The sequence below is a fragment of the Pseudomonas sp. FW305-70 genome (assembly GCF_058783925.1).
The window spans coordinates 163,300-218,878 of sequence record NZ_JBYSYZ010000004.1 but is presented as its reverse complement, the minus strand read 5'-3'; the positions used below and the strand labels follow the sequence as shown (position 1 = coordinate 218,878).

The 55,579-nt window shown below is 59.6% G+C and carries 55 protein-coding genes, 3 pseudogenes and 1 riboswitch (1 of these 59 cut by a window edge); of the genes and pseudogenes, 34 read left to right on the top strand and 24 right to left on the bottom strand.

Going from position 1 to position 55,579, the window contains the following annotated elements:
* The 4 genes from prmC to AC3WN7_RS05170 form a co-directional block, all read left to right on the top strand.
* Positions 1-544, top strand: partial view of a peptide chain release factor N(5)-glutamine methyltransferase gene (gene prmC, locus AC3WN7_RS05185; RefSeq protein ID WP_102673420.1) — the 3' portion only. The gene continues 287 nt to the left of window position 1, outside the view; only the last 544 of its 831 coding nucleotides appear in the window; the start codon falls outside the window, past its left edge; the stop codon is at positions 542-544.
* Positions 538-1,293, top strand: a complete 756-nt coding sequence (locus AC3WN7_RS05180) for a molybdopterin-synthase adenylyltransferase MoeB (protein WP_102673419.1) — start codon at positions 538-540, stop codon at positions 1,291-1,293. The genes prmC and AC3WN7_RS05180 overlap by 7 nt, the downstream gene beginning before the upstream one ends.
* Positions 1,286-2,077 (top strand): glutamate racemase, encoded by a 792-nt coding sequence (gene murI, locus AC3WN7_RS05175; protein ID WP_102673418.1) that lies wholly within the window; start codon positions 1,286-1,288, stop codon positions 2,075-2,077. The genes AC3WN7_RS05180 and murI overlap by 8 nt, the downstream gene beginning before the upstream one ends.
* A 124-nt stretch (positions 2,078-2,201) precedes the next feature.
* On the top strand, positions 2,202-2,720 hold the full coding sequence (locus AC3WN7_RS05170) for an acyloxyacyl hydrolase (RefSeq protein WP_095965576.1): 519 nt from the start codon (positions 2,202-2,204) through the stop codon (positions 2,718-2,720).
* Positions 2,721-2,852: 132 nt separating this feature from the next.
* On the opposite strand, the gene AC3WN7_RS05165 is transcribed toward AC3WN7_RS05170, so the two are convergent.
* The 7 genes and pseudogenes from AC3WN7_RS05165 to AC3WN7_RS05135 form a co-directional block, all read right to left on the bottom strand.
* Complete coding sequence (locus AC3WN7_RS05165) at positions 2,853-3,158, bottom strand: YkgJ family cysteine cluster protein (RefSeq protein WP_015096814.1); 306 nt, start codon at positions 3,156-3,158, stop codon at positions 2,853-2,855.
* 99 nt (positions 3,159-3,257) lie between these two features.
* Positions 3,258-4,040 (bottom strand): SDR family NAD(P)-dependent oxidoreductase, encoded by a 783-nt coding sequence (locus AC3WN7_RS05160; protein ID WP_102673417.1) that lies wholly within the window; start codon positions 4,038-4,040, stop codon positions 3,258-3,260.
* Positions 4,037-4,132 (bottom strand): annotated as a pseudogene (locus AC3WN7_RS05155) (transcriptional regulator); the annotation flags it as partial. The pseudogene AC3WN7_RS05155 and the gene AC3WN7_RS05160, both read right to left, overlap by 4 nt.
* A gap of 5 nt (positions 4,133-4,137) precedes the next feature.
* Positions 4,138-5,580 carry a deoxyribodipyrimidine photo-lyase gene (gene phrB / locus AC3WN7_RS05150; protein ID WP_102673416.1) on the bottom strand — a complete coding sequence of 481 codons (1,443 nt, stop codon included), beginning with the start codon at positions 5,578-5,580 and terminating at the stop codon, positions 4,138-4,140.
* A 21-nt stretch (positions 5,581-5,601) separates the two neighbouring features.
* Positions 5,602-6,543, bottom strand: a complete 942-nt coding sequence (locus AC3WN7_RS05145; RefSeq protein WP_102673415.1) for a MerR family transcriptional regulator — start codon at positions 6,541-6,543, stop codon at positions 5,602-5,604.
* Entirely contained in the window at positions 6,543-7,502 is a 960-nt protein-coding gene (locus tag AC3WN7_RS05140) for a YbgA family protein (protein ID WP_102673414.1), read from the bottom strand. Before AC3WN7_RS05140 ends, AC3WN7_RS05145 begins: the two co-directional genes overlap by 1 nt.
* Positions 7,503-7,705: 203 nt before the next feature.
* Positions 7,706-8,692 (bottom strand): NAD(P)/FAD-dependent oxidoreductase, encoded by a 987-nt coding sequence (locus AC3WN7_RS05135; protein WP_102673413.1) that lies wholly within the window; start codon positions 8,690-8,692, stop codon positions 7,706-7,708.
* Positions 8,693-8,888: 196 nt separating this feature from the next.
* Between AC3WN7_RS05135 and AC3WN7_RS05130 the strand changes: the two genes are divergently transcribed.
* Both AC3WN7_RS05130 and hemH read left to right on the top strand, forming a co-directional pair.
* Positions 8,889-9,791, top strand: a complete 903-nt coding sequence (locus AC3WN7_RS05130; protein WP_095965570.1) for a TIGR01777 family oxidoreductase — start codon at positions 8,889-8,891, stop codon at positions 9,789-9,791.
* Positions 9,792-9,804: 13 nt separating this feature from the next.
* Positions 9,805-10,827 carry a ferrochelatase gene (gene hemH / locus AC3WN7_RS05125; protein WP_102673412.1) on the top strand — a complete coding sequence of 341 codons (1,023 nt, stop codon included), beginning with the start codon at positions 9,805-9,807 and terminating at the stop codon, positions 10,825-10,827.
* A gap of 145 nt (positions 10,828-10,972) precedes the next feature.
* Here the strand turns inward: hemH and AC3WN7_RS05120 are convergent, their stop codons facing one another.
* Complete coding sequence (locus tag AC3WN7_RS05120; RefSeq protein WP_095965568.1) at positions 10,973-12,247, bottom strand: uracil-xanthine permease family protein; 1,275 nt, start codon at positions 12,245-12,247, stop codon at positions 10,973-10,975.
* Between the two features lie 2 nt (positions 12,248-12,249).
* Positions 12,250-12,888 (bottom strand): uracil phosphoribosyltransferase, encoded by a 639-nt coding sequence (gene upp / locus AC3WN7_RS05115; protein ID WP_007973856.1) that lies wholly within the window; start codon positions 12,886-12,888, stop codon positions 12,250-12,252.
* Positions 12,889-13,053: 165 nt separating this feature from the next.
* Between upp and AC3WN7_RS05110 the strand changes: the two genes are divergently transcribed.
* From AC3WN7_RS05110 to AC3WN7_RS05095, 4 genes are all read left to right on the top strand, one after another.
* The gene (locus AC3WN7_RS05110) at positions 13,054-13,611 is read left to right on the top strand and encodes a hypoxanthine-guanine phosphoribosyltransferase (RefSeq protein WP_007973854.1); all 558 of its coding nucleotides are present in this window, start codon (positions 13,054-13,056) and stop codon (positions 13,609-13,611) included.
* 3 nt (positions 13,612-13,614) lie between these two features.
* Positions 13,615-14,088, top strand: a complete 474-nt coding sequence (locus AC3WN7_RS05105; RefSeq protein ID WP_015096807.1) for a WbuC family cupin fold metalloprotein — start codon at positions 13,615-13,617, stop codon at positions 14,086-14,088.
* A gap of 169 nt (positions 14,089-14,257) precedes the next feature.
* Positions 14,258-14,743, top strand: a complete 486-nt coding sequence (locus AC3WN7_RS05100) for a hypothetical protein (protein WP_102673411.1) — start codon at positions 14,258-14,260, stop codon at positions 14,741-14,743.
* Positions 14,744-14,806: 63 nt separating this feature from the next.
* Positions 14,807-15,094, top strand: a complete 288-nt coding sequence (locus tag AC3WN7_RS05095) for a PA4642 family protein (protein ID WP_007973850.1) — start codon at positions 14,807-14,809, stop codon at positions 15,092-15,094.
* A 106-nt stretch (positions 15,095-15,200) separates the two neighbouring features.
* Here AC3WN7_RS05095 and mqo read toward each other — a convergent pair whose 3' ends face one another.
* Together mqo and AC3WN7_RS05085 are read right to left on the bottom strand one after the other, a co-directional pair.
* Positions 15,201-16,709, bottom strand: a complete 1,509-nt coding sequence (mqo, locus tag AC3WN7_RS05090) for a malate dehydrogenase (quinone) (protein ID WP_102673410.1) — start codon at positions 16,707-16,709, stop codon at positions 15,201-15,203.
* Positions 16,710-17,450: 741 nt separating this feature from the next.
* Complete coding sequence (locus tag AC3WN7_RS05085) at positions 17,451-17,690, bottom strand: hypothetical protein (protein WP_015096803.1); 240 nt, start codon at positions 17,688-17,690, stop codon at positions 17,451-17,453.
* A 204-nt stretch (positions 17,691-17,894) separates the two neighbouring features.
* Here AC3WN7_RS05085 and AC3WN7_RS05080 point away from each other — a divergent pair, with 204 nt between their 5' ends.
* Positions 17,895-18,479: a YajG family lipoprotein gene (locus AC3WN7_RS05080; protein WP_007973847.1), complete on the top strand. Its 585-nt coding sequence runs from the start codon at positions 17,895-17,897 to the stop codon at positions 18,477-18,479.
* Positions 18,480-18,602: 123 nt separating this feature from the next.
* On the opposite strand, the gene AC3WN7_RS05075 is transcribed toward AC3WN7_RS05080, so the two are convergent.
* The gene (locus AC3WN7_RS05075) at positions 18,603-18,809 is read right to left on the bottom strand and encodes a hypothetical protein (RefSeq protein ID WP_015096802.1); all 207 of its coding nucleotides are present in this window, start codon (positions 18,807-18,809) and stop codon (positions 18,603-18,605) included.
* A gap of 190 nt (positions 18,810-18,999) precedes the next feature.
* Between AC3WN7_RS05075 and AC3WN7_RS05070 the strand changes: the two genes are divergently transcribed.
* Positions 19,000-19,278 carry a hypothetical protein gene (locus AC3WN7_RS05070; protein ID WP_007979321.1) on the top strand — a complete coding sequence of 93 codons (279 nt, stop codon included), beginning with the start codon at positions 19,000-19,002 and terminating at the stop codon, positions 19,276-19,278.
* Between the two features lie 101 nt (positions 19,279-19,379).
* Here AC3WN7_RS05070 and AC3WN7_RS05065 read toward each other — a convergent pair whose 3' ends face one another.
* A complete protein-coding gene (locus AC3WN7_RS05065) occupies positions 19,380-20,543 on the bottom strand; it encodes a 1-acyl-sn-glycerol-3-phosphate acyltransferase (RefSeq protein WP_172435707.1) in 1,164 nt (387 codons plus the stop codon).
* 141 nt (positions 20,544-20,684) lie between these two features.
* On the opposite strand from AC3WN7_RS05065, the gene AC3WN7_RS05060 reads away from it, so the two are divergent.
* The 3 genes from AC3WN7_RS05060 to AC3WN7_RS05050 are packed head-to-tail and all read left to right on the top strand — an operon-like array spanning position 20,685 to position 21,796.
* Positions 20,685-20,867, top strand: a complete 183-nt coding sequence (locus tag AC3WN7_RS05060) for a CPXCG motif-containing cysteine-rich protein (protein WP_008045984.1) — start codon at positions 20,685-20,687, stop codon at positions 20,865-20,867.
* Between the two features lie 9 nt (positions 20,868-20,876).
* Positions 20,877-21,137: a putative signal transducing protein gene (locus AC3WN7_RS05055; RefSeq protein WP_007979315.1), complete on the top strand. Its 261-nt coding sequence runs from the start codon at positions 20,877-20,879 to the stop codon at positions 21,135-21,137.
* A 35-nt stretch (positions 21,138-21,172) separates the two neighbouring features.
* Positions 21,173-21,796: an SOS response-associated peptidase gene (locus AC3WN7_RS05050; RefSeq protein ID WP_095965562.1), complete on the top strand. Its 624-nt coding sequence runs from the start codon at positions 21,173-21,175 to the stop codon at positions 21,794-21,796.
* 202 nt (positions 21,797-21,998) lie between these two features.
* Here the strand turns inward: AC3WN7_RS05050 and AC3WN7_RS05045 are convergent.
* A pseudogene (locus AC3WN7_RS05045) lies at positions 21,999-22,493 on the bottom strand (cache domain-containing protein); the annotation flags it as partial.
* Between the two features lie 286 nt (positions 22,494-22,779).
* Here AC3WN7_RS05045 and AC3WN7_RS05040 point away from each other — a divergent pair.
* The gene (locus AC3WN7_RS05040) at positions 22,780-23,598 is read left to right on the top strand and encodes a M48 family metallopeptidase (protein WP_095965561.1); all 819 of its coding nucleotides are present in this window, start codon (positions 22,780-22,782) and stop codon (positions 23,596-23,598) included.
* A 136-nt stretch (positions 23,599-23,734) separates the two neighbouring features.
* On the opposite strand, the gene AC3WN7_RS05035 is transcribed toward AC3WN7_RS05040, so the two are convergent.
* From AC3WN7_RS05035 to AC3WN7_RS05025, 3 genes are all read right to left on the bottom strand, one after another.
* On the bottom strand, positions 23,735-24,319 hold the full coding sequence (locus AC3WN7_RS05035; protein WP_007972537.1) for a TMEM165/GDT1 family protein: 585 nt from the start codon (positions 24,317-24,319) through the stop codon (positions 23,735-23,737).
* Between the two features lie 89 nt (positions 24,320-24,408).
* A riboswitch (yybP-ykoY riboswitch) is annotated at positions 24,409-24,533 on the bottom strand.
* A gap of 51 nt (positions 24,534-24,584) precedes the next feature.
* A complete protein-coding gene (locus AC3WN7_RS05030; RefSeq protein WP_102673409.1) occupies positions 24,585-25,583 on the bottom strand; it encodes a methyltransferase in 999 nt (332 codons plus the stop codon).
* A 33-nt stretch (positions 25,584-25,616) separates the two neighbouring features.
* Complete coding sequence (locus AC3WN7_RS05025) at positions 25,617-26,582, bottom strand: 2-hydroxyacid dehydrogenase (RefSeq protein ID WP_095965559.1); 966 nt, start codon at positions 26,580-26,582, stop codon at positions 25,617-25,619.
* A gap of 92 nt (positions 26,583-26,674) precedes the next feature.
* On the opposite strand from AC3WN7_RS05025, the gene AC3WN7_RS05020 reads away from it, so the two are divergent.
* From AC3WN7_RS05020 to AC3WN7_RS04990, 7 genes are all read left to right on the top strand, one after another.
* Positions 26,675-27,304 carry a LysE family translocator gene (locus AC3WN7_RS05020; RefSeq protein WP_095965558.1) on the top strand — a complete coding sequence of 210 codons (630 nt, stop codon included), beginning with the start codon at positions 26,675-26,677 and terminating at the stop codon, positions 27,302-27,304.
* A gap of 175 nt (positions 27,305-27,479) precedes the next feature.
* A complete protein-coding gene (locus tag AC3WN7_RS05015) occupies positions 27,480-29,162 on the top strand; it encodes a fatty acid--CoA ligase (protein ID WP_102673408.1) in 1,683 nt (560 codons plus the stop codon).
* A gap of 339 nt (positions 29,163-29,501) precedes the next feature.
* Positions 29,502-31,406, top strand: coding sequence for a DUF1302 domain-containing protein (locus tag AC3WN7_RS05010; protein ID WP_095965556.1), 1,905 nt, complete (start codon positions 29,502-29,504; stop codon positions 31,404-31,406).
* A gap of 28 nt (positions 31,407-31,434) precedes the next feature.
* Complete coding sequence (locus AC3WN7_RS05005) at positions 31,435-32,799, top strand: DUF1329 domain-containing protein (protein WP_102673407.1); 1,365 nt, start codon at positions 31,435-31,437, stop codon at positions 32,797-32,799.
* 174 nt (positions 32,800-32,973) lie between these two features.
* Entirely contained in the window at positions 32,974-35,712 is a 2,739-nt protein-coding gene (locus AC3WN7_RS05000; RefSeq protein WP_102673406.1) for a winged helix-turn-helix domain-containing protein, read from the top strand.
* Between the two features lie 87 nt (positions 35,713-35,799).
* Complete coding sequence (locus tag AC3WN7_RS04995; RefSeq protein ID WP_095965553.1) at positions 35,800-36,441, top strand: MBL fold metallo-hydrolase; 642 nt, start codon at positions 35,800-35,802, stop codon at positions 36,439-36,441.
* 102 nt (positions 36,442-36,543) lie between these two features.
* Positions 36,544-37,284, top strand: a complete 741-nt coding sequence (locus tag AC3WN7_RS04990) for a YiaD family glycine zipper/OmpA-like lipoprotein (protein WP_095965552.1) — start codon at positions 36,544-36,546, stop codon at positions 37,282-37,284.
* 272 nt (positions 37,285-37,556) lie between these two features.
* On the opposite strand, the gene AC3WN7_RS04985 is transcribed toward AC3WN7_RS04990, so the two are convergent.
* Positions 37,557-37,991 (bottom strand): Z-ring associated ZapG family protein, encoded by a 435-nt coding sequence (locus tag AC3WN7_RS04985; RefSeq protein WP_007972560.1) that lies wholly within the window; start codon positions 37,989-37,991, stop codon positions 37,557-37,559.
* Positions 37,992-38,135: 144 nt separating this feature from the next.
* On the opposite strand from AC3WN7_RS04985, the gene AC3WN7_RS04980 reads away from it, so the two are divergent.
* From AC3WN7_RS04980 to zapE, 3 genes are all read left to right on the top strand, one after another.
* The gene (locus AC3WN7_RS04980) at positions 38,136-38,765 is read left to right on the top strand and encodes an alpha/beta hydrolase (protein WP_102673405.1); all 630 of its coding nucleotides are present in this window, start codon (positions 38,136-38,138) and stop codon (positions 38,763-38,765) included.
* Between the two features lie 24 nt (positions 38,766-38,789).
* Positions 38,790-40,145 (top strand): tryptophan--tRNA ligase, encoded by a 1,356-nt coding sequence (locus AC3WN7_RS04975; RefSeq protein ID WP_095965550.1) that lies wholly within the window; start codon positions 38,790-38,792, stop codon positions 40,143-40,145.
* A 90-nt stretch (positions 40,146-40,235) separates the two neighbouring features.
* Positions 40,236-41,330: a cell division protein ZapE gene (gene zapE / locus AC3WN7_RS04970; protein WP_033047639.1), complete on the top strand. Its 1,095-nt coding sequence runs from the start codon at positions 40,236-40,238 to the stop codon at positions 41,328-41,330.
* Between the two features lie 105 nt (positions 41,331-41,435).
* On the opposite strand, the gene AC3WN7_RS04965 is transcribed toward zapE, so the two are convergent.
* The 5 genes and pseudogenes from AC3WN7_RS04965 to AC3WN7_RS04945 form a co-directional block, all read right to left on the bottom strand.
* Positions 41,436-42,419, bottom strand: a complete 984-nt coding sequence (locus AC3WN7_RS04965) for an asparaginase (protein ID WP_102673404.1) — start codon at positions 42,417-42,419, stop codon at positions 41,436-41,438.
* A 77-nt stretch (positions 42,420-42,496) separates the two neighbouring features.
* Positions 42,497-43,690: a threonine/serine exporter family protein gene (locus tag AC3WN7_RS04960; RefSeq protein ID WP_102673403.1), complete on the bottom strand. Its 1,194-nt coding sequence runs from the start codon at positions 43,688-43,690 to the stop codon at positions 42,497-42,499.
* 16 nt (positions 43,691-43,706) lie between these two features.
* Positions 43,707-44,594, bottom strand: coding sequence for a nitrilase family protein (locus AC3WN7_RS04955; protein ID WP_102673402.1), 888 nt, complete (start codon positions 44,592-44,594; stop codon positions 43,707-43,709).
* Positions 44,595-44,801: 207 nt separating this feature from the next.
* Positions 44,802-46,747 (bottom strand): annotated as a pseudogene (locus tag AC3WN7_RS04950) (flavin monoamine oxidase family protein).
* A gap of 267 nt (positions 46,748-47,014) precedes the next feature.
* Positions 47,015-47,935 carry a GlxA family transcriptional regulator gene (locus tag AC3WN7_RS04945; RefSeq protein WP_172435712.1) on the bottom strand — a complete coding sequence of 307 codons (921 nt, stop codon included), beginning with the start codon at positions 47,933-47,935 and terminating at the stop codon, positions 47,015-47,017.
* A gap of 221 nt (positions 47,936-48,156) precedes the next feature.
* Here AC3WN7_RS04945 and AC3WN7_RS04940 point away from each other — a divergent pair, with 221 nt between their 5' ends.
* Positions 48,157-49,293: an acyl-CoA dehydrogenase family protein gene (locus AC3WN7_RS04940; protein ID WP_102673401.1), complete on the top strand. Its 1,137-nt coding sequence runs from the start codon at positions 48,157-48,159 to the stop codon at positions 49,291-49,293.
* A gap of 104 nt (positions 49,294-49,397) precedes the next feature.
* Here the strand turns inward: AC3WN7_RS04940 and AC3WN7_RS04935 are convergent, their stop codons facing one another.
* Entirely contained in the window at positions 49,398-50,438 is a 1,041-nt protein-coding gene (locus tag AC3WN7_RS04935; protein ID WP_102673400.1) for an NADP(H)-dependent aldo-keto reductase, read from the bottom strand.
* 246 nt (positions 50,439-50,684) lie between these two features.
* On the opposite strand from AC3WN7_RS04935, the gene rplM reads away from it, so the two are divergent.
* The 7 genes from rplM (at position 50,685) to AC3WN7_RS04900 (ending at position 55,573) form a co-directional block, all read left to right on the top strand.
* Positions 50,685-51,113, top strand: a complete 429-nt coding sequence (gene rplM, locus AC3WN7_RS04930) for a 50S ribosomal protein L13 (protein WP_007917032.1) — start codon at positions 50,685-50,687, stop codon at positions 51,111-51,113.
* A gap of 14 nt (positions 51,114-51,127) precedes the next feature.
* Positions 51,128-51,520, top strand: coding sequence for a 30S ribosomal protein S9 (gene rpsI / locus AC3WN7_RS04925; RefSeq protein ID WP_003228056.1), 393 nt, complete (start codon positions 51,128-51,130; stop codon positions 51,518-51,520).
* Between the two features lie 268 nt (positions 51,521-51,788).
* Positions 51,789-52,382, top strand: coding sequence for a ubiquinol-cytochrome c reductase iron-sulfur subunit (gene petA / locus AC3WN7_RS04920; protein ID WP_095965542.1), 594 nt, complete (start codon positions 51,789-51,791; stop codon positions 52,380-52,382).
* Positions 52,382-53,593 (top strand): cytochrome b, encoded by a 1,212-nt coding sequence (locus AC3WN7_RS04915; protein ID WP_095965541.1) that lies wholly within the window; start codon positions 52,382-52,384, stop codon positions 53,591-53,593. The genes petA and AC3WN7_RS04915 overlap by 1 nt, the downstream gene beginning before the upstream one ends.
* The gene (locus tag AC3WN7_RS04910) at positions 53,593-54,375 is read left to right on the top strand and encodes a cytochrome c1 (protein ID WP_102673399.1); all 783 of its coding nucleotides are present in this window, start codon (positions 53,593-53,595) and stop codon (positions 54,373-54,375) included. The genes AC3WN7_RS04915 and AC3WN7_RS04910 overlap by 1 nt, the downstream gene beginning before the upstream one ends.
* A 150-nt stretch (positions 54,376-54,525) precedes the next feature.
* Positions 54,526-55,143, top strand: a complete 618-nt coding sequence (locus AC3WN7_RS04905; RefSeq protein ID WP_007972581.1) for a glutathione S-transferase N-terminal domain-containing protein — start codon at positions 54,526-54,528, stop codon at positions 55,141-55,143.
* Positions 55,144-55,159: 16 nt separating this feature from the next.
* Positions 55,160-55,573 (top strand): ClpXP protease specificity-enhancing factor, encoded by a 414-nt coding sequence (locus AC3WN7_RS04900; RefSeq protein ID WP_007972582.1) that lies wholly within the window; start codon positions 55,160-55,162, stop codon positions 55,571-55,573.
* Positions 55,574-55,579 lie beyond the last annotated feature (6 nt).

The window sequence follows — 55,579 nt, the reverse complement described above, 5'->3', positions numbered from 1 at the left end:
GCTGGTGGAAGCTGCGCTGGAACTGTTGCCGGCCACACCGGCCAAGGTGCTCGACCTCGGTACCGGCAGCGGCGCGATTGCCCTGGCGTTGGCCAGCGAGCGTCCGGCCTGGAGCGTCACTGCTGTGGATCGCGTGCTGGAAGCGGTGGCCCTGGCCGAGCGCAATCGCCAGCGTCTGCACCTGAACAACACCAAGGTGCTGAGCAGCCATTGGTTCAGTGCCCTGGAAGGTCAGCGTTTTGAGCTGATCATCAGCAATCCGCCCTACATTGCAGCGACCGATCCGCATCTGGTCGAGGGCGATGTGCGCTTCGAGCCGGCGAGCGCCCTGGTGGCTGGTGTCGACGGGCTCGACGATCTGCGTCTGATCGTCGACCAGGCACCGGATCATCTCGACGCTGGCGGCTGGCTGATGCTCGAACACGGTTACGATCAGGCCGAGGCGGTCCGCGACCTGCTCCTGACCCGCGGTTTTGAAGAAGTCCACAGCCGCACCGATCTGGGCGGTCACCAACGCATCAGTCTGGGGCGCCTGCCGTGCTGAATGATCAGGAGTTGCTGCGTTACAGTCGGCAGATTCTGCTGCAACACATCGATATCGACGGCCAGTTGCGGCTCAAGGACAGCCGCGTATTGATCGTCGGGCTCGGCGGCCTTGGCGCACCAGTGGCGCTGTATCTGGCGGCCGCCGGCATTGGCGAGATGCACCTGGCGGACTTCGACACGGTCGACCTGACCAACCTGCAACGCCAGATCATTCACGACACCGACAGCATCGGCATGGGCAAGGTCGATTCAGCGATCAAGCGCCTGACGGCGATCAATCCCGAGATTCAACTGGTCGCCCATCGTTCGGCGCTGGATGAGGATTCCCTGGCCGCCGTGGTGGCCGGGGTAGATCTGGTCCTCGATTGTTCTGACAATTTTTCCACCCGTGAAGCGGTCAATGCCGCTTGCGTGGCGGCCGGCAAACCGCTGGTCAGCGGCGCGGCGATTCGCCTCGAAGGTCAACTGTCGGTGTTCGATCCGCGTCGGCCGGAGAGTCCGTGCTACCACTGTTTGTATGGGCACGGCAGCGAAGCCGAGCTGACATGCAGCGAGGCCGGCGTGGTCGGGCCGTTGGTGGGGCTGGTTGGCAGTCTGCAAGCCCTCGAAGCGCTGAAGTTGCTGGCCGGATTCGGTGAGCCGCTGGTGGGGCGCCTGCTGTTGATCGATGCCTTGGGTACACGCTTCCGTGAGTTGCGGGTCAAGCGCGATCCGGGTTGCAGCGTCTGTGGGTCGAAACATGCGTGAAGCGCCGATTGGCGTGTTCGACTCCGGTGTCGGCGGGCTCTCGGTACTGGCCGAGATCCAGCGTTTGCTGCCCAACGAGACACTGATGTACGTCGCCGATTGCGGCAATGTTCCCTATGGCGAGAAAACCCCGGCATTTATCCAGCAGCGTTGCAGCGTGATGGCCGACTTCTTTCAGCAGCAGGGCGCCAAGGCCCTGGTGCTGGCCTGCAATACGGCAACGGTGGCCGGCGTCGCCGACTTGCGTCGCGACTATCGCGATTGGCCCATCGTCGGCATGGAGCCGGCCGTCAAGCCGGCCGCCGCCGCAACCCGCTCCGGCGTGGTCGGGGTGCTGGCCACCACCGGCACCTTGCAGAGCGCCAAGTTCGCCGCGTTGCTCGACCGCTTCGCCACGGACGTGAAAGTGATCACCCAGCCCTGTCCCGGGCTGGTGGAGCTGATTGAAAACGGCGATCTGCAGAGCGCCGAGCTGCGTCAGCTGTTGGCCGGGTATGTCGAGCCACTGCTGGCGGTTGGCGCAGACACTCTGATTCTCGGCTGCACCCATTACCCCTTTCTCAAGCCGATGCTCCGGCAGATGATCCCCGCCGACATCAGCCTGATCGATACCGGAGCCGCCGTCGCGCGGCAACTCCAGCGGCTTTTGGCTGAACGCGAACTGCTTGCCGCCGGGCCTGCCCGTGAAGCGCAGTTCTGGACCAGCGCTGATCCGCTTCATTTCAGAAATATCTTGCCGATACTGTGGAATACCTCTGGCGTTGTGCGAAGCTTCAACCGGTAGAAGGCTGTCTGGGGGGGAGTACGAAAAATCGGGGTGAACTTCTGATAAATCGCTGACTTCTATAGTTTTGCTGGGCCAGGCAACAAAAAAATCATACGAAATCGTTCGGAAAAGGAAGTTTCTAGTGAAGCGACTATTCTGCTTGGCCGCGATTGCGGCCACATTAATGGGGCACACCTTGACTGCGCAGGCGGCAGGTGTGGAGTTCGCGGTTGGTCAGACCAGCGATTCGACCATGACGTATCGACTGGGCATGCAATTCGACTGGGACCAGAGTTGGTGGCAGAGCGACGTGGGTCGTCTGACCGGTTACTGGGATGGCGCCTACACCTATTGGGAGGGTGACGAGAAATCCAGTAACCACAGCCTGTCGTTCTCGCCTGTGCTCGTTTATGAATTTTCCGGCCAGAACGTCAAACCCTACGTCGAGTTCGGGATTGGCGTGGCGGCGTTTGCCAGCACCGAAGTCGAAAGCAGCGATCTGGGCAGCGCCTTCCAGTTTGAAGACCGCTTTGGATTCGGTTTGCGCTTTGCCGGCGGACATGAAGTCGGGGTTCGTGCGACGCACTATTCCAATGCCGGGATCACCACTCCGAACGATGGTGTAGAGAGTTACGCATTGCATTACACGATGCCGTTGTAAGACGCAACGCGGTACTAAATGTGGGAGCGGGCTTGCTCGCGAAAGCAGTGGATCAGTCGACATTTTAATTGACTGACCTGACGCTTTCGCGAGCAAGCCCGCTCCCACATTTGTTTCAGGGTGAAATTGAATTCAGCGATACGCCGTCGAAATCCCCAGGCGTTCGTCGATGCATTCCGGTGCGCCCATCTCGAACTCCCGGCAGATCAGCGGACGTTTTTCGTAGATGGTGCACATCATCGTGTTGCGATCCAGTGCGGCACACCAGCCGTCGTCCAGACGCAGCATGACTTCCCCGCCCCAGTCATCGGTATCGATGAACCGTTCAGGCACACCCGTGTCGGTGATCAGCATGACTTCGAGCTGGCAGCAGCAGGCTGCGCAGGTCGAGCACGTGACCGCGGGTTCCGCGATTTGCGTATGGGGGATGGTTTTCATGCCGCGCAGTGTAAGGCAGTCACCCGGTGCTGTGTGAAAGGTCTGACGGACGCCCAGGTATCGGCGCGTCCGGGATACCGCTGCCGATGATGGCGATTTTCAGGGTTGGTCCTTGATCGGTGGCTGACTGCGCACCATGCGTTTGCCGATCTCCAGTTTCACTTGGTCCGGCCGTTTGGAGAGCGGCCAGAGGGCAGCCATGAACGCAGCCGGGAACGCGATTTCCAGCGGGCGGTCCTTGAGCTTTTCGAAGATGTGCCGTGCGGCTTTCTCCACCGGCCAGCTCAAGGGCATGGGAAAACCGTTTTTCGCCGTCAGTGGCGTTTCGACAGCCCCGGGGCTGATCACTGTGAGTTCTATGCCTTCAGGGGCCAGGTCGATGCGCAGGGATTCGAACAGGTAACGCAGCCCGGCCTTTGAGGTGCCATACGCCTCTGCCTCGGGCAGTGGCAGGTAAGTTACCGTGCTGGCCATGGCCACCATATGGGGTGCGGTGCCGGCACGCAGCAAAGGCAGGGCGGCGTCGATGCAATAGCTACTGGCCAACAGGTTGGTACGCAACACGTGCTCGATAATCGACGCATCGAACTGCCTGGCATCCACGTACTCGCTGGTGCCGGCATTGAGTATCACGGTGTCCAGCGAGCCCCAGTCCTCGGCAATCTGTTCGCCGATCTCGCGCACGGTCTGGCTGTTGGTCAGGTCACCGGCCACCACCAGCACTTGCCCCGGATAGCGTTGCGACAATACTTTCAACTGCGCCACCGAGCGCGAACTGACGGCCAGGTGCGCACCGGTTTTCAGGATTTCTTCGGCCAGGGCGACACCGATGCCGCTGCTGGCGCCGGCCAGCCAGTATCGTCGTGAGAGCGTACGACTCATCCCAATCTCCTTTTCAGCCAGGCCATTGCCCGGCCCAATACGGGTAAATGTTGATCAAGCAGAACCCCAGCATCGAGCTAATCCCGGTGGCGGTCATTCATGACCCAGCGGCGGCGTATTGCCGTGACGGCAGGTTTTTGAACGCCGTCAACGCTCGCGTGCGGGATGTACTCAAGTCGACGATCGGTGAAGGGTAATCCACCCCACCAAAAAGGCCGCCGAGATTGGCGGGGTTGTGCACATCTTTTTTATTCAGCCCTGCCAACTCCGGCAGCCATCGCTTGATGAATACACCTTCGGGATCGAATTTTTCCGATTGACTCAGCGGGTTGAAAATCCGGAAGTAAGGCGCCGAGTCGGTGCCGGTGGAAGAGCTCCATTGCCAACCACCATTGTTCGCCGCCAGGTCGCCATCGATCAGGTGACGCATGAAAAAGCGTTCGCCTTCGCGCCAGTCGATCAGCAGGTTCTTGGTCAGGAACATCGCCACCACCATGCGCAGGCGGTTGTGCATCCAGCCGGTGGTCAACAGTTGGCGCATGGCGGCGTCGATGATTGGCAAGCCGGTGCGCGCCTGTTGCCAGGCGGCCAGTTCATCGGGAGCGTTGCGCCAGGCCAGCGCTTCGGTTTCCGGGCGAAACGCGCGGTGTCGGGACACTCGCGGGTAGCCCACCAAGATGTGTTTGTAGAATTCGCGCCACAGCAGTTCGTTGATCCAGGTGACGGCGCCGGTGTTGCCGCTTTCGAACTCACCCTGATTGCTGTTCAACGCGGCGTGCAGGCATTGGCGAGGAGAAATCACCCCGGCGGCAAGATAGGCCGAGAGCTGACTGGTACCGGGTTTTGCCGGGAAGTCGCGTTCGTTCTGGTAGTGCTCGATCTGCGCTTCGCTAAAGTTGTCGAGGCGACGCCGGGCTTCGGTTTCGCCGGCCGGCCACAGGCTTCGCAGGTGATCACCGGGTGTTGCGAAACCCTCGACGCTCAAGGGGATCGCATCGCTGGCAATGTTCAGCGGCGCTTGTTTGTGCGGTGCGCGGACCAGGCTGGGCAGCGCGTGGTGCAGTCGTTCGTAGCAGACTTTGCGGAACTGGCTGAAGACCTGAAAGTAAGTGCCGGTCCGGGTCAGCACGCTTCCGGGCTTGAACAGCAATTGATCGAGGTAGCGGTGAACTTCGATGCCTTCGGTCTGTAGCGTCCGGGCGACCGCAGCATCGCGACGGGACTCGTGAATGCCGTACTCATCATTGAGGTGCAACGCGTCGACCTGCCACTGCCGGCACAGGTTCAGCAGTACGCTGGGCGCGTCATCCCAGCGGGGTGCCTGGCGGATCAGCAGGGGAATGTTCAGTTGAGCCAGTTCACGGCTCAGTTCGCGCAGGTTACGCAGCCAGAAGTCCACTTTGCAGGGCGCATCGTCGTGTTCCAGCCATTGCTCCGGACTCAGCAGGTACACCGCCACGCAGGGGCCACGAGCCGCGGCGGCCGAGAGGGCAGTGTTGTCATGTAGACGCAAGTCGCTGCGCAGCCAGATCAATTGCATAGAGGAATCCACGCGATTCATTTAAATCAGCCCGCGCTGAACGAGTGCCTGATGTGCCGACAATGGATCTTCGGCCAGGTACAAGTCAGCGATCTCGGTGGTACTTGCGGACAACTCGGCGTGGTGGATGCACACCGTTGGTCCGGCAATCATTTTTGGGCAACTGACACCTTTGAAAAGTTTCGGCAGTTGCGCCAGGTTCATGGCCTTGCTGGAGTACAGCAGAACCCCACGGGGTTGCAGCAGTTCGACCGCCAATGCCAGTTCGCCGACAGGCAGCGGCCCGTCGAAGACCTCCACCGGGCAATCCGCGCTGCTGATCAGCCAGGCCGTGAGCCACAGCTGAGGTTCCATGGGCAGGTCCGAGTGGTTGATCAACAGCATTGGCGCGGTGCGCAACTGACGATTGTCATGGTAGATGCGTGCGCCGAATTTGCTGCGTAGCCAGGCACAAAAAAAGCCCCGTTCCATCTGCGCACCGAATTGGCCTTGCCAGCGTTGCTCCAGAGCGGCCAGCAATGGCATCAGCAATTGCTCGCACAGGGTTCGCGGCGGATACAGCGCCATCGCCTGATTGACGTTGTCATCCAGGGCGCGTTCCTGCAATTCGCTGACTGCCTGCAGCAACGTTAGCAGCAAGGTGTGCCAGTCGTTGTCGACGGACTCGCTGAATACTTGCGGCGTATCGAGCAATTCCTTGACCTGGCTGACGGCGACGCCACGGTTGAGCCAAGTGAGGATGGCCTGGATGCGTTGTACATGGTCGGCCGAGAACAGCCGATGCCCCTTGGGTGTGCGTTGCGGCACGATCAGACCGTAGCGCCGCTCCCAGGCGCGCAGGGTCACGGCGTTGACGCCGGTCAGGCGCGCCACTTCGCGGATCGGCAGCCAGCCTTCGTCCAACGCCTTTTCAAAGTCATCGCCGAGGTCTTCGCGGGCGCTGGTGTCGAGTGTCTTTTTCATCAGATGGCGTTTCGCAGGCTGAGGTTTTCCGGGTGCGGTTGCAGATAGACCTGCTGTGCGATGTACGGATCGGGGTGTTGGCGAAAGTGATGTTTGAGCAGCGTCAACGGCACCACCAGCGGCACGATGCCTTGGTGGTACTGGCTGATCAGCTGTTGCACTTCCTGCTTGTCTTCGCGGCTGATGGCCTGTTTCAGGTAACCGCTGATGTGTTGCAGGACGTTGGTATGGGTGCGGCGGGTGGCGCACTTTTTCAGCGCCGCCATCAATTCGCTGAAATATCGGGGACCCAGTTCCTGCGGATCGTTTTTGCCCATGCTGCCCAGCAGGTGGCCCAGGGCTTTGTATTGCACCGGGTTGTGGGCCATCAGCAGGTATTTGTAGCGTGAGTGAAAGTCCGTGAGGCCGCGCCGGGTCAGGCCTTCCTGGCGTAGCTGCTGCCAGGCGCTGTAGGCGAATACGCGGGTGAGAAAATTTTCCCGAAGCACCGGATCGTTGAGCCGGCCGTCTTCCTCCACCGGCAAATCCGGGTGTCGCAGACAGAAGGCCCGGGCGTAGATCCCGCGACCGCCACTGTCCGCTCGTGTGCCGTTGGCGTGGTAGACCTTGACCCGCTCCAGGCCGCAGGACGGGGAATTTTGCATGAAGATATAACCGCAAATATCCCCCAGCTGCGCTGCCATGTCCCGGCCGTAGGTGGCCAGCGGTTGTGTCACGTTCAGGTTGTGATCCAGTGTTCCCACGGCTTCGGGTTGATCGGCGCCACTCACCAGTCGAATCGGTTGGCGGGGTACGCCGAGGCCGATGGCCACTTCCGGGCAGACCGGGATGAAATCGAAGTAATCAGTGAGGGTACGGCTGCATAGCCGCGACTCCTTGTGCCCGCCGTTGAAGCGCACATCGAGTCCCATCAGGCAGGCGCTGATGGCTATTTTCGGTTTGACGGGGACGTGGGACATCGGAACACCTCGAATCTGAACCTGTACAAACATTTGCGTCTGTACAAGATAACTTCATCATAGATTCGAAGTTGTACAAGTCAAATTTTTTGTATAGGTTTTCTCGGCGCAATGCCCCTCCCTGTAGGAGCTGCCGAAGGCTGCGATCTGTTGATCTTGAAAAACAAAATCAAAAGATCGCAGCCTTCGGCAGCTCCTGCGGTTCATTGCAGGTGTTCATGCAAGCGGCGGGCAGCTTCCTGACCGCTTAGCCAGGCACCTTCGACACGTCCGGACAGGCACCAGTCGCCACAGGCGTACAGCCCCAGGTCGGCATCGGCCAGGGTGCCCCATTCGTGACTGCTGGCGGGGCGGGCGTAGAGCCAGCGGTGGGCGAGGCTGAAGCTCGGCGCAGGCATGGAGTCGTGCAGCAGTTCGGCAAACGCGCCGTGCAACTGCTCGATCACCGCTTCCTTGGGCAGGTCGATGTGTTGCCGGCTCCAGGCGCTCGTGGCATGCAGCACCCAGGTGTCGAGAGTGTTGTCGCGCCCGGGTTTGCTGCGGTTGCGGGCCAGCCAGTCGAGTGGGCTGTCCTGTACGAAGCAGCCTTCCATGGGCGTTTCCAGCGGCGTTTCGAAGGCCAGGGCAATGGCCCAGGTCGGGTCCATTTTCACCCCGGCGGCGGCCCCTGCGAGTTTCGGCGCCGATGCCAGCAAAGCCGTGGCCTGCGGCGCCGGCGTGGCGACGACGACGTGGCTGAAGGGGCCGTGGGTGAAGCCCTCGGCGTCCTGCAGATGCCAGTGTTCTTCCCCGCGATAGACCTCAGTGATCCGGCAGGCGAAATGCACTTCAAGATCACCGATCAGGGCGCGGGTGATGGCACTCATGCGCGGCGTGCCGACCCAGCGGGTCTGCTCGTCCGGCGACAGGTTGAGCTGACCGCCATGGTAGGTGTACAGCTGCGGCGTCCACTCGGCGACCCAGCCTCTGGCCTGCCAGCGCTGGACTTCCGTGACAAAGCGGCGGTCGCGGGCGGTGAAGTACTGCGCGCCCATGTCCAGAGCACCCGCATCGCTGCGCTTGCTCGACATACGCCCGCCGCTACCGCGGCTTTTATCGAAAAGTTGAACCACGTGCCCGAGGTCCGTCAGGGCCTGGGCGGCGGAGAGTCCGGCAATGCCGGTGCCGATGATTGCGATAGGTACAGTCATAGGGGCCTCGTTTACCTTTCTGTACAGACTACGCCGGGGTTCAAACCTGTACAATATTGTTTTTTGGTATAACTTTTAGCGTTCTCGTTCTGACAGCTTGGCCTATTGTTAACCATAGAGCCTGCTCGATACCAAAGATCCCTGCTTATAAAAATAGACTAGTGGACAGGGTAAAACGCCACGCGAGGAAGAAGTCATGCACATATTGCTGACCGGCGGTACTGGTTTGATAGGACGTCAGCTCTGCCGGCACTGGTCCGGGCAGGGCCATCGCCTGACAGTCTGGAGTCGCAAGCCTGAAAAAGTCGCGAAAACCTGTGGTGCCCAAGTGCGTGGAATTGCCCGGTTGGAGGATCTGGGGCAGGAACCGGTGGATGCGATCGTCAATCTTGCCGGCGCGCCGATTGCCGACCGACCCTGGACGCACAAGCGTAAAGCCTTGTTGTGGAGCAGTCGGATCACGCTGACTGAAACCCTGCTGGCGTGGCTTGAGCGTCGCGAGCAGAAACCCCGGGTGTTGATTTCCGGTTCGGCCGTCGGCTGGTATGGCGACGGTGGCGAACGCGAACTGACCGAGGACTCGGGGCCGGTCAGCGAAGACTTTGCCAGCCAGCTATGCATCGCCTGGGAAGAAACCGCGCAACGGGCTGAAGCACTGGGCATTCGCGTCATCCTCATTCGAACCGGGTTGGTGCTGTCGGCCGAGGGCGGCTTTTTGTCGCGGCTGTTACTGCCCTTCAAGCTGGGACTGGGGGGGCCGATTGGCAACGGCCGGCAATGGATGCCATGGATTCATATCGACGATCAAATCGCTCTGATTGATTTTCTTCTGCATCGCAACGAGGCCAGCGGTCCCTATAATGCGTGCGCACCCAAACCGGTGCGCAACCGCGAGTTTGCCAAGACGTTGGGCACCGTACTGCATCGCCCGGCATTCATGCCGATGCCGGCCTTCGCATTGAAGATCGCGCTGGGCGAGTTGTCCTTGCTGTTGCTGGGTGGCCAACGGGCCACGCCGGTTCGCTTGTTACAGGCGGGTTTCACTTTTCAGTTCACGGATTTGCGCGCGGCTCTGGATGATTTGTCCGCTCGCCTTTGAAATAGGATGTTGCATGACCGATCACGCGTTGCTTCTGGTCAACCTGGGTTCACCTGCCTCCACCTCGGTGGCGGATGTGCGCAGCTACCTCAATCAATTTCTGATGGACCCGTACGTGATCGACCTGCCATGGCCGGTGCGGCGCTTGCTGGTATCGCTGATCCTGATCAAGCGTCCCGAGCAATCGGCCCATGCCTATGCCTCGATCTGGTGGGGCGAGGGCTCGCCCCTGGTGGTGCTCAGCCGTCGCCTGCAACAAGCCATGACTGCCCAGTGGCAGCACGGCCCGGTCGAGCTGGCGATGCGCTATGGCGAGCCTTCGATTGAGTCAACCCTGGTGCGCATGGCCGCCGCGGGGCACAAGCGGATAACCCTGGCGCCGCTTTATCCACAGTTCGCCGACAGCACCACGACTACGGTCATCGAAGAGGCCAAGCGCGTGGTGCGTGAGAAAAACCTCGACGTACAGTTGTCGGTGCTCCAGCCGTTCTACGATCAACCCGAGTACCTCGATGCGCTGGCTGCCACGACCAAGCCCTATCTGGAGCAGGATTTCGATCACTTGCTGATGAGCTTTCACGGCTTGCCGGAACGGCATCTGAAGAAACTCAACCCCGGTCACAGCTTCGACGGTGGCGGTGATTGCTGCGCCGGAGCGCCACCGGAGGTGGTCGCCACCTGTTATCGCGGCCAATGCCTGCGTACGGCGGCAGAGGTCGCCAAGCGCATGGGGCTACCGGAGGGCAAGTGGTCGGTGTCGTTCCAGTCGCGCCTGGGGCGTGCCAAATGGATCGAACCCTACACTGAGGCGCGCCTCGATGAGTTGGCTAAAAGCGGCGTGAAAAAGATTCTGGTGATGTGCCCGGCGTTCGTTGCCGATTGCATCGAGACCCTGGAAGAGATCGGTGATCGCGGCAAGGAGCAATTCCGCGAGGCGGGGGGAGAGGAGTTGGTGCTGGTGCCGTGCCTCAACGACGACCCGCAATGGGCGCGGGCGTTGAGTGCGTTGTGCGAGCGCGCGCCGTTGGTCCTTTAAAAGCTTCGTCGGAACGCCGCCCGGAGCAAGCCCGCTCCCACATTTGATCGGTGCTGGACACAATATATGTGTACACCGAAATCCAATGTGGGAGCGGGCTTGCTCGCGAAGAGGCTCTTACAGTCAGCGAAAAATCCGAACCTGCTTAGATCAGCGGCTCATTCGCCTTTTTGTGCTTCCAGCTGTCATTGCCCGGCAGGATCAGGTTCAAGCCAATCGCCACCACCGCGCATAGTGCGATGCCTTTGAGGCCGAAGTCGTCCGGCCCCGTGCCGGTGCCGATCAGTACACCGCCGATCCCGAACACCAGGGTCACCGACACAATCACCAGATTGCGCGCCTCGCCCAGATCGATCTTGTGGCGGATCAGTGTGTTCATCCCCACCGCCGCGATCGAACCGAACAGCAGGCACAGAATCCCGCCCATCACCGGCACCGGAATGCTTTGCAGCAGCGCACCGAACTTGCCGATGAACGCCAGGCTGATGGCGAAGATCGCCGCCCAGGTCATGATTTTCGGATTGTAGTTTTTGGTCAGCATGACCGCACCGGTCACTTCGGCGTAGGTGGTGTTGGGCGGGCCGCCAAACAGACCGGCCGCCGTGGTGGCAATGCCGTCGCCGAGCAGGGTGCGGTGCAGGCCGGGCTTCTTCAGGTAATCGCGACCGGTCACGCTACCCACGGCAATCACGCCGCCGATGTGTTCGATGGCCGGGGCCAAAGCCACCGGAACGATGAACAGGATCGCCTGCCAGTTGAATTCCGGCGCGGTGAAGTGCGGGATGGCGAACCAGGGTGCCGCAGCGATCTTCGCGGTATCGACCACGCCGAAGTAGAACGACATGCCGAAGCCCACCAGCACGCCGGAGATGATCGGCACCAGGCGAAAGATGCCCTTGCCGAAAACCGCAACGATCAGCGTGGTCAGCAGTGCAGGCATCGAGATCATCATCGCCGTCTGGTAATGAATCAATTCACTGCCGTCACCGGCCTTGCCCATGGCCATGTTGGCGGCAATCGGTGCCATCGCCAGGCCAATCGAAATGATCACCGGCCCGATCACCACCGGCGGCAGCAGGCGGTCGATGAAACCGGTGCCTTTGATCTTCACCGCGAGACCGAGGAAGGTATAGACGAAACCCGCCGCCATCACGCCGCCCATGGTCGCGGCCAGGCCGAACTGGCCCTTGGCGAGAATGATCGGGGTGATGAAGGCAAAGCTCGATGCCAGGAACACCGGCACCTGGCGCCCGGTGACGATCTGGAACAGGATCGTCCCCAGGCCGGCCGTAAACAGCGCCACATTCGGGTCGAGACCGGTGATCAGCGGCATCAACACCAGGGCGCCGAAGGCCACGAACAGCATCTGTGCACCCGACAGCACCGTGCGCCAGAGCGGATCGTTGAACTCTTGCTGCATGGTCACGCGTCCTTCTGCTTGGTGCCGAAGATCTTGTCACCGGCATCGCCCAGCCCTGGGATGATGTAACCGTGTTCGTTCAGTTTTTGATCAATGGACGCGGTATAGATGATCACGTCCGGGTGAGCCTTCTCGACCACGGCGATGCCTTCTGGCGCAGCGACCAGCACCATGGCACGGATGTCCTTGCAGCCGGCTTTTTTCAGCAGGTCGATGGTTGCAACCATCGAGCCGCCGGTGGCGAGCATCGGGTCGATGATCATGGCCAGGCGTTCGTCGATTTCCGGCACCAGCTTCTCGAGGTAGGTGTGGGCCTCGAGGGTTTCCTCGTTGCGGGCCACACCCACGGCGCTGACTTTGGCGCCCGGGATCAGGCTGAGCACGCCTTCGAGCATGCCGATGCCGGCACGCAGGATCGGCACCACGGTAATTTTCTTGCCGGCGATTTTCTCGACCGACACAGTGCCGCACCAGCCATCGATATCGTAGGATTCCAGCGGCAGGTCTTTGGTGGCTTCATAGGTCAACAGGGCACCGACTTCCTGAGCGAGCTCACGGAAATTCTTGGTGCTGATGTCTGCGCGGCGCATTAGGCCAAGTTTATGACGGATCAGCGGGTGGCGGATCTCATGGATGGGCATGGGGAAAGGCTCCGGCGGCGGGCAAAAAAACCGGCCTAGATTAATCTATCCGAGGGTGTTGTCCTATAGACATACAGTACGTTAGTCCACAAACGCTTGATCTGGCCTCGCTTGATGCGTACCTTTGCCCGCTTTTCCTGAATCCGCCATCCCCTGGAGAGCACCATGTCCGCTGATCTCGAGCATATCCGTCAAATCATGCGAGAGGCTGACTGCCTGTACACCGAAGCTGAAGTCGAGGCGGCCATCGCCCGCGTCGGTGCACAAATCAACGATCAACTGGCGGATTCCAATCCGGTGGTGTTCTGCGTGATGAACGGCGGGCTGATTTTCTCCGGCAAGCTGCTGACCTATCTGCACTTCCCGCTGGAAGCGTCCTACCTGCACGCTACCCGCTATCGCAACGAAACCAGCGGTGGCGACCTGTTCTGGAAGGCCAAGCCGGAAGTGTCCTTCATCGACCGTGATGTGTTGATCATCGATGACATCCTCGACGAGGGTCACACCCTGGGTGCGATCATCGACTTCTGTAAGCACGCTGGCGCACGTAAAGTGCACACCGCTGTGCTGATCGATAAAGACCACGACCGCAAGGCCCGTCCGGACCTCAAGGCCGATTTCGTCGGTCTGCCGTGCGTCGACCGCTACATCTTCGGTTACGGTATGGACTACAAAGGCTACTGGCGTAACGCCAACGGGATTTTCGCCGTTAAAGGAATGTAAGACATGGATACGCCGCGTTTTCTGGATCAGACCTTGTTTGCCGAGCTGGCCGGGAAAGCCGCGGCCAATCCTCGCGGGCGCCAGCATCACAATTTTCATCAGATGGAAGACGCTTGCCATCGCATGGCGGTGGGGCTGCAGCCGTCCACCTATATCCCGCCTCACCGGCACTTGGGTGACAACAAGGCCGAAACCCTGTTGGTCCTCAAGGGACGGCTGGGCGTGCTGATCTTTGACGAGACCGGCATGGTGCTGAGCAAGACCGTGCTCGAGGCCGGTGGCGACTGTGTTGGCGTGGACCTGCCAACCGGTGTGTTCCACGGTCTGGTGGTGCTGGAGGCCGACAGCCTGATGTTCGAATGCAAGGCCGGTCCTTACCGTCCGGTCGGTGAAGGCGAGCTGGCGCACTGGGCGCCGCGCGAAGGCGAGCCCGGTGTTGCCGAGTATCAGGCCTGGATGCACGCGCAGTTCGATTGATTTTCTTCCTGTGGGAGCGGGCTTGCTCGCGAAGAGGGAGTGTCAGTCAACATCAAGCCGACTGACACACCGCTTTCGCGAGCAAGCCCGCTCCCACAGGGTGTCGTGTTCACAGCCTCACGTCCGCTCGCCCATGCTAGAGTGCTCGGCCCCGATTCCGGAGCCTGCCATGTACCCTTTTATCCGCAGCTGCGCCGCCCTGTTGCTGACCCTCAGCCTGCCTCTGGCCGCCGCCCCGGCGCTCATGCACAGTCAATTTCTGCCGCCGGACGATCTCACTCTGCGCGCTGCTGATCCCGAGCAGCAGCAACTGATGCAGGTCACCGATTATTCGGTGGTGGTCGGTGCTCAGCGTCAATCCAGTCAACAGCCGATTCCGGTCACTTCGCCGTTGCTGATTCGTCTCAAGGGCAAATCCCTGAACAAGGGCGCTACCATCAGTCAGGTGCTGGTCAATTTCGATGGTGAAAGCAAAAGCCTGAAGAAGCCGGTTTACGACGAGCCGAGCAAGACTCTGACCCTCTATTATCCGCTGGCGCAATACCGGGTGGTGATCGACTTGCTGCGCAACGATACGGTGTATTGCCAGTTTCTCAGCTACGCCAATGGCCATGTATGGGCCGATCTGCATACCGGCAGCACTCGTGCGCGTTGAGCCCTGTGCCTGCGCGGGGGTAAACTGCCCGCCCCGTGAAATGTCTGCGAGCTGGAGTCGGCAATGCGTAAAGATAAAAAACAAGTGATTGGTGACGAGATCGGCGATGAGCAGATCAAGTTGTTCCTCGATTTCGAGCCGGTCGACGCGACTTCTCCGTCCCTGCACAAACTGGTCAAGGCCTACCGTGGCCTGCGTATCGACGATTTCGAGCGTTTCTTGACGTTCTTCGTCGAAGCGGGTTACGACGTGAATGGAAAGGATGAGCACGGCAATGACTTTGTTGCCCTGATCAAGGATCAGCGCAATGCGCCGGATTACATCGAGTTGATCGAGAAGGTTCGCGGTTAAGATCAGGAAATCGCAGCCTTCGGTAGCTCCACAAGGAGCGATCTTTCAAAGGCATAAAAAAACGCCCCGCTCTCAATGAGAACGGGGCGTTTTTCATGGGGCCGAATCAAGCGTAGCTTTCGGTCTCGCTGCTGGCTTCAACCAGTTCCAGGGCAACGTTGTTCTGCGTGCTGATCTTGCGATACAGCGCAGCGTCGGTTTCCAGAACTTTCTCCCGGGCCGGGAAGATTTCTGCCAGTTTGCCAGCCCATTCGCCCTTGGCTTTGCTCGGGAAGCATTTCTCGATCAGCTCGAGCATGATCGAAACAGTCACCGATGCACCAGGCGAAGCACCGAGCAATGCAGCCAGGGAACCGTCCTTGGCCGCGACCAGTTCGGTACCGAATTGCAGGATGCCGCCTTTTTTCGGGTCTTTCTTGATGATCTGCACCCGTTGTCCGGCCACTTCCAGGCGCCAGTCTTCGGCTTTCGCCTCCGGGTAGAAGCGACGCAGGGACTCCAGGCGCTGCTCCATAGACTGCATCACTTCGCTGACCAGGTACTTGGTCAGGTCCATGTTGTTTTTCGCCACGGCCAGCATCGGGCCGATGTTGCCGGCGCGAACCGACATCGGCAGGTCCATGAAGGAACCGTGCTTGAGGAACTTGGTGGTGAAGCCGGCGTACGGTCCGAACAGCAGGGACTTCTTGCCATCGACCACGCGGGTGTCCAGGTGCGGCACGGACATTGGCGGTGAACCTACGGCAGCCTGGCTGTAGACCTTGGCCTGGTGGTGCTTGACCACTTCCGGGTTGTCGCAGCGCAGCCACTGGCCGCTGATCGGGAAGCCGCCGAAGCCTTTGCTCTCTTCGATGCCCGAGGCTTGCAGCAGTGGCAGTGCCGCGCCGCCAGCGCCGAGGAAGACGAATTTGGCGTCGACTTCACGGGTATTGCCGCTGTTGACGTCCTTGATGCTGACGGTCCAGCCGCCGTTGCTGCGCTTGAGGCCGGTCACGCGCTTGCAGTACTTGACCTGGGCATCGGGTGCGCTGGTCAGGTGCTTGAGCAACTGGTTGGTCAGAGCGCCGAAGTTAACGTCGGTGCCATTGATCACGCGGGTGGCGGCAAGGGTTTCGCCGGGGTCGCGCCCAGGCATCATCAATGGCATCCACTCTGCCATTGTCGCCTTGTCTTCGGTGTACTCCATGTCGGCGAAAGCGTGGTGCTTGCTCAGCACCTTGAAACGTTCCTTGAGGAAGGACACGCCGCTTTCACCCTGCACGAAACTCAGGTGTGGCACCGGGCTGATAAACGATTTGCACGAGCCGAACGTGCCTTTTCTGGTCAGGTACGACCAGAATTGCTTCGACACCTCGAACTGGGTGTTGATGTGCACGGCTTTCTTGATGTCGACGGCGCCATCGGCTGCCTGCGGCGTGTAGTTGAGCTCACACAGCCCGGCGTGACCGGTACCGGCGTTGTTCCAGGGGTTGGAACTCTCCGCGGCACCGGAGTCCATCAGCTCGACGACTTCCAGCTTGATCGCGGGGTTGAGCTCTTTGAGCAGCACTGCAAGGGTGGCACTCATGATGCCGGCCCCAACCAGTACTACGTCGACTGCTTCGTTATGCGCCATTTAACGCGTCTCCAAAATCTGCAGCACCAAATTGTCGGCATGGCTGCCAGGCGTTCCAGGGCGTGTCAATGTGGCCCCAGGGTATTCATGGCAGTATCGCCATGTCCGAATCTTCGCAATTTATCGCAACTTCGACGGACGCTACCTGCCGGGTCTAATAAGAGTCATATGAACTCATTTCAACGTGCGACTGGCAATTCGACTTATGGTCGATACATCCGTTTGTGCAACCAAATCCGTAGCGGACAGGCTTCAGGCTCCGGTGTTCGAGGAATACTCGGTCCTGTGTCGTTGGGCTGTTGTAGACGCTAATGGTGCATGTTCAGACGCAAAACTATTCATTTGCTCGCCACACTCTTGTGAAGTTGTGAAAACCCGTTTTTTTCACGCTCTTTTGAAGACGTGAACCTCAAAAAGGGCTGTCCCAGCCTGGCACCGTGCCCGGATGGATTGCCGCCATGGGATACAGGGCAGGCAAAACGGGCAAACAGCTCAGTGACCGAGCGTAATGACAGCTCTGCAGATTCGCGAAAAGTGGAGGTTTTGCTCAACAAAACAGCAAGCGCGCCAGCTTCACTCGATCTGTGTGGGCGGCTCTCTGTGGGCGGTGCGGGGTGTCAACACAAGCGCATTGACGATGCTGCGAGGCCCGATCAGGAGACGTCCTTATAATCGGGGGGAGATTGTATCTAAGAAACGCAGGGAAATGGTCGTGTTTAATGACTTTTATTAGGTGTTTGGTCAGGTTGTCAGCAGTTGCTGTGCACGCGAGCGTGGCTGGTACGGTTGCGAAACGACGCGGGCGCCGGCCGGCAGCGGCTGATTCAGCCAATTCAGGCGGATTTCCTCGATTTCAACCCAGCCATCTCCCATGGGCTGCAAGCTGCACTGCTTGAAGGCCTGGCAGTGGCCGTTGCGGTCGAGCAGGGCGAAGCAACGGTGCAACGGGCGGGGCGCGAACAGAGAGATCAGATGGCGCATGGTGAAGTACCGTGTGGGTGATTGCCAGGAAGATTGCCTGTAGGCCATTACGTGCAAGTGTAGGAGGGGTGACATCTGTGTGACATGAACTGCAATCCCCAGGGGTTGTCAGAGATTTCATCAAACACTGTGAGGTGCTGGTTCCCCGCAGTGGCGCACCGCTATACTGCCGGCCTGTTTGTGCCTGATTCTGGAGAGAAGAGCATGTTGCAACGCCTGTTGTTCGGTTTGATCACTGTGACCAGTTTGACCCTGGTTGGCTGCGCCCACAGCCCGCAACAACTGAGCCCGGAACCCAAGCTGACCGCCCAGTTGGCCCCGGTCGGCCATGGCCAACCCGTCGTGGTGCGTGTCGTGGACGGTCGCCCGTCGCCGACGCTGGGCACCCGTGGTGGCCTGTACCCGGAGACCAGCGCGATCACCGTGCAGGGCGCGCAGATCCTGCCGAAGCTGCAGGCCCAGGCTGAAGCCGCCGTGCGTCTGTTGGGCTTTACCCCGACGAACAACGCCATGAATGCGCCGCAACTGACCGTGACCCTGGCGGAATTGAAGTACCAGTCGCCCAAGGAAGGCATGTACGTGACCGAAGCCACCATCGGCGCGACGTTCCGCTCGGATGTGCAGAACGCCAACCGTCGCTACAGCGGTCGTTATGGTTCCTCCCTGGACCAGCGCTTCGGCATGGCGCCGAACCAGGAAACCAACACCAAGCTGGTCAGCGATGTGCTGAGCGACGCGTTGACCCGCCTGTTCAAGGACCCGACCGTAGGCCAGATTCTCGGCGAGTAATGCGAGCCCCTGTAGGAGCGAGCCTGCTCGCGATGGTCGTTAACGATTACGCGGGGAATCTGATACCCCGCGGCGTCCTCAAGTCCATCGCGAGCAAGCTCGCTCCTACAGGGGGCAAGGAAATCAGGCAGCCTGCGAGTAGAAATCCAGCACACTCACACCCGTCAGCAAGTCCGTTTCCGGCAAATCCGCATGTTGATGCCCGCCCAGGGCGCAATACACCAGCCAGTGGCGATCCTGAACGTTGAAGGCGAGGCTGCCGACGAGGGCTTGTTGTTCTTCGCTGGGGATGATGAGGTAGAGACGATCCTGGTTTTCGGCGTGGAGCATGACGTGATCCGTGTCGGTTTAGAGACGCGCATGTTCGCTGATACAGATGACGAAGCCGTGACTCAGGACAGCCATTGATCAAAAGCTTCGTTATTTGTCGGAAACCGAGGGCAGGGGCGCAGGCTTTCGGTAGAATCCGCGCCGCGGTCGCCCGTCCGGCAACTGCTACCTGTTTGACTTGAGGTTTGTGATGTCGCTGCACTTGATGACACTGTTTACCGCCCATCCCGCCAAACTGATCAATCTGCTGGCCTTGCTCTTTGCCTTCCCGGGCGGCTGGTTGCTGCACGCCACCCGTCGCCGCGAACTGCGTGCGATGGCCAGTTTGCAGGCGCAGCGCCAGAGCAGCCCGAACGTAGAGCCCACGCTGGATTGGGCGACCTTGCGCATGAACCGCTTTTTCTACATCTTCGGTTTTGCCTGCATGGGGATGGCGCTGCTGGTGTCCTGGATCAGCACTCAGGTCTGAACCTTTTCAAGCAAAAGATCGCAGCCTTCGGCAGCTCCTACAGGGGCACATCAATCCCGTGCAGGAGCTGCCGAAGGCTGCGATCTTTTGATCTTGACCGCTTACAGCGGCAACCCTGCCTTCACCCGGTACTGATTACGCACCGGCGTTGCATATTGCAGCACCAGGTAAGGACGATGCTCTTGCGGGCAAGCGTCCAGGCGGCGTTGCCATTCTTCCTGGGCCTTGGCCAGTTCTTGGGCCGGGAACACCTCGGCGGCCTTCGGCACCTGCAACTGCGGATCAGCGTCTTTCCACTGCGCGTAAGCCAGGTAGTGCACCGGGAACAAGCGATAGCCGCTGAGGATTTGCTTGTCCATCTCGACCGCCAATTGCTTGGTGTCTTCGAACAGTTCGGTGATCGGCGCGGCAAAGTTCACATGCACCCGGCCCTTGTAGCCGGTGATGCCCTTGGCGATGCTCACGTCATCCTCGCCCGGCACCTTGGTGTAGCCGCCGGTGGTGGCGCGGATGTAAAGCTCGCGGGCCTTGGCCTGATCGCAGGGGTCGTACTCGTAGCTGATCGACACCGGGGTCAGGTTCAGCGACTGAATGACTTCGCCGAACGGCTCGTCCTTGCGGCTCATGTGGAACATCTTGAGGATCGCCGATTCGGTACGGTCGTCACCGTCCTTGGCGCGGCCCTCGGCCTGGGCGATCCAGATCGAGGCGCAATCGTTGCGGATCGAATGGTTGATATACGCCGACAGCAATTGATAGGCCGCCATTTTCTCCCGGCGACCGCTGATTGAGCGGTGCACGATGAAGCTCTTGTTCAGGCGCATCAGGTCGCTGACGAAAGGCTTTTGCAGCAGGTTGTCGCCAATGGCAATGCGCGGGGTCGGCAGGCCGGCGTGGTACACGGCGTAGTTGACGAAGGCCGGGTCCATCACGATATCGCGGTGGTTGGCGATAAACAGGTAGGCACTGCCGGACTTGAATTGCTCCACCCCGGTATAAGTGACACCGTCGGTGGCGCGCTCGATGGTGTGGTCGACGTAAACCTCGACTTTGTCCTGTAACGTGGCCACACAGGTCACGCCGGCAAACTCACGGCGCAGCCGATGGGCTATAAGAGGTTTGAGCGCCCAGCCTAAAGCGCCGGCAAAACGCGGGAAGCGGAAGTGGGTGAGGATATCTAGAAACGCCTTGTCGCCGAGCAGCCGGTCCAGCACCGCTGGGACTTCGCTGTCGTCGTAAGGTCGGATGGCATCGAATTCGCCCATCATGCTCTCTTGTTAGAAACGGCTAGGGTAAGTAAAGGTTTTGTTCGAAAACCGGCGGGGCACGGTCTGAAAAAGTAGCCAGACAAAATAGCCCTGCAAATAGACCGGCGATTATACGCACAAGTCACCTGGGAGACCGCGATGCTGGAAAACGCAGTGTATGAATGTCCGTATTGTGGTGAGGAGGTAGAGACTACTCTGGATTTGTCCGGTGGCGATCAGACCTACATCGAGGACTGTCAGGTGTGCTGCCGGCCGATAACCTTCGTGTTGCAGGTTCATGAAGAGGAATGGCATCTCGAAGTGTTCAGTGAAAATGAATGAGGAACGTGTATGCAGCGCATCTACGATCCGGAAAACCTGATGGAAGGCGAGCTGCTGCAAGGCATGCTCGCCAGCGAGGGTATCGAGGCGCATCTGGTGGGCCGTGATTTGCTCGGCGGCTCCGGGGAGTTGCCGATCTATGGCCTGCTCGGGCTGTCGGTCGAGAACGACCAGGCCGAATACGCCCGTGAGCTGATCACCGCGTACAATGCAGCGCTGCCGCTGTCCGGCGATGAACCGGACAGTTTTCCCGGCACGCTGGTCTGTTAGGCTGGCGTTCGTTTGATCAAGAGCTGTGTTGCCCCATGTGTGGACGTTATGCCCTGTTTCGCTGGAACCCTGCCTTCGCGGCGCTGCCTGGTTTTCCCGCCGACCAGAAGGCGCAGTGGAACATTTCCCCGAATGATTCGGTGTTGATGCTGCGGGCCGGGCCTGACGGTCAGCGCTCGCTTGCCCGCGCCCGCTGGGGCCTGACGCCCCCCTGGCTGACCGATCTGTCCCGCACCCCGGCCCACGCCCGCGCCGAAACCGTTGCCGAGCAGCCGATGTTTCGCCAGGCCTTGCGCGAACGCCGCTGCCTGTTGCCGGCCAATGGTTTCTACGAATGGCGCGGCACGACGCGCAAGCGCCCGTACTGGCTGACACCGGGGGAGGGCTCGTCATTGTTTTTTGCGGCGATCTGGGAGGCCTATCCGGTACAGGAGCAGGTGTGGCTGAGTACCGCCGTGATTACCCAGCCAGCGGCGAGCCAGCGGCGGCCGTTGATTCTTGATGAGGCGGGGCAGGCCGCGTGGCTCGATCCCGAGACACCGTTGCATACTTTGCAAGCCTTGCTGGCCAGTGAGCCTGCCGCGTTGCGCGAACGGGTGCTGGCCAACATGGTGAATGATCCGAAGCTCAATGGGCCAGAGTGTTTGACGCCGGGTTGAGTTTTTTTGGTGGCAGTGCTGGCCCCTTCGCGAGCAAGCCCGCTCCCACTCTGGATCTGTGGCGTACACAAATCCCCTGTGGGAGCGGGCTTGCTCGCGAAGAGGGCCTGAAGGTCAAACCCTGAACTGATTGATCAGCCGCCGCTGTTGCTCGGCCAGCTTGGTCAAATCCGCACTGGCCGCACTCGACTCATCCGCACCGCCGACCATTTCCCCCGGCACCGCTGTAGAGTTTCTGGTTGGCGCCCAGGAGCATTTCCTGAATGAAGTTCACCGACAGGTCGGCGCCGACGATACCCTGGAAGGCACCGTTGAGCATGATTGGTTCAATGAAGGAGGCGAGCATGACGATTTTGTCGCCCGCCTTATAAGGCGCAGGATCAATCACGCAGGATTTTCCGGTTTCCTTTGAGCACAGGTAGTACTCGCTGGCGCGCACGCCGGTGGACAGGGTTTTCTGGTCGTCGACGTCCACCAGTTTGTCCAGGCCCAGGGTGCCGTCGTCGTTGCGGAACCACCAGGGCAGGAAGCGCCCGTTGCTGGCGTCGATCCCGACCACCTGGGTGCCGACGTAGGCCGCATCTTTGTGGTCCAGTGCGTCTTTTTCCCAACCGATGTAGGTGCCGAGGATCTTCGGGTTCTTGACCACGTTTTCCTTGATCAGGCCGATCAGTTGCTCACGGCTCAGGGCAGGTTGGCCAACGGCGCCCGGCGGGCTCCGCACGCGAAAGGACGTCTGGGGAGGTGTATCGGCAGGGTGTCGGGCGGGCATGAGCGCGAGCCGTTGAAATGGCTGTTTTTGCGTGGCGGATGTCGCAAATGAATCAATGCGCGGCGTGACGGGCTGCGGCTTGCCCCGAAGTGTGAATTTTTTTCTGCATTGATGAGAGCTTTGTCTGAATCGCGCGTCTTATGTCTATTGTCTCTGGCGTCGATACCATTCCACGCCTAGGATACCCGGCATGTTTTCAGGGAGTTTTTCGATGAACAAGACATTGGCTATATATGCGCTGAGCGCAGGCCTGCTGCTCGCTGGCTGCCAGTCGGTCAATACCACCAGTGGTGGCGCTGTGGGCGTTGAGCGCAAGCAGTACATGTTCAGCATGTTGTCCTCGCAAGAGGTCGACCAGATGTACGCCCAGTCCTATACAAAGACTGTGAGTGAGGCGAGCAGCAAAGGCGTGCTGGACAAGACCAGCAGCGATGCCAAGCGTGTTCGGACGATTGCCGACCGGCTGATTGCCCAGGCGCCGAACTTTCGTCCGGACGCGGCCCAATGGAAGTGGGAAGTGAACCTGATCAAGAGCGACGAGCTCAATGCCAACTGTGGTCCTGGCGGCAAGATCTTTGTCTACACCGGGCTGATCGACAGTCTTCAACTCACTGACGATGAACTCGCCGCGGTCATGGGCCATGAAATCGCCCACGCCCTGCGCGAGCACGGTCGTGAGGCGATGTCCAAGGCATACGGTATCGAAATGGCCAAGCAGGGCGCCGGTGCGTTGCTCGGGTTGGGCCAGGACAGCCTGGCCTTGGCGGACGCTGTAGCCAACTATGGCATGACCTTGCCCAACAGCCGTGCCAATGAAAACGAGGCGGACCTGATCGGCCTGGAACTGGCCGCCCGCGCCGGCTACAACCCGAACGCCGCGATCACCCTGTGGAACAAGATGAGCAAGGCCAGCGAAGGTGCTCCGCCGGAGTTCCTCAGCACGCACCCGTCTTCGAGCAGTCGGACGGCGGCGTTGCAGGCGGCGATTCCCAAGGTTATGCCACTTTACGAGCAGGCCAAGAAGTCCTGATAGTCATGCGGTGAGGCTGCTGGCCTCTTCGTCGGAACGCCGCCCGGAGCAAGCCCGCTCCCACAGGTTCAGCGCAATCCTTGTGGGAGCGGGCTTGCTCGCGAAGAACGATAACGCGGTCTAACGACCTATTGGGTCAAACCCACCCACTGCTCTGCATCGCCTTGTACACCGCGACAATCGCAAGGATGAAGAACGCCGACGCCGCCAGTCGACGGATCAGGGTCAATGGCAGCTTGTCTGCGGCAAAGTTACCCGCCAGAACCACCGGTACGTTGGCAATCAGCATGCCGGCGGTGGTGCCGATGATCACCAGCCACAACTCCGGATACTGCGCAGCCAGCATCACGGTCGCGATCTGGGTCTTGTCGCCGATTTCCGCCAGGAAGAACGCGATCAGCGTGGTCAGGAACGGCCCGAACTTGCGGGCGGTGCTGGCCTCGTCGTCATCCATCTTGTCCGGCACCAGGGTCCACAGGGCGGTCGCGGCGAAGCTCGCGGCGAGGATCCAGTGCAGCATCGTATCCGAGAAGAAACTGCCGACCCAGGCACCGACTGCACCGGCGGCCGCGTGGTTGGCCAGGGTCGCGGCAACGATACCGGCGATGATCGGCCAAGGCTTGCGGAAGCGAGCGGCGAGAATGAGTGCGAGCAGTTGCGTCTTGTCGCCGATTTCGGCCAAGGCAACGATTGCGGTGGGTACGAGTAGTGAATCCAGCATCAGGGGTTTTCCTAAGGGGCGGGTCGACACGGCTATGACACGTACAGCCTTCCCGCCCCGGGTAAGGTGTGCGTGTCATAGGTCTTGTCAAACCCTGCGATCCATCTGATGTGGATGCTTGGGTCGCATGCGCCATGGTCTGAGGACCAAGTATGTTGACGCATGCCGGACGAGCGTGGCGCTCGTGGGAGACTACTCCCCTAGGACGGAGCGGATTCTGCCTTTGCAAAACCCATTCGGCAAGCCTTCTTTTTCAAAAAAAGTTTCAGCCGCGCTTTGCCCGGTAGATTCTGAAACCCTGTCCTTCGGCCTTGATCGCGCACACGCCAAGGTGCTCTTCGATCAATGGTTGATACTTCAGGAAGCTGTTCGCTACCAAGCGAAGTTCGCCGCCGTTTTTCAGGTGTTTGGCTGCTTTTCGCAGCAAGTTCTCCGTTGCGAAATAGTCGGTGTGCACGCCGACATGGAACGGTGGATTGCTCAGGATCGCACTCAAACCCATCGGCGCTGCGTCGATTCCGTCACCGGTAATCACCTCGGCTTCCAGACCATTGGCCGCCAGGGTCAGGCGACTGCTGGCAGCGGCAAAGGCATCCACATCCAGCATCGTGACCTGATTGTGCGGGTAACGACGTTTCACCGCAGCGCCCAGAACCCCGGCGCCGCAACCGAAATCGAGCAAATGACCGCCAGGCAGTTTGTCCAGGTGTTCCAGCAGCAGCGCGCTGCCGCGATCGAGGCGACCATGACTGAACACCCCCGGCAGGCTGATGACCTTCAACGGGCCTTCGGCCAGCGGCAGTTCGTAGGTCTGTGCCAGGCTTTCCAGCGGCTTGGCTTCAGGCGCGTTGGCCACGGTCACCTGCCAGAGCTGGCAGTGGCGCGCGCTGTCGAGTTTGCGTGGCTTGCCGAACGGGTTGAGTTGTTTGGCGGCACCTTCGATGCCGCTTTTTTTCTCGCCGACCAGGTACAGCTCGCGGCCGGCCAGCCGCGAGGCGAGGGCGTTGAGGATGTAGTCGGTCAGGTCCTTGGCCTTGGGCAGAAAGACCACGGCGCTATCGAATCCGCGCTCCGGTGCGTTCACGCCAAAGTGGCTGCGCCCGTCGAAGCGGGCGTCCAGCGCGGCCTGATCGCCGGCGTGCCAGCACCAGCCATGGGCATCGGGCAGGCGGCCCAGCAGGTCGTCGGCGGGTAAACCGGCCAACAGCACCGAACCCTGGAATAACTCGGCCTGACGAAGCAGTACTTCACTGCGCGGATCCATAACTGCTCCCGTGAAAAAAAGTGCCGCAGTTTATCAACTGACGACCCGCAGCGCCTTACCGCTGAAGTATCCCAGTGCGTTTTCGGTCACTTGGCCGACGATCCGCTGGCGCGCTTCACGGCTGCCCCAGGCGTTGTGCGGGGTGACGATCAGGCGCGGGATGTCGTGGGCCAGCAGTGGATTGCCGTTGACGGGAGGCTCGACGCTCAGCACGTCAGTGGCGGCGCCGCCCAGATGGCCGTTGCGCAAGGCATCGGCCAGCGCCTGTTCGTCGATCAGGCCGCCGCGGGCGGTGTTGACCAGGAACGCTTCGGGTTTCATCGAGGCCAGTTCGCGGGCACCGATGAAGTGACGGGTGTGTTCGTTGAGCGGGCAGTGCAGGGTCAGGGCATCGACTTGCGGTAGCAGTTCAGTCAGTGGCAGACGGTCCGGCCGGGCAGGGCGCCCGGGAATCTGCCCCAGCAGCACGCGCATGCCGAAGGCTTCAGCCAGCCGTGCGACCGCGCCGCCCAGTTCGCCGTGACCCAGCAGGCCAAGGGTTTTGCCTTCGAGTTCGACAATCGGGTAGTCCAGCAAGCAGAACTGTTTGGCCTGTTGCCAGCGGCCTGCGCCGACGGCTTTTTGATAATCGGCCAGGCGCGTGGCCAGGTTGAGCAGCAGCATGATCGTGTGCTGCGCCACCGACGGCGTGCCATAGCCCTGGCAGTTACACACGGTTATCCCGTGGGCGCGGGCGGCAGCGAGGTCGACGTTGTTGGTGCCGGTGGCGGTGATCAGGATCAGCTTGAGGTCAGGGCTGGCGGCCATGGCGGCGGCGTCGATCAGGATCTTGTTACTGATGGCGACCGTGGCGCCCTTGAGGTGTTCGATGACTTGATCGGGCAAGGTCTGGGCGAACAGCTGCAATTCGCTGAAACAACTGCGCAGGGGGTTGAGGTCAAGGTCGCCGAGGTCCAGGGACGGGTGGTCGAGGAAAACGGCGCGGCGAGTATTCGTCATCAACTGTACCTTTTGTGCATTGAACTGAAGGCGTAATCTGCCGAGCCTACCAGATGAAATAAATAGTTACGCTTGGCCTGAAGGAGCCCCACATGTACTGGACAGAGTTCTTGACCGTTGCCCTGATTCACTTGCTGGCCGTGGCCAGCCCCGGCCCGGACTTTGCCGTGGTGGTACGTGAAAGTGTTACCCACGGCCGCCGCGCGGGCACCTGGACCGCACTGGGTGTGGGCACGGCGATTTTCCTGCACGTGGGTTACTCGCTCTTGGGTATCGGCCTGATCGTGTCCCAGTCGATCGTGCTGTTCAACGCCTTGAAATGGGCCGCCGCCGCTTACCTGCTGTACATCGGTTACAAGGCACTGCGCGCGCAACCGGCCAAGCCTGTGGCGGACGATCTGCACAAGGAAGCCGGCGAGCGCACGGCCCGTGGTGCCTTTGCCTCGGGTTTCGTCACCAACGGTCTCAACCCGAAAGCCACGCTGTTCTTCCTCTCGCTGTTCACTGTGGTGATCAACCCGCACACACCACTGGCCGTGCAGGCCGGTTACGGGGTTTACCTGGCAGTCGCGACAGCGACCTGGTTTTGCCTGGTGGCGATGTTGTTCAGCCAGCAGCGCGTACGCGCCGGTTTTGCGCGCATGGGGCACTGGTTCGACCGGACCATGGGCGCGGTGCTGATTGCGATTGGCGTGAAGCTCGCTTTTACCGAGATGCATTGATCAAAGGTGATTCCCTGTAGGGGCTGTTGCGGTGCGTAATAAATGGCAAATACTGGCGTAATGCCAGTATTTGCAGGGCTCTACAAATCATTCCTTTGGCTGATTTGGCTGACGATCAGGGGCACTAAAGTGCGTACTTTCAGTCACGTCCGTGCAGTCAGAAAAAGGGATTCTTATGTTGCAGACTCGCGTTATCCCCCCGGCCGAAGGCGCTTACCAATACCCGCTGCTGATCAAGCGGCTGCTGATGTCCGGTGCCCGTTATGAGAAAACCCGCGAGATCATCTACCGCGACAAGTTGCGCTACAGCTACCCGACCCTGATCGAACGGGTGGCCCGCCTGGCCAACGTGCTGACAGCGGCCGGGGTCAAGCCCGGGGATGCCGTGGGTGTGATGGACTGGGACAGCCATCGTTACCTGGAGTGCATGTTCGCCATCCCGATGATCGGCGCTGTTATCCACACCATCAACGTGCGCCTGTCGCCGGAACAGATCCTCTACACCATGAACCACGCCGAGGACCGCTTTGTGCTGGTCAACAGTGAGTTCGTCGGCCTCTACAAGGCCATCGAAGGGCATCTGACCACGGTCGACAAAACCCTGTTGCTGACGGATCTGCCGGAAAAAACCGCGGACCTGCCGAACCTCGTCGGCGAATACGAACAACTGCTGGCCGCGGCGAGCCCGCAGTACGATTTCCAGGATTTCGACGAAAACTCGGTCGCGACCACGTTCTACACCACCGGCACCACCGGCAATCCCAAGGGCGTGTACTTCACCCATCGGCAACTGGTGCTGCACACCATGGGCGTGTCGACCATCATGGGCGCGATCGACAGCGTGCGCCTGCTGGGTACCAGCGACGTTTACATGCCGATCACCCCGATGTTCCACGTCCACGCCTGGGGCTTGCCGTATGTGGCGACCATGCTCGGACTCAAGCAGGTGTACCCCGGCCGCTATGACCCGGAGTACCTGGTGGAGTTGTGGCGCAAGGAGAAGGTCACGTTCTCCCATTGCGTGCCGACCATCCTGCAGATGGTCCTCAATGCCAAGGCTGCGCAGAACGTCGACTTCGGCGGCTGGAAAATCGTCATCGGCGGCAGCGCCCTGAACCGTACGTTGTACGAGGCGGCCAAGGCCAAGGGCATTCAGTTGACCGCCGCCTACGGCATGTCGGAAACCGGGCCACTGGTCTCGTGCGCGCACTTGAACGATGAATTGATGGCCGGCACCGAAGACGAACGCACCACCTACCGGATCAAGGCCGGCGTGCCCGGGCCGCTGGTGGAGGCGGCGATCGTCGACACCGAGGGCAACTTCCTGCCCGCTGACGGCGAGACCCAGGGCGAACTGGTGCTGCGCGCACCCTGGCTGACCGAGGGTTATTTCAACGAGCCGCAGAAGGGCGCCGAGCTCTGGGCCGGAGGCTGGCTGCACACCGGCGACGTGGCGACCCTGGACAGCATGGGGGTGATCGACATTCGTGACCGCATCAAGGACGTGATCAAGACCGGTGGCGAGTGGATCTCCTCCCTGGACCTGGAAGACCTGATCAGTCGTCATGTGGCGGTACGTGAAGTAGCAGTGGTGGGGATCCCTGATCCGCAGTGGGGAGAGCGGCCGTTTGCCCTGCTCGTAGTCCGTGAAGGTCACGTCATCGGGGCGAGGGAACTCAAGGAACACCTCAAGCCTTTTGTGGAGCTGGGGCACCTGAGCAAGTGGGCGATTCCGAGCCAGATCGCCCTTGTTACTGAAATTCCCAAGACCAGCGTCGGCAAGCTCGACAAGAAGCGCATTCGTGTCGACATCAGCGAATGGCAGGCCACCAACAGCACCTTCCTCTCGACGCTTTGAGCACCTCCCGGTGTGCCCGAAAGGGCACGCCAGCCCCACCAAGCAAGCGCTTGGCTTGTCAAATCGAAATTTTCAGCCATCCTTGCCGTGCCGACGGGTGTCGGCCTGGCGAAAGGACTGTTCCAGAGTGGCTGGCAACTGCAAATCACACTTTAGAGGGATCAAGCGCTACTACCTGCTGGCTATAGTCCGCTCAAGGATTTTTAAGAACGGGGCAACCGCACGAACCGGGGCGATGCAACTTTGGAATGACTTTGGGATGCCATGGCTCCCGGTTATCCACAGCGTTTTTAGAAGTGCTCAATGCCATAAAAATAAAATGCACATGGAGTAGCGTCGATGACATCAGTAAACCAGTTCTGGCGCCGGGCGAAGCTGCCCCTGGCTGTCAGTCTTGCCTCTACGCTCGCCGGGCCAGCATTCGGCGTCAGTTTCAACGTCGGTGAAATCGAAGGTCAATTCGACTCATCCCTGTCGCTCGGTGCCAGTTGGTCTACCGAAAGTGCCAACAAGAACCTCATCGGTGTCAACAACGGCGGCAAGGGTCTGTCCCAGACTTCTGATGACGGTCACCTGAACTTCAAGAGCGGGGAAACCTTCTCGAAGATCTTCAAGGGCATCCATGACCTTGAACTGAAATACGGCGATACCGGTGTTTTTGTCCGTGGCAAATACTGGTACGACTTTGAACTGAAGGACGAAAGCCGTCCGTTCAAGGACATCAGCGATGACGGCCGCAAGGAAGGCGCCAAGTCCGCCGGCGGCCAGATCCTCGACGCCTTCGTCTATCACAACTACTCCATTGCCGATCAACCAGGCTCCGTACGTCTGGGCAAGCAGGTGGTGAGCTGGGGTGAAAGTACCTTCATCGGTGGCGGCATCAACTCGATCAACCCGATCGATGTGTCCGCGTTCCGTCGTCCGGGTGCCGAGATCAAGGAAGGCCTGATCCCGGTCAACATGTTCTATGTGTCCCAGAGCCTGACCGAAAACCTCTCGGCCGAAGCGTTCTATCAAATTGAATGGGACCAGACCGTCGTCGACAACTGCGGCACGTTCTTCTCCCAGCCAGACATCGTTGCCGACGGCTGCGACGACAACCTGCGTGTACTGGCCAAGCGTTCGCAGATTCCGGCCATTGCCCTGGGACCTTTGGCCGCCAACGGCGTGGACGTCAACAATGAGGGTGTTCTGGTGCGTCGTGGCCCCGATCGGGATGCCCGCGACGGCGGTCAGTGGGGCGCGTCCCTCAAGTACATGTTCGAACCGCTGGATACCGAGTTCGGCGCCTACTTCATGAACTACCACAGCCGTGCGCCGATCTTCAGCGCAACAGGCGCGCCGCAGTCGGTCTACAACACTGCAGCGGCACTCCAGGGTGGCCCGTTCGCCGCGCTGGCGCCATTGCTGGTGGCGGGTAATTCGCAGTACTTCATCGAATACCCGGAAGACATTCGCCTGTATGGCCTGAGCTTCTCCACCACCCTGCCTACCGGTACGGCGTGGAGCGGCGAGATCAGCTACCGTCCGAACGCTCCGGTGCAACTCAACTCCACCGACATCCTGTTCTCCGGTGTCCGTCCTATAGGCAACAACAACCCAAACAACCCGTTGACCAATGCATCGCTGCTTACCGGCGTGCCGGGTCAGGACCTGCACGGGTATCGTCGCAAGGAAATCACCCAGTTCCAGACCACCCTGACGCACTTCTTCGACCAGGTCATGGGCGCCAGCCGCCTGACCCTGGTGGGCGAGGTGGGCGTGACCCACGTCGGCGGCCTGGAAAGCACTTCCGACGTTCGTTATGGCCGCGATCCGGTCTACGGCCCGGGTGAGTTGCCACCTTCTGGCGCGCTCGATACCTGCGTGGCGCTCAACACCAGCACCATCAACGGTGCCGGCCCGGGTACGCCGACCAACAATCGCAGCCGCAACTGCAACGACGAAGGCTTCACCACCGCGACTTCGTGGGGCTACCGCGGTCGTGCCATCTGGGAATACAACGACGTGTTTGCCGGTGTGAACCTCAAGCCGAACGTGGCCTGGTCCCATGACGTGGAAGGTTACTCCCCTGGCCCTGGCGGCAACTTCGAGGAAGGCCGCAAGGCGGTCAGCCTCGGTGTCGATGCCGAGTACCAGAACACCTACACCGCGAGCCTGGCCTACACCAACTTCTTCGACGGCAAGTACACCACCGTGGATGACCGCGACTTCGTTGCGCTCAGCGTCGGCGTGAACTTCTAAGCACAGTATTTTCAGGACGAACGCAAATATGAAAATAACAAAGAGTCTGTTCCACGCCGGTGTTCTGGGTCTTTCGCTGCTGGCGACCAGCGTCATCGCAGCGGTTCCCCAGGCCGAGGCCGACAAGCTGGGCAAGAGCCTGACCCCGATGGGCGCCGAAATGGCGGGTAACGCCGACGGTTCGATCCCGGCCTGGAAGCCGATGGCGAAGAACGCCGGTACGGTCGACAGCAAAGGTTTCCTGTCCAATCCGTTCGCCAGCGAAAAACCGCTGTTCACCATCACGGCGCAGAACGTCGACCAGTACAAGGACAAGCTCGCACCGGGTCAGTACGCGATGTTCAAGCGCTACCCGGAAACCTTCAAGATGCCGGTCTATCCATCCCATCGCGGTGCTACCGTGCCGGATGAAGTATTCGCCGCCATCAAGCGCAATGCCACCAACACCAACCTGGTGTCCGGCGGCAACGGTCTGGAAAATTTCGAAACCGCCATTCCGTTCCCGATTCCGAAAAGCGGCGTTGAAGTCATCTGGAACCACATCACCCGTTATCGCGGGGGGAGCGTGACTCGTCTGGTGACCCAGGCCACGCCGCAGCCGAACGGCTCGTTCAGCCTGGTGTACTTCCAGGACCAGTTCGTGTTCCGCGACAAGATGAAGGATTACGACCCGAAAAACCCGGGCAACATCCTGTTCTACTTCAAGCAGAAAGTGACTGCGCCGGCGCGTCTGGCCGGTGGTGTACTGCTGGTTCACGAAACTCTCGACCAGGTCAAGGAGCCGCGCTCGGCGTGGGTCTACAACGCGGGCCAGCGTCGTGTGCGCCGTGCACCGCAAGTGTCCTATGACGGCCCGGGTACCGCAGCTGACGGCCTGCGTACTTCCGACAACCTGGACATGTTCAACGGTGCACCGGATCGTTACGACTGGAAGCTCGAAGGCAAGAAAGAGATGTATATCGGCTCCGATGCCTACAAGCTCGACGATCCGAAGCTCAAGTACGCCGACATCATCAAGGCCGGTCACATCAACCAGGACCTGGCGCGTTACGAGTTGCGTCGCGTGTGGCATGTAGTTGCCACCCTGAAGGAAGGTCAGCGCCACATCTACGCCAAGCGTGACTTCTACATTGACGAAGACACCTGGCAAGCAGCGGTCATCGACCACTACGACGGTCGCGGTCAATTGTGGCGCGTCGCCGAGGCGCATGCCGAGAACTACTACGACAAGCAAGTGCCGTGGTACGCCCTCGAAGCCCTGTATGACCTGCAGTCGGGTCGTTACCTGGCGCTGGGCATGAAGAACGAAGAGAAGTCGGCTTATGACTTCGGCTTCACTGCCACCACCAGCGACTTCACCCCGGCCGCCCTGCGTCAGGACGGTGTTCGCTAAGGTGAACTGAGTAGAGGCCGCACCCTCTGAAACGCCCCGACTGGTTCGGGGCGTTTTTTTTGCATGTAGACTTTTTGTAGCCATTTGTAGCAATTACCTTCATTCCCTATCCGTTTACGGCTAGTCTGCGGACATCTGCAACGCCGCCACCCGCAATTCAAACAAGAGCCGGCTATGACTGATTTGTCTACACCTTCAGGTTCTGCACAGGTTGCTGTCACGACACTCGACGGGCGGTTTTTCCGTCCGCCGTTGCCCGACGGCCATGTGCTGCGTCCACGATTGTGCGAGCGTCTGAGTGCCGGACTGGCAGGCAGGTTATTGCTGGTCAGTGCCCCGGCAGGGTTCGGCAAGAGTTCGCTGGCGGTGGAGTTCTGTCAGGGGTTGCCGGCACACTGGCAAAGTCTCTGGCTGGGGTTGAGCCCGCGAGACAGTGACCCGGGGCGCTTTCTCGAGCGGCTGCTTGAAGGCCTTCAGGACTATTTTCCGCACCTGGGCAGGCAATCCCTCGGGTTGTTGAAAATGCGCCAGCGCCATCAGCCGTTCGCATTCGAAGAGTGGCTCGACGGCTTGCTCGACGAACTGGCCGTACACCTGTCCACGGCGAAGCCCTTGCTGCTGGTGCTGGATGATTATCACCTGGCTCAGGGGCCGGTGCTGGACCGTTGCCTGCAGTTTTTCCTCAACCATCTTCCCGATGGTTTGCTGGTGATGGTCACCAGTCGCCAACGTCCCGACTGGCATCTGGCGCGGCTACGGCTGTCGCGGCAATTGCTGGAATTACATGAACAGGATCTGCGCCTGACCCACGACGAGGCCTTGAGCCTGCTCGACCGGCACAGCAGCTCCTTGCGCGGTGAGGCACTGGAAAACCTGATCCAGCGCAGTGAAGGCTGGGTTGCAGGGTTACGCTTCTGGCTGCTGGCGGCTTCGGAGGCGGGCACCGATGGCGCGCTGCCGCAATCGTTGCATGGCGGGGAAGGGCTGATCCGCGATTATCTGCTCGAAGAAGTCATCGATTGCCTGCCCGCCGAGGTCCAGTCGTTCCTCTATGACACGGCGCCCCAAGAGCGTTTCTGCAGCGAACTGTGCGATGCCGTTCGCGACGCCCATGACAGCGGGGAGATCCTGCGCTTCCTGCTTGCCCACCAAGTGTTCCTGGTGCCGCTGGACGAGCATGGTCATTGGTATCGTTATCATCATCTGTTTTCCGATCTGTTGCGTACGCGGCCGACGTCCCAGTCGATGGTGCCGGCCGCGAGCCTGCACCTGCGTGCCTGTCGCTGGTTCAATGCCCAGGGGCTGCTCGATGAGGCGGTGGAGCAAGCTTTGCGTGCCGGTCACCTGGACGTCGCGGCGAACCTGGTGCAGAACCTTTCCGAAGAGCAACTGCTGGCCGAGCAGAATGTCGGCATGTTGCTGCGCTGGAAAATGGACTTGCCTGACAGCTTGCTGATCAGCACCCCGCGCCTGATTGTGCTGTATAGCTGGGCGCTGGGCCTGGCTTGCCAACTGGATGCTGCCGAAGAGCTGGCCAGCCATCTGAGCCGCTTCCTGCCTGCTCCGTCGGCCACCGCCCAGAAGTCCATGCTGGCTCAATGGCTGGCGTTGAGTGGCATCATTGCCCGTGGGCGCGGCAACCGCGAGCTGACGCTGCAGTACTGCCGCGAGGCATTGGAAAGTCTTCCGGCCAAGCGTTACGGCCAGCGCCTGATGTGCCTCTCGACCCTGTCCAACCTGGCCATTGCCGACGGTGATTTATGGCGGGCACGGGGACTGAACCGCGAATCGCTGGAGCTGGCGCAACGTGTCGGCAACCCGTTGTTCGAAGCGCTGGCGCACTACGATCGCGCACGGGTGCTGCAAGCGCGCGGGGAAATCTGTCGGGCACTGGAAGAGGTCCGTCAGGGCCTGCAACGCCTGCAGAGCTTGTCTGCACAACGGCTGTATGCGGTTCGCGCCCGGCTGACCCTGTACGAAGGCTTTTTGCTGGCCCTGCGCATGCAGCCGCAATTGGCGCGGGTGCGCTTGCAGGCCGGACTGAGCGAGGCGCGCGCCTGTCGTGACATCAGCGTGCTAATCGGCCACTGCGTGATTGCCAGGCTGGAAGGCAGCAGCGGCGAGTTCGCCAAAGCCTTTGCCGAACTGGCCGAAGCCGAGCGGCTCATGCACATCTGGGACGTGCCACCGATCTACTACCTGGCCATGATCACCCTGGTCAAATGCGAGCTCTGGCTGGCCCAGGGGCGTACCGATCTGGCCGAAGCCTGGCTGGCGCGCCTGGGGCAGACCTACAACGGCGAAAACGGGGCGGCACCACCGGAGTTCCATCCGCAATTGCCCTTGCATATCGAATTGCAACAAGCCTTGCTGGACGTCATCCAGGGCCAGCCGATGCTGGCTGAAGGGCGATTGAATGCGCTGCTCGAACATGGCCAGCAAAGCGGTCGGCAGATGCTCAGTGCCATGGCGCTGACCCAGAAAGTGGCGTTGCTGCTGGGCAGCGGACGGGAGCCGGAAGCACGCAAGGCACTGGTCCAGGCGCTGGACGCCGCTGGCGGAGGCGTGCTGCAACCCTTCGAGGGTTTGCTGACCGAGCACCCGGACTGGCTGCGTGGGCAGCTTCAACAGTGTTCGCCAACCCCTGTTTCCCTGAGCCTCAGTGAAAAGCTGCCGGCGCTGACTGCTCGCCCCGGACCGGAACCCTGCGCGGCTGCGGAGCAACTCAGTACGCGGGAATTGGCGGTTCTGCGATTGATCGCCCAGGGCTGTTCGAACCAGGAAATCAGCGATCAGCTGTTTATTTCCCTGCACACGGTCAAGACCCACGCCAGCCACATCAACAGCAAACTCGGGGTCGAGCGACGTACGCAGGCCGTGGCGCGGGCGAAGGAGTTGGGGGTGCTGGGTTAAGGATTTTTCACGTTACACATCGCGGCCATTGGCTGGATACTCAATTGTGCGAAAATCGCCCGTCCCCGTTTATCGAGCAGGCCCCCGATGTCCCAGCATCCCACCCTCATCCGCGAAACCTTCCCCGTCGGCCCGTTGCAGTGCAACTGCACGATCATCGGCGATCCGGTGACGAAAAAGGCCATCGTCGTCGATCCGGGTGGCAATCATGAGCTGATCCTGGCGCGTCTCGATGCCCTGGGGCTGAAAGTGGTCAGCATCATTCACACCCACGCCCACCTCGATCACTTCCTGGCGTCCGGTCAACTCAAGGAGAAAACCGGCGCGACCCTGCATCTGCACAAGGAAGACCAGTTTCTCTGGGACAACCTGGAAATGCAGTGCCAGATGTTCGGTGTGCCCTACACCCCGGTGCCGTCCCCGGATCGCTGGCTGGCCGATGATGAAGAACTGGCCTGCGGTTGTGGCGTGGCGCTGCACACACCGGGTCACACGCCGGGCTCCATGAGCTTCTGGTTTTCCGAGGCCAGGTTGCTGATTGCCGGCGATACGCTGTTTCGTCGCGGAGTCGGGCGCACCGACTTATGGGGGGGCGATCAGGCGACCATCGTGCGTTCGATCAAGCAGCGTTTGTACACCCTTGACGAAGAGGCGACGGTGGTGGCGGGGCATGGTCCGGACACCCGTCTGGGCGATGAAATGCGTGAAAACCCCTTTGTACGGGCCTGATTTGTAACGAGCGGAATTTTTGTTCCCGGAAGTGATCCAACACCCGCAAAGGCTGTGCCTTGGTCCGTTGCACCACAGAATGCAAAAAAGTAGGAGCTATACATGTTCACCACGCGTCGTTTGATTATTGTCGCTACGGCTATGGCCGTTTTGTCCGGTTGTGCCTCGCCCAACCCTTACGGCGGTCAAGGCCAGGCTCAGGGGCAGACGGACAGCGGCTCCGAAGGCATGAGCAAGACTGCGAAGTATGGTGGTCTCGGCGCTCTGGCCGGTGCGCTGGCCGGTGCTGCGATCAACCACGATAACCGTGGCAAGGGTGCGCTTATCGGTGCGGCAGTAGTCGGTGCTTCCGCCGCCGGTTACGGCTACTACGCCGACCAGCAAGAGAAAAAACTGCGCGCCAGCATGGCCAACACCGGTGTTGAAGTGCAGCGCCAGGGCGACCAGATCAAGCTGATCATGCCGGGCAACATCACCTTTGCTACCGATTCGGCAAACATTGCCCCAAGTTTCTATCAACCGCTGAACAACCTGGCGGGCTCGCTGAAAGAGTTCAACCAGAACCAGATCGAAATCGTGGGCTACACCGACAGCACCGGCAGCCGCCAGCACAACATGGACCTGTCCCAGCGTCGCGCACAAAGCGTGGCCACCTACCTGACCTCGCAAGGGGTCAGCGGTGCCAACCTGAGCGCTCGTGGCGCGGGGCCGGACAGTCCGGTTGCCAGCAACGGCGACGCCAATGGCCGGGCGCAGAACCGCCGTGTAGAGGTCAACCTCAAGGCGATTCCGGGCCAGCAGTATGGTGGTCAGCAGCAAGGTACAGTTCAGCAGTACCCATAAGCGCCTGACTGAACCCTGGGCGTAAAAAGAGCCCGCCCTATCCTCAACAGATCGGGCGGGCTTTTTTGTGTTGCCAGATCCGGCTCCTTCGCGAGCAAGCCCGCTCCCACAGGTTATGTGTTGAATGCAGATTTTGTGTACGACATCGACCACTGTGGGAGCGGGCCTGCTCGCGAAGAGGCCAGACCAGGCAACAGAAATCTGGAACAGACAGAAATAAAAAGCCCCCGGACAATCACTCGTCCGGGGGCTTTGTCACACCTGAAACCTGTTTACTTCTTCAGGCCGTAATGCTCATCGAGCATGCCCGGTGCGTTCGGGGCTTTTGGTGCGTAGTCGCGAGGCGGCTCCTGATCGCGCGGTGGCGTCAGGCGTTCACGGGGTGCCTGCGCCGCATCGGCGTGCAGGGAGGCCAGCAGGCGTTGGCGAGTCTGTTCGTCCAGGGCCAGGCGGTTGGCACCCTCGGCGAGATGGTCCTGCACTTCCTGATAGCTCGCAGTCAGTTTCTTGACCAATGATGCAGTGCTGTTGAAGTGGGTCACCACTTCGTTCTGATAACTGTCGAAACGTTCCTGAATATCGTCCAGCTGACGTTGCGTGCTGCTAGGCGCGGCATTCGGCGCAAGGCGAGCGATCAGGAACCCAATGGCGACACCCACAACCAGGGCAAGAGTCGGTAGCAACCAAACTAAGAGCGAGTGTTCCACGAGTCCTTCCTCTATAAACGGCTTTGCTTTACGTTAACGGCTCGAACCTGCGCTGTATACCGCGATTCACTCGCAATAGACAGCCACAGACAATTTGCTAGACGAGTCGACCCGATTCGAGGTCACGGAGTTCCTTCCTTGCTTATGCGCGAAACCCCTGTAGTGATTGATGGCCCGGTGGGTCAACTGGAAGCCCTTTACCTGGACAACGAGCAGCCTCGCGGCCTGGCGCTGATCTGCCATCCAAACCCGGTCCAGGGTGGCACCATGCTCAACAAAGTGGTTTCGACCCTGCAGCGCACTGCGCGCGACGCCGGACTGGTCACCCTGCGCTTCAACTATCGTGGCGTTGGTGCCAGCGAGGGCTCCCACGACATGGGTACCGGTGAAGTTGATGATGCCCAGGCTGTCGCCGAATGGTTTCGCAACAAACACCCGGAGTTGCCGCTGACCCTGTTCGGTTTTTCTTTCGGCGGTTTTGTTGCAGCAAGTCTCGGCGGACGCCTTGAGGCCAAGGGCGAGCAGCTCAAGCACCTGTTCATGGTCGCGCCGGCGGTCATGCGCCTGGGGGACCAGGATCAACTGCCGCAGCAGGGCGAGCTGACCTTGATCCAGCCGGAAACCGACGAAGTGATCGATCCACAAATCGTTTACCAATGGTCCGACAAGCTCGAACGTCCCCATGAGCTGCTGAAAGTGGCAGAATGCGGACACTTTTTTCATGGCAAGCTGACCGATCTCAAGGATCTGATCCTGCCGCGTCTCTCGAATTGATTGCAGTCTGACAAGCGATTACCCATGACGACTCGTACCCGTATCCTCACCGGCATCACCACCACCGGCACGCCGCACCTGGGCAACTACGCTGGCGCCATCCGCCCGGCGATCGTCGCCAGCCGTGACAGCAATGCCGATTCGTTCTACTTCCTGGCCGACTACCACGCCCTGATCAAGTGCGATGACCCGTTGCGCATCCAGCGCTCGCGTCTGGAAATCGCCGCGACCTGGCTGGCCGGTGGCCTGGATGTCGAGCGCGTGACCTTCTACCGCCAATCCGACATCCCGGAAATCCCCGAGCTGACCTGGCTGCTGACCTGCGTCGCCGCCAAGGGCCTGCTCAATCGCGCCCACGCCTACAAGGCTTCCGTGGACAAGAACGTCGAGACCGGCGAAGACCCGGACGCCGGCATCACCATGGGCCTGTACAGCTACCCGGTGCTGATGGCTGCGGACATCCTGATGTTCAACGCGCATAAGGTGCCGGTCGGTCGCGACCAGATCCAGCACGTGGAAATGGCGCGGGACATCGGCCAGCGCTTCAACCACCTGTTTGGCCAGGGCAAAGAGTTCTTCACCATGCCCGAGGCGTTGATCGAAGAGAGCGTTGCCACGTTGCCGGGACTGGATGGCCGCAAGATGTCGAAGAGCTACGACAACACCATCCCGCTGTTCAGCAGCGCCAAAGAGATGAAGGACGCGATTTCGCGGATCGTCACCGACTCCCGCGCACCCGGCGAAGCCAAGGACCCGGACAATTCGCACCTGTTCACCTTGTTCCAGGCGTTCGCCACCCCGGCGCAGGCCGACGAGTTCCGCAGCGAACTGTTGCAGGGCCTGGGTTGGGGCGAGGCGAAGAATCGTCTGTTCCAACTGCTGGACAATGAACTGGGCGAATCCCGTGAGCGCTACAACCAACTGATCGAGCGCCCGGCGGATCTGGAAGACATCCTGCAGCACGGCGCGAAAAAGGCTCGTGCGGTAGCGACACCCTTCCTCAATGAATTGCGTGAAGCGGTGGGCCTGCGCTCCTTCGTTGCCCAGACTCAGGTGGCGGCGACCATCAAGAAAAAAACCGCGAAAGCTGCGCGTTTTGTCAGCTTCCGTGAAGACGACGGCAGTTTCCGCTTCCGTCTGCTGGCCGCCGATGGTGAACAACTGCTGCTGTCGCGCAACTTCGCCGATGGCAAGACCGCCGGTCAGGTGACCAAGCAACTGCAATCGGGTCAGCCACTGGACGTGCGAAATGAAGAACTGAACTTCAGTGTCTGGCTGGAAGGCGAGTGCGTTGCCGACAGCCCGGCCTTTGTCGACAGTGCTGCGCGTGATGCTGCCGTCGAGGCTTTGCGCATCGCCCTGACACCTGTTCAGGAATAAACAACGGTCCGGCCCGACCAAGGGCCGATTGCCATTCCTCCGGGCCGTCGCTACAGTGTCGGCCCGTTTTTGTTGCCTTGCTAACGAATTATGACGCCCCTAGAACGATATCAAGCTGATCTGAAACGCCCGGAATTCTTCCATGATGCCGCGCAGGAAACTGCCGTGCGCCATTTGCAGCGCCTGTACGACGATCTGGTCGCGGCCGAGCAAAACAAGCCGGGCCTGCTGGGCAAGTTGTTTGGCAAGAAGGATCAGACCCCGGTCAAGGGCCTGTATTTCTGGGGCGGCGTAGGTCGCGGCAAGACTTACCTGGTGGACACCTTCTTCGAAGCGCTGCCCTTCAAGGAAAAGTCCCGTACGCACTTCCACCGCTTCATGAAGCGCGTGCACGAAGAGATGAAGACCCTGGGCGGCGAGAAAAACCCGCTGACCATCATCGCCAAGCGCTTCGCCACCGAAGCCCGGGTCATCTGCTTCGATGAATTCTTCGTTTCCGACATCACCGACGCCATGATCCTTGGCACCCTGATGGAAGAACTGTTCAAGAACGGCGTGACCCTGGTCGCGACGTCGAACATCGTGCCGGACGGTCTGTACAAGGACGGCCTGCAGCGCGCGCGCTTCCTGCCGGCCATTGCGCTGATTAAGCAGAATACCGAGATCGTCAACGTCGACAGCGGCGTCGACTATCGTCTGCGTCACCTCGAACAAGCCGAGCTGTTCCACTATCCGCTCGACGAAGCCGCCAACGAAAGCCTGCGCAAGAGCTTCCGAGCGCTAACACCGGAATGCACGGCGGCGGTCGAAAATGACGTGCTGATGATCGAAAATCGTGAAATTCGTGCCCTGCGCACCTGCGATGACGTGGCCTGGTTCAACTTCCGTGAACTGTGCGACGGCCCGCGCAGCCAGAACGACTACATCGAACTGGGCAAGATCTTCCACGCCGTGCTGCTCAGCGATGTCGAGCAGATGAGCGTCACCACCGACGACATCGCCCGCCGCTTCATCAACATGGTCGACGAGTTCTACGACCGTAACGTGAAGCTGATCATTTCTGCCGAAGTCGAACTCAAGGATCTGTACACCGGCGGGCGCTTGAACTTCGAGTTCCAGCGTACCCTGAGTCGTCTGCTGGAAATGCAATCCCACGAATTCCTGGCCCGGGCGCACAAGCCATAAGCGTTTAAATCGGTAGAGTGATTCGGAAAATGAAAGAGGCCTGCAAATGCAGGCCTTTTTTGTCAGCGCAATCCCCCTCCCACAGGTTTGTACATTGTTTTGAAGTCAAATGCCTTCGTTGAGATACCGCGCAAGCTCGTGCTGCCGTTGGCAACCGAGCAGCAGCCAAAGCAGAATCCGGGCTTTTCGCGGACATAGAAAACCCGCCATCGATGCACCCTTGCGGATCAAGTCCATCTCACCGCCGTCAAAACCGTAAGAAGCACGTGCGGTGGAGCCGGAACCGGTTCGGGTCGCAATGATCACGGGGATTCGTTCGGTAATATGCCCAATTCTTGTCGCCCAGCGCTGCGAGATGTGGCCGGCGCCAAAACCGCTGATCACCAGCCCGTCGTAACCGAGTGCGAAAATATTCTCCAGTAGCAGGGTGTCGGCCGAAAGTGAGGCCTCAAGCAGCGCAACTTTCTGTGTGGTCTGTTGCGGCAAAGGCAACACCGTGCGTGGCCCTGGCGGGCGCAGGTAGCGAACACGGTCTTCCAGCAGCAGGCCTGCGGGCCCCACAACTGGCGAGGAAAACGCCTGCAATGCCAGCGAATCGGTTTTGCGTACGCTGTACGCTTGATGAATCTGTCCGTTCATCACGACCTGGACGCCGCGCTGCCGGCTGTTCTGCGCCAGGGCAACGCGACATGCATCCAGCAGATTGGCCGGTCCATCGGCACCTGGCTGCGCTGCGGAACGCATGGCGCCGGTCAGCACCAAGGGGGTGTCGTAGGGCCACAGGTAATCCAAAAACACCGCGGCCTCTTCGAGGGTGTCGGTGCCTTGGGTTATCACGATCCCAGTGGCGCCCTGTTTGACCTGAAACTCAGCCCAGGACAATACGTCCAGCAAAAACTCGAAATCCAGGGATGCACTGGGCAGCAGGCCGAGGGTCTCAACGGTGACTCGGGCCAGCGTCGTCAGTTCCGGTATGGAGGTCAGCAGGGCTTCGCCGCTGACGGTCGGGATGACGCCTTCACCGGCATTGCTCGCTTGCATGCTTACCGTGCCGCCAAGTGCCACGATGGACAGTTTGGGCAGGTCCATGGGATACCTCGCTTGTTTGTAATGAAAAGTGGCTTTATCCGCTTTTGAGGCCGCGATATAGCCGAATGGCCGGGACATTAATCAGCGATCAGAAAGCCGATCAGCGGCACGATCAGCAGTGTGCTGATGGCCATCGACAGTACATTGGCGATGTAGGCGTGCATGTCGGCCGGTAATTTTTTGGCAATCACACAGGCCAGCGGTGGTGCGAGCAATGCCCCCAGCAGTGCACTTGAGACGATAATCTGCCAGCTGCCGCCATAGGCCAGAATCGCCGCGGGCACCACTGAAACCAGCGGGATGTAAGTGGGATACCAGCCGCGCAACATCCATTGTCGACGCCAGATCAGCAGGCCGATGGCCGAGGCCAATGCCTGCGCACCGATGATGTGCAGTAACAGGCCCGATCCGTACGCGGGGCTTGAAGGGTTCAAACTGTACGCCAGCAATGCACCCAGTATCAGGCCAAGGCTGGCCAGCTCATTGCCGAAGAACGGTGCTTCGGAAAAGTCCGCCAGAATCCGGCGCAGGCTCCAGATGACGCCATAGTCGGGCGCCTTGGCGGTGGCGATCAAGGTGGGGGGCGTTTGCGAAGGCCTGGATTTCACCAGATTCGGCCAATAGCGGCAGAACAGAAACGCCAGGACGCTGGCAACCGCCATGCCCAGTACATTGCCAATTACCGCAGGCAGGGCCAGCGGTTGGCACACGTAATTGACGATCAGCAGGCACATCGGTGTGACGAGTACGGCGCCCATGAGTGCGCCGTTGATCGTGACCTTCCAGCCTCCGCCAAACATCAACACCATCGCTGCTGGCAGCGAGACGAATGCTACGAATGTGGGTTGCCAGGTTGTGGCTGTCACCGTCCAGCCCCATAGCAGATTGCTCAGCAGCAGCCCGAGCAACGAGCTGGTGACCAGCCAGGGCCAAAGCCCCGTTCCATAAGAGATGGCAAATCCTTGCCAGGATTTCCCCGTTCGATTCGCCCAGTAAGCCAGATATGCGCCCGCCAGCAGACCGATCGAGGCGAACTCGTGCTTGTAGAAAGCCACCTCGCTGATGTCACCTAACACCCAGCGCAACCAGGCACTCGGTTCGGGTAGCAGCGATACCATGTCGCCGTAGCCGGGCCAATGCGCTCCCCAGAAAGTACGGTTGCTGAAAGAAAGCCAGACGATCAGCAGTGTCGCGCCGATTATTAGCAGGACGACGGCTTTATCAATCGGTGATTTGCGCGATGGTTGGTTTTTGTCGGTTGCAACTTCCATGCGGTAGGCCTCCTGATCAACGTGGGAGGCAAGGGTGTTGGGTGTAGCCGAGCATCTGATCGTAAAGATCGGATCGGCGATCGCGATGCAGATCGTTCAGGTTGTTCCAGATGGGCGCACTGCGGGAGCTGGTCAGGTCGACATCGGCAAACAGGATTTCCTGCCTGTCTGCCGAAGCCACGGCGCCAATCGGCCAGCCGTTGGTTCCGGCAATCAACGAGCAGCCCAGGTAGCGCGCGCCGCGCTCCTCGCCGATTCGGCTGGCAGCAGCGATAAACACATTGTTGACGTGAGCGGCGGTCATCGTCAGATAAGACGCCATGCACTTACCGGCATCGTCGAACAGCGGCGGCGGTGTCCAGACCCAGTTGTTCAGGCTGCAAATGATGTCCGCGCCTTGCAGGGCGAGGATCCGTGGCACTTCCGGGAACCAGATGTCCCAGCAGATCAACAGCCCGATGCGGCCGATCGGTGTGTCGAAAACCGGGAAACCCAGGTCGCCGGGGGTGAACCAGAGCTTCTCCAGATTCCACAAATGGGCTTTGCGGTACTTACCGATAAAACCGTCTGGTCCCACCAGAACGCCGGTGTTGAAGAGTCGCATGCCGTCGCGTTCAGCCAGACCGGCCACGAGGTAAACGTTGTGTTCGCGGGCGAAGTCGATCCAGCACCGCACGCTTGGTCCGTCGGGAACCGCTTCGGCATGGGCGAAGGCATCCTGCCGATTGCTGAAGAAATAGCCGGTATTGGAAAGCTCGGGCAGAACGATGAGATTCGCACCGCCGTTTACCGCTTCAAGCGCCAATTCCAGGCTGCTACGCAGATTACCTGCACATTTCTCGATGCCGACTTGTGGATCGAATTGCACGACTGCTACACGAGCAGGGCTTGTTGGCTCAGACATTCCGTCGTTCCTCTTTTTATTGTTTTTCAAGCTGTTAAATGGCGTGTGTATAAGAGGGGAATCAGGAATGGGGTGTAAGTCAGCTACTTCCGTTTAGGTCGTAGTCCTTGTCCTAAAGTGGATCAGCGTGATGTTTGATGGCAGTGGGTGGCTGGCGCGAGAGGTAGAGCCATGTATTGCGTGCATGGCTCTGGAGCGGGGATGTGATCAGGTTTTGAGTTGGTAGTGCGGGTAGTCGCTCAAGGTAAATCCGCCATTGAAGGTCGCGGCGGTTTTGTTGCAGATATGAATCACTGCATCGACAGCACCGCGAAAACATGGCTCCGTCCAACCGGCATCGACGGAAAATGATTCACCAGACAAATACAAGCCTGATACATGAGCGAGGTCCCGGTTGTACTTCATCAGGCCGACGGCATCGTAGTAGGTGCCCGGTCGGTAAAGCTTGGCACAGCCCAGAGCATTTTTATCAGTGACCCAACGCTGAACCACCGCTTGATCAATGCCGATGTAGGGAGAAATTTTCTCCTGGATATTGGTAGAGTTCATGAGTATGCGATCCAGCTCTTCGGCGCATTTTGATACCAATTCCTTATCGCTGAATGAGGCGAGCTTGGTTGCGTCATCTTCCCAGGTATAACTCAGCAGGATGCAGTCATAGCTGTAGTTGTCGTTGTAGCGGTAGGTATAGACATCGTGGATAAAACTGTCGGTTATGATGGCTTGCGGGATGTTTTTGTTTTTCGAGAGAAATGATTTCTTCAGCGGTGCAAACACTTTGCAGCTAGTTTCCCAGTGTGCGGTTTTGTAGGCGTTAATCGTCTCGAAAGGCAGCATCTCCCGGGTGAAGTTTTCGAGCTTGATTCGAGTTTCAATCAGCCAGGAGGGTAGTGTCATGATGACCGAGTCAAAGTCATCAAATTGCTCCTGGGTTTGCTCGGGTTGACTGTGTTTCCAGTTGTAATAGACGCGTATTTTTTGATTGGTCAGCTTTTCCAGTTTTGTGACGGATGAGTCGGTGAGAAGCCCATTGCTTCTTTCGAGGCAATGTTCGTAGACGGACTTTCCGGTTTCGTCGGCTTTCACAAACAGCAGGCATTCGTCCAACGCGGCGAGGCCGATGTAGCGGGGCTTGTCGAAACTCTGCCCCATTGAGTCAAAAACGGCTTCGCTATTCAGGTAGGGCGAATCCAGTGGATCGCCGTTTGAGTCCACTCGACCATGGATCAGTTGCAATTGGCTGCTGAAACCGAAAATCGCGGTACGCAGAGGGTAGAGGCAGCAGACGTCGTAAAAAGCTCCCCAGCTACCGTCACCGATACCTATCGCGTAAAAAATTGCGGACTCTTGCGCAGTCATTCCCATTCCGCCGAAATCTCCGGGTGAGCGGCCATCCCAAGCTTCCAGTGCTGGCATGCTGACCAGGTCGCGGAACGAGATACTCTCGTATTTTTCGACGATAGAAGCCCATGTGGTTTCCCATTCCTGCCTCGCATAAAGCTCCGCAACTGGCGGGTCATGCGATCGGCAAAGGTTTTCCACTTGGAATAAACCTTTTGCAATTCATCGCCGGGAGGCGGTGTTTCGCCGTCTTCGTTTTTCCATATCAACATTTGCGGCGCCGATCCGCCGCCCATGCTGCCCTCCCGGAGATAGATGCCTGTCGAGCCAACCCATTGGCTACCGGGGTTGGCGAAGTCTGAAAACGCCAATTCAAATTGATTGGCGTAGTAAGCCATCAGCGACCGACCTTCTGTCGGCGGCTCATCCGCCCGGTTGAAGAAGGGCATGCGCATGGCACCCATTTCAAACGGTGTATGACTTGTTGCTGAGTTTCGGCTACCGGGAACGGTCAGATGCCTGCCGCCGATGCGTCTGGATTGTTCGATGAGAGTGATATGGGTAAAGCCGCAGCGATAAAGTTCTCTGGCGGCGGTCAGGCCTGTGACGCCGGCGCCGATGATGCAGATTTTATGTTGCGGGTCAGTTGCCCTGGCGATGCCGTTTTCCTGTTCTACCAGTGCACGATAGTCAAAGCACAAATCCGGCGGATTGGGAAAGCGAGCTGCCCATTTGTTTTTAGCCGAACGCTTTGTTCGGGCGGCCTCTTTGGCGATGTATGAAGGGTAGTTGTAGCTTGATCCGATAGTCACCTTTGATCTTCCCTGATGGTGTTTGAAGGGGAAGATGTTGAAGCTCTGGATGGCCTGCGTACATTAGTCGGACGAGATAAGTTGATGCTCTATATTCGTTTTTTATCGTAAGAAAAGACGCTGTATGGAGGTCACTGGCGTTTCCGCGCCCAGCGTGGGAATGCACTCCATGACCTTTTTTATCGTATGTCAAAGCGGAGCGCAGAGCGTCTCTGGCTGCATTCCCACGTGAACGTGGAAATGCAGCCAGAGCAAGTTTGCGGGATTTTATGCAGCCTGCTGAAACTGCTGCCGATACTGGTTCGGCGACAGCTCCGTGTGCTGGCGGAACAGCCGCGCAAAGAAGCTCGCATCGTCATAGCCCACCTCATAGCTGATGGTCTTGATGCTCTTGCGGCTGCCGGACAACAAGCCCTTGGCGGTTTCGATGCGCAGGCGTTGCAGGTAATGCAGTGGCTTGTCGCCGGTGGCGGTCTGGAAGCGGCGCATGAAGTTGCGGATGCTCATGCCGTGTTCGCGGGCGACGTCTTCGAAGCGGAACTTGTCGGCGAAGTGTTCTTCGAGCCAGTGCTGGATCTGCAGGATGATCACGTCCTGGTGCAGCTTCTGGCCGCCAAAACCGATGCGTCCCGGCGAGTAGCTGCGCTGTACCTCGTACAGGATGTCCCGCGCTACGGCCTGGGACACATTGGCGCCACAGAAGCGTTCGATCAGGTAAATGTACAGGTCGCACGCCGAGGTGGTGCCGCCGGCGCAGTACAGGTTGTCGGCGTCGGTCAGGTGTTTGTCCTGATTGAGCTGGACCTGTGGGAAACGTTCGGCGAAGGCATTGAAGAAGCGCCAGTAGGTGGTCGCTTCCTTGCCGTTGAGCAGCCCGGCTTCGGCCAGCCAGAACACACCGGTGGCCTCGCCGCACAGCACGGCGCCGCGCGCATGCTGTTGGCGTAACCAGGGCAGGACTTGGGGGTAGCGTTTGCAGAGGCTTTCGAAATCGTCCCAGAACGCGGGAAGAATGATGATGTCGGCGTTTTCCAGCCCACCGTCCACCGGAATCATCACATCGCTGAAGGTGTTGACCGGTTTGCCATCGGGGCTGACCAGGCGGGTTTCGAACGCCGGTGTCAGGCCCTGGCCCAGCTGTTTGCCGTAGCGCAGGCTGGCGAGGTGGAAGAAATCCTTGGCTTGCATGAGGGTGGAAGCGAAAACCCGGTCGATGGCCAGGATGCTGACGCGCCGCAGGGGCGTGGAGGCTTGGTTAGACATAATTCAACTTTATTTTTATAGGGGGAAGTGGTCACCAGACGGCTGGATCGTCTTATTTTTTGTCGGATGTGTCCAGTGTCCTGTATCGGAAGCGAGGCATAGTCTCTGAAGGTCAACTCCTTCTAAAAACAAAGAAAAGGTGCCGCATGATCCCCAGAACCTTGTTCAGTTCCGAGCACGAGCTTTTCCGCGACAGCGTGCGGACGTTTCTCGAAAAGGAGGCGCTGCCCTTCCATGGGCAATGGGAAAAACAAGGCTATATCGACCGCAAGCTGTGGAACAAGGCAGGGGAGGCGGGGATGCTTTGCTCACACCTGCCGGAAGAGTACGGCGGTCTGGGGGCGGACTTTCTCTACAGCGCGGTGGTGATCGAAGAAGTGGGGCGACTTGGCCTGACCGGCATCGGTTTTTCCCTGCACTCGGACATCGTGGCACCGTACATCCTGCATTACGGCAGTGAGGCGCTGAAGCAGAAGTACCTGCCGAAACTGGTGTCCGGCGAGATGGTTACCGCGATCGCCATGACCGAACCGGGCGCCGGTTCCGATCTGCAGGGCGTGAAAACCACGGCCGTGCTCGATGGCGATGAGTATGTGATCAACGGCTCCAAGACCTTCATCACCAACGGCTACCTGGCCGATCTGGTGATCGTCGTCGCCAAGACCGATCCGAAGGCCGGCGCGAAGGGCACCAGTCTGTTTCTGGTGGAAGCCAATACGCCGGGCTTCGACAAGGGCAAGCGCCTGGAGAAGGTCGGGATGAAAGCCCAGGACACCTCGGAGCTGTTCTTCCAGGACGTGCGTGTGCCCAAGGAAAACCTGCTGGGCCAGGCCGGGATGGGCTTTGCCTACCTGATGCAGGAATTGCCTCAGGAGCGCCTCACGGTGGCCGTTGGCGGGCTTGCATCGGCCGAAGCGGCGCTGCAATGGACGCTGGACTACACCCGCGAGCGCAAGGCGTTCGGCAAGTCGATCGCGGATTTCCAGAACACCCGGTTCAAACTGGCGGAGATGGCCACGGAAATCCAGATCGGCCGTGTCTTCGTCGACCGCTGCCTGGAACTGCACCTGCAAGGCAAGCTCGACGTGCCAACGGCGGCGATGGCCAAGTACTGGGGGACCGACCTGCAGTGCAAGGTGCTCGACGAGTGTGTGCAGTTGCACGGTGGCTACGGGTTCATGTGGGAGTATCCGATCGCGCGGGCATGGGCGGATGCGCGCGTGCAGCGGATCTATGCCGGGACGAACGAGATCATGAAGGAGATCATTGCGCGGTCGCTTTGATCTGAGTTGGGCAGGCCAGACGCCATCGCGGGCAAGCCCGCTCCCACAGGTACAGCGTAGTCCTTGTGGGAGCGGGCTTGCCCGCGAATGGGTTTAGAGATCAATCAAGGTGCCGGATTCGGGTGATCCTTGTGAATCGCCTCGATCCCCTCCAGCACTTCTTCCGACAGCTTCAAGTCGAAACTGGCGATGTTGCTGTCCAGTTGCTCCATCGTCGTCGCGCCAATGATGTTGCTGGTCACGAACGGCTGCCGCGTCACGAACGCCAGGGCCATTTGCGCCGGGTCCAGACCGTGTTCGCGAGCCAGGGCCACGTACCGGCTGCAGGCTGCTTCCGACTGTGGGTTGAAATAGCGGCTGAAGCGGCTGTAGAGGCTCAGGCGACCTTTTGGCGGGCGGGCGCCACCTTCGTACTTGCCTGACAGGAAACCGAACGCCAGCGGTGAATAGGCGAGCAGGCCGCATTGCTCGCGGATGGCGATTTCCGCCAGGCCGACTTCGAAGCTGCGATTGAGCAGGTTGTACGGGTTCTGGATCGAAACGGCGCGCGGCCAGCCACGGGCTTCGGCCAGGGCCAGGAAGCGCATGGTGCCCCACGGCGTTTCGTTGGACAGGCCGATGTGGCGGATCTTGCCGGCGCGGACCTGTTCGTCAAGCGCTTCAAGGGTGTCCTCCAGCGGGGTCAGGTTGGCCTCGATCTTGTGCTTGTAGCCGAGCTGGCCGAAGAAGTTGGTGCTGCGCTCCGGCCAGTGCAACTGGTACAGGTCGATGTAGTCGGTTTGCAGGCGCTTGAGGCTGGCGTCCACGGCTTCGGTGATGTGCTGCCGATTGTGCCGAAGGTTCTTGTCGCGGATGTAGTCGATGGTATTGCCGGGGCCGGCGATCTTGCTGGCCAGGATCCAGTCGCCGCGGTCGCCGCGGCTTTTGAAGTAATTGCCGATGTAGCGTTCGGTGGTGGCGTAGGTTTCGGCCTTGGGCGGCACCGGGTACATTTCGGCGGTGTCGATGAAGTTGATCCCGGCGCTCTTGGCTCGTTCAATCTGGGCGAAGGCGTCTGCCTCGCTGTTTTGCTCACCCCAGGTCATGGTTCCGAGGCAGAGGGCACTCACGTTCAGATTGGTTCGGCCTAGCTGGCGATAGTCCATCGTGCTGCTCCTTGGGCAAAACAATCATAAAAGCAGGTTGAATTATTTTTCGCAATCTGCATAATTGCGCACCTCTTTCTGCAGTGGAAGTGATGCGCCGCCGCCGAAGAATCTTGCCGTTGAACGGACGCGCCGACCCGAGCCCCCGAAAGCGTCTGTATCCGGCTGCCTTTGACTTGTCAAAGTACGCACTATTCAGTAAGATCCGCCGTCTAATTTACAGGGCGGCCCCTGAGGCTATAAAGAATGAAAACTTTTACTGCTAAACCGGAAACAGTAAAGCGCGACTGGTTTGTCGTCGACGCTGCTGGTCAGACCCTGGGTCGTCTGGCCACCGAAATCGCGAGCCGTCTGCGTGGCAAGCACAAGCCTGAGTACACTCCTCACGTTGACACCGGCGACTACATCGTCGTAATCAACGCTGAGCAGATCCGTGTTACCGGTGCTAAAACCACTGACAAAATGTACTACTCCCACTCCGGTTTCCCGGGCGGCATCAAGTCGATCAACTTTGAAAAGCTGATCGCCAAGGCCCCTGAGCGCGTGATCGAGACCGCGGTCAAAGGCATGCTGCCTAAGAATCCGCTGGGTCGCGACATGTACCGTAAGCTGAAAGTCTATGCGGGCGCTGCACACCCACATACTGCTCAGCAGCCCCAAGAACTGAAGTTTTAACGGAATAGTACATTATGTCGGCGACTCAAAATTACGGCACTGGCCGTCGCAAGACCGCAACCGCACGCGTTTTCCTGCGTCCGGGTACTGGTAACATCTCCATCAACAACCGTTCGCTGGATAATTTCTTCGGCCGCGAAACTGCCCGCATGGTAGTTCGTCAGCCGCTGGAATTGACTGAGACTGTCGAGAAGTTCGACATCTACGTCACCGTGATCGGCGGTGGTGTGAGTGGTCAAGCTGGCGCAATCCGCCACGGCATCACCCGCGCTCTGATGGACTACGACGAGACTCTGCGCAGCGCCCTGCGTAAAGCCGGCTTCGTAACCCGCGATGCTCGTGAAGTTGAACGTAAGAAAGTCGGTCTGCGTAAAGCGCGTAAGCGTCCGCAGTACTCGAAGCGTTAATTCGCTTTCACGTTCAAAAAAGAACGCCCAGTTTCCTCACGGAACTGGGCGTTTTTTTATGCCTGTGTTTTATCAAAGAATTGCGCTGTGACAACTTGCCACATCCGTAGACGCCCTATACTCCAAGGCTTGAGGGTGGTGGGCTCCGGTAATTACCTTGTCAGAATTGGGGCTTTTCATTACCATTCGGCAAAATTTTTATAAGTACATAGTTTTACTTAGTAGATGCCTGATTTAACAGGCCACAAAGCTGATGGGAGAGGACTGAATGAGCAATGACGGCGTGAATACAGGCCGGCGTCGCTTCTTGGTAGCAGCCACATCCGTGGTGGGTGCTGCAGGAGCGGTGGGGGCTGCGGTCCCGTTCGTGGGGTCATGGTTTCCCAGTGCCAAGGCGAAAGCCGCTGGTGCACCGGTGAAAGTGAATGTCAGCAAAGTCGAGCCAGGCCAGCAGATGATTGCTGAGTGGCGCGGTCAGCCGGTGTTCATCGTCCGCCGTACACCGGAAATCCTGGGGAACCTGAAGAAAATCGAGGGCCAGCTCGCTGACCCGACCTCCAAGAGCTCGACACAACCGACTTACGTTGATCCGGAAACCCGTTCGATCAAGCCTGAGGTTCTGCTGCTGATCGGTATCTGCACGCACCTGGGTTGCTCGCCGACCTTCCGTCCTGAAGTGGCACCTGCGGATCTGGGTAAAGACTGGGTAGGCGGTTATTTCTGTCCCTGCCACGGTTCCCACTACGATCTGGCTGGCCGCGTCTACAAGTCGCAACCTGCGCCTTTGAACCTGCCAGTTCCCCCGCATTCCTATGAGACCGATGAGATCATTGTCATTGGCGTCGATACGGAGAAAGCGTGATGAGCAAGTTCATGGATTGGGTTGATGCGCGCTTTCCCGCGACCAAGATGTGGGAAGACCATCTCAGCAAGTATTACGCTCCGAAAAACTTCAACTTCTTCTACTTCTTTGGTTCCCTGGCATTGCTCGTTCTGGTCAACCAGATCGTTACCGGTGTCTGGCTGACCATGAGCTACACCCCGTCGGCGGAAGAGGCGTTTGCCTCCGTTGAATACATCATGCGTGACGTCGAGTACGGCTCGATCCTGCGTCTGCTGCACTCCACCGGCGCTTCGGCGTTCTTCATCGTGGTCTATCTGCACATGTTCCGTGGCCTGCTCTACGGTTCGTACCAGAAGCCGCGCGAGCTGGTGTGGGTCTTCGGCATGCTGATCTACCTGGCGCTGATGGCCGAAGCCTTCATGGGTTACCTGCTGCCGTGGGGCCAGATGTCTTACTGGGGTGCCCAGGTGATCATCTCGCTGTTCGGTGCGATCCCGGTCATCGGCAACGACCTGACCCAGTGGATTCGTGGTGACTACCTGATTTCCGGCATTACCCTGAACCGCTTCTTCGCCCTGCACGTGGTTGCCTTGCCGATCGTCATCCTCGGTCTGGTGGTGCTGCACATCCTGGCGTTGCACGAAGTCGGTTCGAACAACCCGGACGGCGTGGACATCAAGAAGCACAAGGACGAAAACGGCATACCGCTGGACGGCATCGCCTTCCACCCGTACTACACCGTGAAAGATATCGTCGGTGTGGTGGTGTTCCTGTTCATCTTCTGCTCGATCGTGTTCTTCTTCCCGGAAATGGGCGGCTACTTCCTCGAGAAGCCGAACTTCGAACAGGCCAACCCGTTCAAGACGCCTGAGCATATTGCGCCGGTCTGGTACTTCACGCCTTACTACGCGATCTTGCGTGCGGTTCCGGACAAGCTCCTGGGTGTTATCGCCATGGGTGCGGCCATCGCTGTGCTGTTCGTGCTGCCGTGGCTCGACCGTAGTCCGGTCAAGTCCATGCGCTACAAGGGCTGGCTGAGCAAGATCTGGCTTGTCGTGTTCTGCATCTCGTTCGTGATCCTCGGTGTTCTGGGCGTGCTGGCGCCGACGCCAGGTCGTACGTTGCTGTCGCAGGTATGCACCTTCCTGTACTTCGCCTACTTCATTCTGATGCCGTTCTACACCCGGCTCGAGAAGACCAAACCGGTTCCGGAAAGGGTGACTGGCTGATGAAAAAACTATTTGCTGTATTGATGCTTGCTGCGCTGCCAGTGTTCGCTTTCGCAGCCGAACACGGTGGTCCTGAGCTGGAAAAAGTCGACATCGACGTTTCCGATAAGGCAGCCATGCAGGACGGCGCACGCACGTTCGCCAACTACTGCATGGGTTGCCACAGTGCCAAGTTCCAGCGCTATGAGCGTGTTGCCGACGACCTGGGTATTCCCCATGAGTTGATGCTGGAGAAGCTGGTGTTCACTGGCGCCAAGATCGGCGACCACATGAACATCGGCATGCAGCCAGCGGACGCCAAGGCCTGGTTTGGTGCCGCACCGCCGGACCTGACCCTGGTTGCCCGTGTTCGCGGAACCGACTGGCTCTACGGTTACCTGAAGTCGTTCTACGAAGATCCTTCGCGCCCATGGGGCGTGAACAACAAGGTCTTCCCGAACGTGGGCATGCCTAACGTCCTGGCCGGCCTGCAAGGTCGCCAGGTAGTGGGATGCAAACAGGTTCCGATCGTCGAAGGCGGCAAGAAGCAATATGATCCGCTGACCGGCACGCCGTTGACTCATGAAGCGTGCGATCAGCTGACCATTGTGCCGAAAAGCGGTGCTCTGACTGAAGAGCAGTTCGATGAGAAGGTCAAGAATCTGGTAACCTTCCTGGCTTACTCGGCTAACCCGGTTAAGCTGCAACATCAGCGCATCGGTACGTACGTATTGTTGTACCTGGCGTTCTTCTTCGTATTCGCTTACCTGCTCAAGCGCGAATACTGGAAAGACGTGCACTGATAAAGCTTCAAGCTATTGCTGTTAATCGCGCGCGCCCAAGGGCGCCTCTGAATAGGTAGCGAAACTGGTGATCCAGTCGTTACGGGAGGCGCCCTCTGGGCGCGCTCGTTTTTCCGCTTTCGATAATTTCTACAAGCGAGGAGGATCGCCATGGGCGTGACCAATCGGTTGGCCTGTTACTCCGACCCCGCCGACCACTATTCCCACCGAGTGCGCATCGTACTGGCAGAGAAGGGTGTCAGCGCCGAGATCATTTACGTGGAAGCTGGGCGCCAGCCACCTAAACTGATTGAGGTGAACCCTTACGGCAGCTTGCCAACCCTGGTCGATCGAGACCTGGCGTTGTGGGAGTCGACCGTGGTGATGGAATATCTGGATGAGCGTTACCCGCACCCGCCGCTACTGCCGGTTTATCCTGTGGCGCGTGCCAACAGTCGCCTGCTGATACACCGCATTCAGCGCGACTGGTGTGGTCTGGTGGATCTGATTCTGGATTCGCGGACCAAGGAAGCAGCCCGTGCCGTGGCTCGCAAAGAGTTGCGCGAAAGCCTGACGGGTGTGTCGCCACTGTTTGCCGACAAGCCATTTTTCCTCAGCGAGGAACAAAGCCTGGTGGACTGCTGCCTATTGCCAATACTCTGGCGATTGCCGATTCTGGGTATAGAACTGCCGCGGCCGGCCAAGCCGCTGCTTGATTATATGGAGCGCCAGTTTGCGCGTGAGGCTTTCCAGGCGAGTCTGTCTGGTGTCGAACGCGACATGCGCTAAGGCTTAAGGAGCCGCTATGAACTCCAGTCGACCTTATCTGGTCCGCGCGCTCTATGAGTGGATTGTGGACAACGATTGCACCCCGCATATGCTGGTCAATTCCGAGTATCCGTCGGTGCAGGTGCCTCAAGGCTTTGCCAGTGACGGCCAGATCGTCCTGAACGTATCGCCACAAGCCGTGCGCCACTTGCACATGGATAACGAGGCGGTCAGTTTCGAGGGGCGCTTTGGTGGTGTGCCGCACACCTTGTACGTGCCTATCGCATCGATCCTGGGTATCTACGCCCGGGAGAATGGCCAGGGCATGGTGTTCGATCTGGAATCGCCGATGGGCGAGGACGACGACATCGAGCCGGATGACGACCTTCCGCCACCAGACAGCGAGCCACCGCGTCCAAGCGGTCGCCCCAGTTTGAAGGTGGTGAAGTAATAAAAA

Coding starts and splice junctions, on each gene's coding strand:
- AC3WN7_RS05120 (WP_095965568.1), bottom strand. CDS start 12,247: ATGCAGCAAGAGTTCAACGATCCGCTCTGGCGCACGGTGCTGTCGGGT.
- zapE (WP_033047639.1), top strand. CDS start 40,236: ATGACGCCCCTAGAACGATATCAAGCTGATCTGAAACGCCCGGAATTC.
- AC3WN7_RS05000 (WP_102673406.1), top strand. CDS start 32,974: ATGACTGATTTGTCTACACCTTCAGGTTCTGCACAGGTTGCTGTCACG.
- AC3WN7_RS05015 (WP_102673408.1), top strand. CDS start 27,480: ATGTTGCAGACTCGCGTTATCCCCCCGGCCGAAGGCGCTTACCAATAC.
- AC3WN7_RS04945 (WP_172435712.1), bottom strand. CDS start 47,935: ATGCAAGCCAAGGATTTCTTCCACCTCGCCAGCCTGCGCTACGGCAAA.
- AC3WN7_RS05065 (WP_172435707.1), bottom strand. CDS start 20,543: ATGGGCGAATTCGATGCCATCCGACCTTACGACGACAGCGAAGTCCCA.
- petA (WP_095965542.1), top strand. CDS start 51,789: ATGAGCAATGACGGCGTGAATACAGGCCGGCGTCGCTTCTTGGTAGCA.
- AC3WN7_RS05060 (WP_008045984.1), top strand. CDS start 20,685: ATGCTGGAAAACGCAGTGTATGAATGTCCGTATTGTGGTGAGGAGGTA.
- AC3WN7_RS04995 (WP_095965553.1), top strand. CDS start 35,800: ATGTCCCAGCATCCCACCCTCATCCGCGAAACCTTCCCCGTCGGCCCG.
- AC3WN7_RS05135 (WP_102673413.1), bottom strand. CDS start 8,692: ATGACTGTACCTATCGCAATCATCGGCACCGGCATTGCCGGACTCTCC.
- AC3WN7_RS05070 (WP_007979321.1), top strand. CDS start 19,000: ATGTCGCTGCACTTGATGACACTGTTTACCGCCCATCCCGCCAAACTG.
- AC3WN7_RS04940 (WP_102673401.1), top strand. CDS start 48,157: ATGATCCCCAGAACCTTGTTCAGTTCCGAGCACGAGCTTTTCCGCGAC.
- AC3WN7_RS04980 (WP_102673405.1), top strand. CDS start 38,136: ATGCGCGAAACCCCTGTAGTGATTGATGGCCCGGTGGGTCAACTGGAA.
- AC3WN7_RS05080 (WP_007973847.1), top strand. CDS start 17,895: ATGTTGCAACGCCTGTTGTTCGGTTTGATCACTGTGACCAGTTTGACC.
- mqo (WP_102673410.1), bottom strand. CDS start 16,709: ATGGCGCATAACGAAGCAGTCGACGTAGTACTGGTTGGGGCCGGCATC.
- AC3WN7_RS05055 (WP_007979315.1), top strand. CDS start 20,877: ATGCAGCGCATCTACGATCCGGAAAACCTGATGGAAGGCGAGCTGCTG.
- AC3WN7_RS05020 (WP_095965558.1), top strand. CDS start 26,675: ATGTACTGGACAGAGTTCTTGACCGTTGCCCTGATTCACTTGCTGGCC.
- AC3WN7_RS04900 (WP_007972582.1), top strand. CDS start 55,160: ATGAACTCCAGTCGACCTTATCTGGTCCGCGCGCTCTATGAGTGGATT.
- hemH (WP_102673412.1), top strand. CDS start 9,805: ATGACCGATCACGCGTTGCTTCTGGTCAACCTGGGTTCACCTGCCTCC.
- AC3WN7_RS05145 (WP_102673415.1), bottom strand. CDS start 6,543: ATGAAAAAGACACTCGACACCAGCGCCCGCGAAGACCTCGGCGATGAC.
- AC3WN7_RS04915 (WP_095965541.1), top strand. CDS start 52,382: ATGAGCAAGTTCATGGATTGGGTTGATGCGCGCTTTCCCGCGACCAAG.
- AC3WN7_RS05160 (WP_102673417.1), bottom strand. CDS start 4,040: ATGAGTCGTACGCTCTCACGACGATACTGGCTGGCCGGCGCCAGCAGC.
- rplM (WP_007917032.1), top strand. CDS start 50,685: ATGAAAACTTTTACTGCTAAACCGGAAACAGTAAAGCGCGACTGGTTT.
- AC3WN7_RS05040 (WP_095965561.1), top strand. CDS start 22,780: ATGAACAAGACATTGGCTATATATGCGCTGAGCGCAGGCCTGCTGCTC.
- AC3WN7_RS05110 (WP_007973854.1), top strand. CDS start 13,054: ATGTCCGCTGATCTCGAGCATATCCGTCAAATCATGCGAGAGGCTGAC.
- AC3WN7_RS05095 (WP_007973850.1), top strand. CDS start 14,807: ATGCGTAAAGATAAAAAACAAGTGATTGGTGACGAGATCGGCGATGAG.
- rpsI (WP_003228056.1), top strand. CDS start 51,128: ATGTCGGCGACTCAAAATTACGGCACTGGCCGTCGCAAGACCGCAACC.
- AC3WN7_RS05105 (WP_015096807.1), top strand. CDS start 13,615: ATGGATACGCCGCGTTTTCTGGATCAGACCTTGTTTGCCGAGCTGGCC.
- AC3WN7_RS05085 (WP_015096803.1), bottom strand. CDS start 17,690: ATGCGCCATCTGATCTCTCTGTTCGCGCCCCGCCCGTTGCACCGTTGC.
- AC3WN7_RS05035 (WP_007972537.1), bottom strand. CDS start 24,319: ATGCTGGATTCACTACTCGTACCCACCGCAATCGTTGCCTTGGCCGAA.
- AC3WN7_RS05025 (WP_095965559.1), bottom strand. CDS start 26,582: ATGACGAATACTCGCCGCGCCGTTTTCCTCGACCACCCGTCCCTGGAC.
- AC3WN7_RS05030 (WP_102673409.1), bottom strand. CDS start 25,583: ATGGATCCGCGCAGTGAAGTACTGCTTCGTCAGGCCGAGTTATTCCAG.
- AC3WN7_RS05165 (WP_015096814.1), bottom strand. CDS start 3,158: ATGAAAACCATCCCCCATACGCAAATCGCGGAACCCGCGGTCACGTGC.
- AC3WN7_RS04960 (WP_102673403.1), bottom strand. CDS start 43,690: ATGGAAGTTGCAACCGACAAAAACCAACCATCGCGCAAATCACCGATT.
- AC3WN7_RS05100 (WP_102673411.1), top strand. CDS start 14,258: ATGTACCCTTTTATCCGCAGCTGCGCCGCCCTGTTGCTGACCCTCAGC.
- upp (WP_007973856.1), bottom strand. CDS start 12,888: ATGCCCATCCATGAGATCCGCCACCCGCTGATCCGTCATAAACTTGGC.
- AC3WN7_RS04965 (WP_102673404.1), bottom strand. CDS start 42,419: ATGGACCTGCCCAAACTGTCCATCGTGGCACTTGGCGGCACGGTAAGC.
- AC3WN7_RS04935 (WP_102673400.1), bottom strand. CDS start 50,438: ATGGACTATCGCCAGCTAGGCCGAACCAATCTGAACGTGAGTGCCCTC.
- AC3WN7_RS05050 (WP_095965562.1), top strand. CDS start 21,173: ATGTGTGGACGTTATGCCCTGTTTCGCTGGAACCCTGCCTTCGCGGCG.
- murI (WP_102673418.1), top strand. CDS start 1,286: ATGCGTGAAGCGCCGATTGGCGTGTTCGACTCCGGTGTCGGCGGGCTC.
- AC3WN7_RS04910 (WP_102673399.1), top strand. CDS start 53,593: ATGAAAAAACTATTTGCTGTATTGATGCTTGCTGCGCTGCCAGTGTTC.
- AC3WN7_RS04905 (WP_007972581.1), top strand. CDS start 54,526: ATGGGCGTGACCAATCGGTTGGCCTGTTACTCCGACCCCGCCGACCAC.
- AC3WN7_RS05075 (WP_015096802.1), bottom strand. CDS start 18,809: ATGCTCCACGCCGAAAACCAGGATCGTCTCTACCTCATCATCCCCAGC.
- AC3WN7_RS04975 (WP_095965550.1), top strand. CDS start 38,790: ATGACGACTCGTACCCGTATCCTCACCGGCATCACCACCACCGGCACG.
- AC3WN7_RS05130 (WP_095965570.1), top strand. CDS start 8,889: ATGCACATATTGCTGACCGGCGGTACTGGTTTGATAGGACGTCAGCTC.
- AC3WN7_RS05140 (WP_102673414.1), bottom strand. CDS start 7,502: ATGTCCCACGTCCCCGTCAAACCGAAAATAGCCATCAGCGCCTGCCTG.
- AC3WN7_RS05010 (WP_095965556.1), top strand. CDS start 29,502: ATGACATCAGTAAACCAGTTCTGGCGCCGGGCGAAGCTGCCCCTGGCT.
- AC3WN7_RS04990 (WP_095965552.1), top strand. CDS start 36,544: ATGTTCACCACGCGTCGTTTGATTATTGTCGCTACGGCTATGGCCGTT.
- AC3WN7_RS05005 (WP_102673407.1), top strand. CDS start 31,435: ATGAAAATAACAAAGAGTCTGTTCCACGCCGGTGTTCTGGGTCTTTCG.
- AC3WN7_RS04955 (WP_102673402.1), bottom strand. CDS start 44,594: ATGTCTGAGCCAACAAGCCCTGCTCGTGTAGCAGTCGTGCAATTCGAT.
- phrB (WP_102673416.1), bottom strand. CDS start 5,580: ATGCAATTGATCTGGCTGCGCAGCGACTTGCGTCTACATGACAACACT.